This window comes from Ruegeria sp. BC8 (assembly GCF_056535705.1).
Genome location: NZ_JBQFIV010000001.1, coordinates 423,304 through 478,158 on the forward strand (window position 1 = coordinate 423,304; position 54,855 = coordinate 478,158).

General features: G+C 63.9%; 58 protein-coding genes and 1 tRNA gene (2 of these 59 cut by a window edge). 30 read left to right on the forward strand and 29 right to left on the reverse strand.

The features are described from left to right. The 11 genes from ACR3EK_RS02305 to ACR3EK_RS02355 form a co-directional block, all read right to left on the reverse strand. Positions 1 to 84, reverse strand: the 5' portion of a protein-coding gene (locus ACR3EK_RS02305; protein WP_480632573.1) for a carbohydrate porin. The gene continues 1,098 nt to the left of window position 1, outside the view; only the first 84 of its 1,182 coding nucleotides appear in the window; it begins with the start codon at positions 82 to 84; its stop codon lies beyond the left edge, outside the window. Beyond that, on the reverse strand, positions 81 to 887 hold the full coding sequence (locus tag ACR3EK_RS02310) for a DUF3299 domain-containing protein (protein WP_480632574.1): 807 nt from the start codon (positions 885 to 887) through the stop codon (positions 81 to 83). Before ACR3EK_RS02310 ends, ACR3EK_RS02305 begins: the two co-directional genes overlap by 4 nt. 45 nt (positions 888 to 932) lie before the next feature. Continuing rightward, the gene (locus tag ACR3EK_RS02315; protein ID WP_480632575.1) at positions 933 to 2,174 is read right to left on the reverse strand and encodes a metal-dependent hydrolase family protein; all 1,242 of its coding nucleotides are present in this window, start codon (positions 2,172 to 2,174) and stop codon (positions 933 to 935) included. 329 nt (positions 2,175 to 2,503) lie between these two features. Beyond that, positions 2,504 to 2,580 (reverse strand) — tRNA-Met (locus tag ACR3EK_RS02320). A gap of 71 nt (positions 2,581 to 2,651) precedes the next feature. After that, positions 2,652 to 3,626: an alpha/beta hydrolase gene (locus tag ACR3EK_RS02325; RefSeq protein ID WP_170405168.1), complete on the reverse strand. Its 975-nt coding sequence runs from the start codon at positions 3,624 to 3,626 to the stop codon at positions 2,652 to 2,654. Continuing rightward, a complete protein-coding gene (locus ACR3EK_RS02330) occupies positions 3,623 to 5,104 on the reverse strand; it encodes a flavin-containing monooxygenase (protein ID WP_480632576.1) in 1,482 nt (493 codons plus the stop codon). Before ACR3EK_RS02330 ends, ACR3EK_RS02325 begins: the two co-directional genes overlap by 4 nt. A 72-nt stretch (positions 5,105 to 5,176) precedes the next feature. Then, positions 5,177 to 5,977: a PaaX family transcriptional regulator C-terminal domain-containing protein gene (locus tag ACR3EK_RS02335; RefSeq protein WP_480632577.1), complete on the reverse strand. Its 801-nt coding sequence runs from the start codon at positions 5,975 to 5,977 to the stop codon at positions 5,177 to 5,179. Positions 5,978 to 6,028: 51 nt separating this feature from the next. Further along, a complete protein-coding gene (paaZ, locus tag ACR3EK_RS02340; protein WP_480632578.1) occupies positions 6,029 to 8,059 on the reverse strand; it encodes a phenylacetic acid degradation bifunctional protein PaaZ in 2,031 nt (676 codons plus the stop codon). A 43-nt stretch (positions 8,060 to 8,102) separates the two neighbouring features. Next, the gene (locus tag ACR3EK_RS02345; RefSeq protein WP_480632579.1) at positions 8,103 to 9,455 is read right to left on the reverse strand and encodes a TRAP transporter large permease; all 1,353 of its coding nucleotides are present in this window, start codon (positions 9,453 to 9,455) and stop codon (positions 8,103 to 8,105) included. Beyond that, positions 9,452 to 9,958 carry a TRAP transporter small permease gene (locus ACR3EK_RS02350; protein WP_170357007.1) on the reverse strand — a complete coding sequence of 169 codons (507 nt, stop codon included), beginning with the start codon at positions 9,956 to 9,958 and terminating at the stop codon, positions 9,452 to 9,454. Before ACR3EK_RS02350 ends, ACR3EK_RS02345 begins: the two co-directional genes overlap by 4 nt. A gap of 56 nt (positions 9,959 to 10,014) precedes the next feature. Then, positions 10,015 to 11,034, reverse strand: coding sequence for a TRAP transporter substrate-binding protein (locus ACR3EK_RS02355; RefSeq protein WP_480632580.1), 1,020 nt, complete (start codon positions 11,032 to 11,034; stop codon positions 10,015 to 10,017). Positions 11,035 to 11,200: 166 nt separating this feature from the next. On the opposite strand from ACR3EK_RS02355, the gene paaG reads away from it, so the two are divergent. The 5 genes from paaG to ACR3EK_RS02380 all read left to right on the forward strand — a co-directional run bounded on the left by paaG (position 11,201) and on the right by ACR3EK_RS02380 (position 14,630). Continuing rightward, positions 11,201 to 11,986, forward strand: coding sequence for a 2-(1,2-epoxy-1,2-dihydrophenyl)acetyl-CoA isomerase PaaG (gene paaG, locus ACR3EK_RS02360; protein WP_170460148.1), 786 nt, complete (start codon positions 11,201 to 11,203; stop codon positions 11,984 to 11,986). A 2-nt stretch (positions 11,987 to 11,988) separates the two neighbouring features. Further along, complete coding sequence (paaI, locus tag ACR3EK_RS02365) at positions 11,989 to 12,417, forward strand: hydroxyphenylacetyl-CoA thioesterase PaaI (protein WP_170357010.1); 429 nt, start codon at positions 11,989 to 11,991, stop codon at positions 12,415 to 12,417. A gap of 15 nt (positions 12,418 to 12,432) precedes the next feature. Beyond that, a complete protein-coding gene (gene paaK, locus ACR3EK_RS02370; RefSeq protein WP_170420154.1) occupies positions 12,433 to 13,743 on the forward strand; it encodes a phenylacetate--CoA ligase PaaK in 1,311 nt (436 codons plus the stop codon). A gap of 3 nt (positions 13,744 to 13,746) precedes the next feature. After that, positions 13,747 to 14,343 carry a TetR/AcrR family transcriptional regulator gene (locus ACR3EK_RS02375; protein WP_170434236.1) on the forward strand — a complete coding sequence of 199 codons (597 nt, stop codon included), beginning with the start codon at positions 13,747 to 13,749 and terminating at the stop codon, positions 14,341 to 14,343. A 71-nt stretch (positions 14,344 to 14,414) separates the two neighbouring features. Continuing rightward, complete coding sequence (locus ACR3EK_RS02380) at positions 14,415 to 14,630, forward strand: hypothetical protein (protein WP_480632581.1); 216 nt, start codon at positions 14,415 to 14,417, stop codon at positions 14,628 to 14,630. Here ACR3EK_RS02380 and ACR3EK_RS02385 read toward each other — a convergent pair whose 3' ends face one another. The 10 genes from ACR3EK_RS02385 to ACR3EK_RS02430 form a co-directional block, all read right to left on the reverse strand. Then, entirely contained in the window at positions 14,631 to 15,389 is a 759-nt protein-coding gene (locus ACR3EK_RS02385) for a Phenylacetic acid catabolic protein (protein WP_480632582.1), read from the reverse strand. Between the two features lie 13 nt (positions 15,390 to 15,402). After that, entirely contained in the window at positions 15,403 to 16,476 is a 1,074-nt protein-coding gene (locus ACR3EK_RS02390) for a 2Fe-2S iron-sulfur cluster-binding protein (RefSeq protein ID WP_480632583.1), read from the reverse strand. Positions 16,477 to 16,486: 10 nt separating this feature from the next. Continuing rightward, positions 16,487 to 16,948 (reverse strand): 1,2-phenylacetyl-CoA epoxidase subunit PaaD, encoded by a 462-nt coding sequence (paaD, locus tag ACR3EK_RS02395; protein WP_170340292.1) that lies wholly within the window; start codon positions 16,946 to 16,948, stop codon positions 16,487 to 16,489. Between the two features lie 6 nt (positions 16,949 to 16,954). After that, positions 16,955 to 17,716: a 1,2-phenylacetyl-CoA epoxidase subunit PaaC gene (gene paaC / locus ACR3EK_RS02400; protein ID WP_170390804.1), complete on the reverse strand. Its 762-nt coding sequence runs from the start codon at positions 17,714 to 17,716 to the stop codon at positions 16,955 to 16,957. Next, on the reverse strand, positions 17,716 to 18,000 hold the full coding sequence (paaB, locus tag ACR3EK_RS02405) for a 1,2-phenylacetyl-CoA epoxidase subunit PaaB (RefSeq protein ID WP_005978248.1): 285 nt from the start codon (positions 17,998 to 18,000) through the stop codon (positions 17,716 to 17,718). Before paaB ends, paaC begins: the two co-directional genes overlap by 1 nt. 23 nt (positions 18,001 to 18,023) lie before the next feature. Beyond that, entirely contained in the window at positions 18,024 to 19,016 is a 993-nt protein-coding gene (gene paaA, locus ACR3EK_RS02410; protein WP_480632584.1) for a 1,2-phenylacetyl-CoA epoxidase subunit PaaA, read from the reverse strand. Between the two features lie 15 nt (positions 19,017 to 19,031). Next, the gene (gene pcaF, locus ACR3EK_RS02415) at positions 19,032 to 20,234 is read right to left on the reverse strand and encodes a 3-oxoadipyl-CoA thiolase (RefSeq protein WP_480632585.1); all 1,203 of its coding nucleotides are present in this window, start codon (positions 20,232 to 20,234) and stop codon (positions 19,032 to 19,034) included. A 191-nt stretch (positions 20,235 to 20,425) separates the two neighbouring features. Beyond that, complete coding sequence (locus ACR3EK_RS02420) at positions 20,426 to 20,818, reverse strand: carboxymuconolactone decarboxylase family protein (RefSeq protein WP_170357019.1); 393 nt, start codon at positions 20,816 to 20,818, stop codon at positions 20,426 to 20,428. Beyond that, positions 20,802 to 21,926 carry an aromatic ring-hydroxylating oxygenase subunit alpha gene (locus ACR3EK_RS02425; protein ID WP_480632586.1) on the reverse strand — a complete coding sequence of 375 codons (1,125 nt, stop codon included), beginning with the start codon at positions 21,924 to 21,926 and terminating at the stop codon, positions 20,802 to 20,804. Before ACR3EK_RS02425 ends, ACR3EK_RS02420 begins: the two co-directional genes overlap by 17 nt. After that, positions 21,923 to 22,810 carry a MurR/RpiR family transcriptional regulator gene (locus ACR3EK_RS02430; RefSeq protein ID WP_005978233.1) on the reverse strand — a complete coding sequence of 296 codons (888 nt, stop codon included), beginning with the start codon at positions 22,808 to 22,810 and terminating at the stop codon, positions 21,923 to 21,925. The genes ACR3EK_RS02425 and ACR3EK_RS02430 overlap by 4 nt, the downstream gene beginning before the upstream one ends. A 68-nt stretch (positions 22,811 to 22,878) precedes the next feature. On the opposite strand from ACR3EK_RS02430, the gene ACR3EK_RS02435 reads away from it, so the two are divergent. From ACR3EK_RS02435 to ACR3EK_RS02460, 6 genes are read left to right on the forward strand one after another with little or no spacing between them, the layout of a single operon-like run. Further along, complete coding sequence (locus tag ACR3EK_RS02435; protein ID WP_480632587.1) at positions 22,879 to 25,332, forward strand: FAD-dependent oxidoreductase; 2,454 nt, start codon at positions 22,879 to 22,881, stop codon at positions 25,330 to 25,332. Next, positions 25,329 to 26,408, forward strand: a complete 1,080-nt coding sequence (locus tag ACR3EK_RS02440) for an alcohol dehydrogenase family protein (RefSeq protein ID WP_480632588.1) — start codon at positions 25,329 to 25,331, stop codon at positions 26,406 to 26,408. The genes ACR3EK_RS02435 and ACR3EK_RS02440 overlap by 4 nt, the downstream gene beginning before the upstream one ends. Beyond that, positions 26,405 to 26,983, forward strand: a complete 579-nt coding sequence (locus ACR3EK_RS02445; RefSeq protein WP_480632589.1) for a dimethylsulfonioproprionate lyase family protein — start codon at positions 26,405 to 26,407, stop codon at positions 26,981 to 26,983. Before ACR3EK_RS02440 ends, ACR3EK_RS02445 begins: the two co-directional genes overlap by 4 nt. Beyond that, positions 26,980 to 28,086, forward strand: coding sequence for a mandelate racemase/muconate lactonizing enzyme family protein (locus tag ACR3EK_RS02450; protein WP_480632590.1), 1,107 nt, complete (start codon positions 26,980 to 26,982; stop codon positions 28,084 to 28,086). The genes ACR3EK_RS02445 and ACR3EK_RS02450 overlap by 4 nt, the downstream gene beginning before the upstream one ends. Continuing rightward, entirely contained in the window at positions 28,083 to 29,189 is a 1,107-nt protein-coding gene (locus ACR3EK_RS02455; protein WP_480632591.1) for a mandelate racemase/muconate lactonizing enzyme family protein, read from the forward strand. Before ACR3EK_RS02450 ends, ACR3EK_RS02455 begins: the two co-directional genes overlap by 4 nt. Positions 29,190 to 29,199: 10 nt before the next feature. Beyond that, complete coding sequence (locus ACR3EK_RS02460; protein WP_480632592.1) at positions 29,200 to 30,498, forward strand: aspartate aminotransferase family protein; 1,299 nt, start codon at positions 29,200 to 29,202, stop codon at positions 30,496 to 30,498. Here ACR3EK_RS02460 and ACR3EK_RS02465 read toward each other — a convergent pair. The 3 genes from ACR3EK_RS02465 to ACR3EK_RS02475 form a co-directional block, all read right to left on the reverse strand. Further along, positions 30,495 to 30,713: a hypothetical protein gene (locus tag ACR3EK_RS02465; protein ID WP_093964526.1), complete on the reverse strand. Its 219-nt coding sequence runs from the start codon at positions 30,711 to 30,713 to the stop codon at positions 30,495 to 30,497. The two genes, ACR3EK_RS02460 and ACR3EK_RS02465, sit on opposite strands and share 4 nt — an antisense overlap. Before the next feature lie 123 nt (positions 30,714 to 30,836). Further along, positions 30,837 to 31,232: a carboxymuconolactone decarboxylase family protein gene (locus tag ACR3EK_RS02470; RefSeq protein ID WP_170369817.1), complete on the reverse strand. Its 396-nt coding sequence runs from the start codon at positions 31,230 to 31,232 to the stop codon at positions 30,837 to 30,839. A 2-nt stretch (positions 31,233 to 31,234) separates the two neighbouring features. Then, complete coding sequence (locus ACR3EK_RS02475; protein WP_170357027.1) at positions 31,235 to 32,053, reverse strand: cyclase family protein; 819 nt, start codon at positions 32,051 to 32,053, stop codon at positions 31,235 to 31,237. Between the two features lie 251 nt (positions 32,054 to 32,304). Here ACR3EK_RS02475 and ACR3EK_RS02480 point away from each other — a divergent pair, with 251 nt between their 5' ends. The 6 genes from ACR3EK_RS02480 to ACR3EK_RS02505 all read left to right on the forward strand — a co-directional run bounded on the left by ACR3EK_RS02480 (position 32,305) and on the right by ACR3EK_RS02505 (position 39,928). Next, entirely contained in the window at positions 32,305 to 34,404 is a 2,100-nt protein-coding gene (locus ACR3EK_RS02480; RefSeq protein WP_480632593.1) for a 3-hydroxyacyl-CoA dehydrogenase NAD-binding domain-containing protein, read from the forward strand. Continuing rightward, positions 34,401 to 35,576, forward strand: coding sequence for an acetyl-CoA C-acyltransferase (locus tag ACR3EK_RS02485; RefSeq protein WP_480632594.1), 1,176 nt, complete (start codon positions 34,401 to 34,403; stop codon positions 35,574 to 35,576). Before ACR3EK_RS02480 ends, ACR3EK_RS02485 begins: the two co-directional genes overlap by 4 nt. 102 nt (positions 35,577 to 35,678) lie before the next feature. Further along, positions 35,679 to 36,869: an acyl-CoA dehydrogenase family protein gene (locus ACR3EK_RS02490; RefSeq protein ID WP_480632595.1), complete on the forward strand. Its 1,191-nt coding sequence runs from the start codon at positions 35,679 to 35,681 to the stop codon at positions 36,867 to 36,869. Between the two features lies 1 nt (position 36,870). Continuing rightward, a complete protein-coding gene (locus ACR3EK_RS02495; protein ID WP_480632596.1) occupies positions 36,871 to 37,998 on the forward strand; it encodes an acyl-CoA dehydrogenase family protein in 1,128 nt (375 codons plus the stop codon). Beyond that, a complete protein-coding gene (locus ACR3EK_RS02500) occupies positions 37,979 to 38,398 on the forward strand; it encodes a PaaI family thioesterase (RefSeq protein ID WP_170441450.1) in 420 nt (139 codons plus the stop codon). Before ACR3EK_RS02495 ends, ACR3EK_RS02500 begins: the two co-directional genes overlap by 20 nt. 39 nt (positions 38,399 to 38,437) lie before the next feature. After that, the gene (locus ACR3EK_RS02505; protein ID WP_480632597.1) at positions 38,438 to 39,928 is read left to right on the forward strand and encodes a class I adenylate-forming enzyme family protein; all 1,491 of its coding nucleotides are present in this window, start codon (positions 38,438 to 38,440) and stop codon (positions 39,926 to 39,928) included. Between the two features lie 153 nt (positions 39,929 to 40,081). Here the strand turns inward: ACR3EK_RS02505 and rpe are convergent, their stop codons facing one another. Continuing rightward, on the reverse strand, positions 40,082 to 40,771 hold the full coding sequence (gene rpe, locus ACR3EK_RS02510) for a ribulose-phosphate 3-epimerase (protein WP_480632598.1): 690 nt from the start codon (positions 40,769 to 40,771) through the stop codon (positions 40,082 to 40,084). Between the two features lie 184 nt (positions 40,772 to 40,955). Here rpe and phnC point away from each other — a divergent pair, with 184 nt between their 5' ends. From phnC to ACR3EK_RS02535, 5 genes are all read left to right on the forward strand, one after another. Then, a complete protein-coding gene (phnC, locus tag ACR3EK_RS02515) occupies positions 40,956 to 41,777 on the forward strand; it encodes a phosphonate ABC transporter ATP-binding protein (protein ID WP_170357035.1) in 822 nt (273 codons plus the stop codon). Positions 41,778 to 41,845: 68 nt separating this feature from the next. Further along, positions 41,846 to 42,748 carry a phosphonate ABC transporter substrate-binding protein gene (phnD, locus tag ACR3EK_RS02520; RefSeq protein ID WP_170369802.1) on the forward strand — a complete coding sequence of 301 codons (903 nt, stop codon included), beginning with the start codon at positions 41,846 to 41,848 and terminating at the stop codon, positions 42,746 to 42,748. 66 nt (positions 42,749 to 42,814) lie between these two features. Next, positions 42,815 to 43,696, forward strand: coding sequence for a phosphonate ABC transporter, permease protein PhnE (gene phnE / locus ACR3EK_RS02525; protein WP_480632599.1), 882 nt, complete (start codon positions 42,815 to 42,817; stop codon positions 43,694 to 43,696). Next, positions 43,693 to 45,060: a phosphonate ABC transporter, permease protein PhnE gene (phnE, locus tag ACR3EK_RS02530; RefSeq protein ID WP_480632600.1), complete on the forward strand. Its 1,368-nt coding sequence runs from the start codon at positions 43,693 to 43,695 to the stop codon at positions 45,058 to 45,060. Before phnE (ACR3EK_RS02525) ends, phnE (ACR3EK_RS02530) begins: the two co-directional genes overlap by 4 nt. Positions 45,061 to 45,084: 24 nt before the next feature. Further along, positions 45,085 to 45,702: an LbetaH domain-containing protein gene (locus tag ACR3EK_RS02535; RefSeq protein WP_170441458.1), complete on the forward strand. Its 618-nt coding sequence runs from the start codon at positions 45,085 to 45,087 to the stop codon at positions 45,700 to 45,702. Between the two features lie 6 nt (positions 45,703 to 45,708). Here ACR3EK_RS02535 and phnF read toward each other — a convergent pair whose 3' ends face one another. After that, entirely contained in the window at positions 45,709 to 46,425 is a 717-nt protein-coding gene (phnF, locus tag ACR3EK_RS02540; RefSeq protein ID WP_170369794.1) for a phosphonate metabolism transcriptional regulator PhnF, read from the reverse strand. A gap of 102 nt (positions 46,426 to 46,527) precedes the next feature. On the opposite strand from phnF, the gene phnG reads away from it, so the two are divergent. The 7 genes from phnG to phnN all read left to right on the forward strand — a co-directional run bounded on the left by phnG (position 46,528) and on the right by phnN (position 51,778). After that, positions 46,528 to 46,989, forward strand: coding sequence for a phosphonate C-P lyase system protein PhnG (phnG, locus tag ACR3EK_RS02545; protein ID WP_170369792.1), 462 nt, complete (start codon positions 46,528 to 46,530; stop codon positions 46,987 to 46,989). Beyond that, positions 46,986 to 47,561: a phosphonate C-P lyase system protein PhnH gene (gene phnH, locus ACR3EK_RS02550; RefSeq protein ID WP_480632601.1), complete on the forward strand. Its 576-nt coding sequence runs from the start codon at positions 46,986 to 46,988 to the stop codon at positions 47,559 to 47,561. Before phnG ends, phnH begins: the two co-directional genes overlap by 4 nt. Positions 47,562 to 47,564: 3 nt before the next feature. Then, positions 47,565 to 48,656, forward strand: a complete 1,092-nt coding sequence (locus ACR3EK_RS02555; RefSeq protein WP_480632602.1) for a carbon-phosphorus lyase complex subunit — start codon at positions 47,565 to 47,567, stop codon at positions 48,654 to 48,656. 235 nt (positions 48,657 to 48,891) lie between these two features. Further along, complete coding sequence (locus ACR3EK_RS02560) at positions 48,892 to 49,752, forward strand: alpha-D-ribose 1-methylphosphonate 5-phosphate C-P-lyase PhnJ (RefSeq protein ID WP_174819621.1); 861 nt, start codon at positions 48,892 to 48,894, stop codon at positions 49,750 to 49,752. Further along, the gene (gene phnK / locus ACR3EK_RS02565) at positions 49,749 to 50,519 is read left to right on the forward strand and encodes a phosphonate C-P lyase system protein PhnK (protein ID WP_480632603.1); all 771 of its coding nucleotides are present in this window, start codon (positions 49,749 to 49,751) and stop codon (positions 50,517 to 50,519) included. Before ACR3EK_RS02560 ends, phnK begins: the two co-directional genes overlap by 4 nt. Before the next feature lie 24 nt (positions 50,520 to 50,543). After that, positions 50,544 to 51,227, forward strand: a complete 684-nt coding sequence (gene phnL / locus ACR3EK_RS02570) for a phosphonate C-P lyase system protein PhnL (RefSeq protein WP_170339802.1) — start codon at positions 50,544 to 50,546, stop codon at positions 51,225 to 51,227. After that, positions 51,224 to 51,778: a phosphonate metabolism protein/1,5-bisphosphokinase (PRPP-forming) PhnN gene (gene phnN, locus ACR3EK_RS02575; RefSeq protein ID WP_170434292.1), complete on the forward strand. Its 555-nt coding sequence runs from the start codon at positions 51,224 to 51,226 to the stop codon at positions 51,776 to 51,778. Before phnL ends, phnN begins: the two co-directional genes overlap by 4 nt. Here the strand turns inward: phnN and ACR3EK_RS02580 are convergent. Then, positions 51,754 to 52,437: a DUF1045 domain-containing protein gene (locus ACR3EK_RS02580; RefSeq protein ID WP_480632604.1), complete on the reverse strand. Its 684-nt coding sequence runs from the start codon at positions 52,435 to 52,437 to the stop codon at positions 51,754 to 51,756. The genes phnN and ACR3EK_RS02580 overlap by 25 nt on opposite strands. A gap of 52 nt (positions 52,438 to 52,489) precedes the next feature. Here ACR3EK_RS02580 and ACR3EK_RS02585 point away from each other — a divergent pair, with 52 nt between their 5' ends. Then, positions 52,490 to 53,632 carry an alpha-D-ribose 1-methylphosphonate 5-triphosphate diphosphatase gene (locus tag ACR3EK_RS02585; RefSeq protein ID WP_170436292.1) on the forward strand — a complete coding sequence of 381 codons (1,143 nt, stop codon included), beginning with the start codon at positions 52,490 to 52,492 and terminating at the stop codon, positions 53,630 to 53,632. Here the strand turns inward: ACR3EK_RS02585 and ACR3EK_RS02590 are convergent, their stop codons facing one another. Both ACR3EK_RS02590 and ACR3EK_RS02595 read right to left on the reverse strand, forming a co-directional pair. Then, entirely contained in the window at positions 53,633 to 54,109 is a 477-nt protein-coding gene (locus ACR3EK_RS02590) for a class I SAM-dependent methyltransferase (RefSeq protein ID WP_093964551.1), read from the reverse strand. Between the two features lie 18 nt (positions 54,110 to 54,127). Next, on the reverse strand, positions 54,128 to 54,855 hold the 3' portion of the coding sequence (locus ACR3EK_RS02595) for a polysaccharide deacetylase family protein (protein WP_480632605.1). The gene runs 25 nt beyond the window's last position; only the last 728 of its 753 coding nucleotides appear in the window; its start codon lies off the right edge, out of view; the stop codon is at positions 54,128 to 54,130.

Below are 54,855 nucleotides of genomic sequence, written 5' to 3' on the forward strand. Positions count from 1 at the left end.
CGACGAGGGACCTGACAATCCCTGAGCGACCGCACCCGAGGCCCAGACAAGGGCCGCCAGCACCAGCGCAGTCCGCCGGATCATTCCGAAGCCGCCTGACCACCGGTTTTGCGCCGCCCCGCGGCCCGAAGAAGATCTGTCGCGTCCTCGCTCCACTCCAGCCCGTCGGTGCGGTTCTGGAGCGTCTCGACCTTGTCTGCCTCCAATTGGAACGTGGCGCGCATCGGCATCAGCCCGTCGACCACGACCATCTGGTGATCGGTCGGCGAAATCGTCAGACGTCCCGTCAGGCGGACGGGTTCGTGGACATAGCTGGGAACCCAGTCGGCATCCAGCATCACACGGATCATCTGGTTCGGCGGCGGCGGCGGCATATGGCTGCACATGCCCCGTTCGGGCACCAGATAGACAACGGATCGCCCGTCCGCGTCCGCAGGAGCCGGAATGGCGAAACCGGACAGCGTGACCTCTTGCCCGTCATACAAGGGGTTGCCAAGCGTGGCTGCTTTTTCCCTGCGTTCGGTCACGACCTGGCGTTGACCCAACAGCCAGTCCACGTCGACACCGCCCGCGGCTAGCGCATCCTCGGTCTCGTGCAGAAGTTCCTGCCACTTCTGGCGGTCCTCGTCCGTTCCGACATCCTGCTGCAGCCGGCCACGCAGCCGAACGACGAACAGGACGTCGTCGAATTGTTCGGGGCTGAGGTCGCGATAGGGGTCTTCGAAGGTCTGAACGGTCGGGTCGGGCAGATCGTCCCAACCAACCGAGAGGCCAGCCCAGGATGGCGCGCCCGCACCCAAGCTGAGCGTCGCCGCAATCAGCAGAGTTCCGACGGAGTTCAGAAAAGCGGGCTTGTCATGGCGGTCCCGACCGCGAATCCTCATCATGGCCTTAGTTGAGCGTATTTTTGTAGATCACGCCATCCTTCATGATCAGGCGGATGGTCTCGGGGCTGTCAGGCCGCGGGTCCGCGCCGAACCACTGATGCCTGTCCCCACGACCGAGAAATCTTCGAGCGGGTTGCCGTCGATCAGCAGAATGTCCGCATAAGCGCCTTCCTCGATCACTCCAAGCTTACCGGCGGTGTAGGGATTGGTGAAATCGCCGGACAACTGGGCGATCTCGCCTCCGATCGAGGTCAGTGTGACCATTGATTGATAGGGACCGAAGAATTCGTTGTTCAGGTGTTTTTCATACGCGATCTGGATGTTGCAGGCCTCGACTGTGCCCACGCAATCTGTCTGGAACCCGCGCTTGACCGGGCATTCCTTCATGTTCGGGATGTAGTTCTCGAACGTCGCCGAAGCCGAGATTGCCTTGGCAAGGCTCGATGGTTGGTTCTTGACCGCCGGTATATCTAGAAGGCCCGGATCGAACGCTGTGAGATTGGTCGTGATATACGCGCCCATTTCGTTCATCTTTTCAGCGATTTCGCAGTCGAACGAAAATCCGTGTTCGATGGACATCACGCCCGCGTCGAGCGCACCCAGAATTGCTTCCTTCCGATAGGAATGCGCCATGACATAGCTGCCATATTCATTCGCGACCTGCACGGCCGCTCTGATCTCTTCTGGCGACCCGGCCAGCAATTGCCAGGGGTCGAAGGCCGAAACGACACCGCCCGATTGCATGAATTTGAGCTGCGTCGCGCCCATCCGGAAGTTGTTGCGTCCGAATTTGTAAACGTCGTCAACGCCGCTGATTTCCTGTGCCATGTTCAGGCGGCTGAAATTGGTGTCCGTCCCCGGAGGTGCGGTGAAGTTGCCAAAGTCGGCATGGCCTCCACGCGTGCTTAGAAAGGCTCCCGACGGATAATAGCGTGGCCCGGGAATCTGACCCGAGTCGATAGCCCGTCGAAGTCCACCATTGGCCCCGCCTGCATCCCTGACCGTCGTGAAACCCTGCATCAGATACATTTCGGCCATCCGCGTCGCATGGATTCCGAAATCCTCCCATGTCGAATTGGCTTCCATGGCGCTGAGACTGGGCCCCATCAACATGAGATGCGCATGGTTTTCGATGAACCCGGGTGTCAACGTGCGCCCCTCGCCGTCGATCACCGTGGCGTCTGGGGCGTCGATCGCTTCGGTCGAAACCGTTTTGATCAGGTTCCCTTCGACCAGAACACTGGCGTTTTCGATGCGTTGTTCGCTTGTACCGTCGAAGACATGCACGTTGGTGAACAGTGTTTGAGGTGGTTTTTCATCCTAGGCCGCTGCCGGCCAAGCGAAACTGAGGGCACAGACCAATCCAAGGTATAGACGTTTCATCACTGTTCCTCCCGCTTGTGCCGGTTTGGCTATCATTATCATAGATTTGAATATGATAGGGCCGGCCATCCAAAGTCAAACCTTCCGGGTTGATAATTGGAGGAGGGCGAACAGGCCGTTTGTCCGATCCGCTTGATGCAGACGGGTGGCATGAGGGCATTGCCATCGTCGATGATAACCGCGACTGGCCAAGCGGACGCGGCCCAAGGCCAAACTCGAGGATTTCAGGGAAGTGGTAGCGGAGGAGGGACTTGAACCCCCGACACGCGGATTATGATTCCGCTGCTCTAACCAACTGAGCTACTCCGCCACGGTGAGAGGCGATTTAAGGGAGGGGCCGGAGAGGGTCAAGAGGGAAATGCCACGAAAATGCGGGATTCTTCATCCGGCCGTGTTGGCGGGTTTCGACGGCGATTGCGAAGCATTGGCCATGCGGCGGACGAACTCTGCGCAGGCCTCGGGCGCGGTCAGGGGGATCATGTGGCCGCGGTTCTCGAGCTGTTCAAAGCTCAGCCCGTATTCCACCATCGGTGCGCCTTGCTGGCTGGGTGACAGGATCGGATCTTCGGCCCCGTACAGGATGCCGCCCCCAACCTTCAGTTCGTGGTAGCGCTGGGACTGGGCGTCGATGCTGGCGTCCACGCCCGCCAGATCCTGCGATCCGGTGATGTAGGCTGACGGGCGCAGCCCCAAGGCGCCACCGGCGCGGTCCAGGAAATCACTCGGGGCCGGTTCCGGGGCAAACGCCTCATCAATCACGTGCGGCGCCGTGGTTTTCGCCAAGGGAACAGCGATCGTGTTGGCGATCAGGCTGCGCAGCCATTCGGTCCGGATCTCCAACGCCTTGAAGATGGCGGGTGTGCTGGGTACCCGATGTGTCAGCGGGGCCAGCAGGGCCAGTGCCCGAACCCGTTCAGGATTGTCCAGCGCCATGGCGAGCGACACCGCGCCCCCGAGCGAGTGTCCGACCAGAATGGCCTGCGATACGCCCTTGGCTTCGAGGAATTCGTGGATCATCCGCGCCTGTTCCGGCAAGGTGGCCAGCCGCGCGTGGTCGCGGGTCGAATACGCGCACCCGGGCCGGTCAACCGCGATGACGTGAAAGTCGTCGGCCAGAAGGTCGGTCATGGCATAGGTGAAGTGCTGCAACTGGCCGGTCAACCCGTGGATCATCACCACCGTCGGCTTCTCTGGATCGCCCTGTTCGACATAGTGGATCGAACCGCCGTTCATCGGCAGGATCTGCCCGGGCTGAGGCACGGATTGGGCTCCCATCCGCGTCAGGCGACGGGTCCAAAGATGCATCAGGATCAACGCGGCACCGATGATCAGCGCAATGGTCAGCAGGGTGGTCATGTCGGCGGTCCTTTGGTCTGGGCGGGATCAACGGGATGGTAATGCTCGAGCCCGGCCTTCGCCAGACGTTTGCGGAATTCCGAAACGGTGCCGGGCCACAGCGTCGTATTGCGCCCCTGTGCGTCCTGATACCACGAAGTGCATCCGCCGGCCTGCCAGACACTGTCAGTATGACGCTCCTGCATTTCACGGGTGAAGTCGGCCTGCCGGTCAGCGTTTGGAGCAATCGCGGGCAGACCCGCGCGCCGCATCTCCTCCAGCACCCGGCCGATATGGGCGACTTGTGCTTCGATCATCAGAACGACCGAGTTGTGGCCCAGCCCGGTATGCGGCCCCAGCAGGATGAAAAAGTTGGGAAACCCGGCAATGGCGGTGCCCAGATTGGCCTGCATGCCGTCGGCCCAGGCCTCCTGCAGGCTCAGCCCGTTCGCGCCGCGGATGTCCAGCCTTTGGACCGCGTCCGTCACGTGGAAACCGGTGCCCCAGATCAGAATGTCGGCCGCCGTCCGACTGCCGTCGGTCGCGATGATCTCGGTCCCTTCGATCCGCTCGACCCCATGCGGGTTCACGGTGACATTGTCGCGGGCCAGCGCCGGGTACCAGTCGTTCGAGCTGAGGACGCGCTTGCATCCGATCCGATAGTCCGGTGTCAGAATGCGGCGCATGTCGGGGTCGGATACGGCGTCCTCCAGCCCTTTGCGCCACATCTTCATGGCAAAGTCGACCGCGCGTTTTTCGCCGCGAAATACGCGGTGGCGGAATTCGAACAGCCAGTAGATGAACTGCCTGCGGATGCGCGGCAGCAGCGGAATGCGGCGATAGAGGCGCCGGACCCAGGGCGCAATCGGTCCGTCGGGACGCGGCAGAACGTAAGGCGCGCTGCGTTGGAAGATGGTGACATGGGCGGCGGTTTTGGCGATTTCCGGCACGAACTGAACGGCGGATGCGCCGGTGCCGACAACTGCTATGCGTTTGCCCTGCAGCGGCACCGTGTGGTCCCATTGGGCCGAGTGGAACGCCGGTCCCGGAAAGCCCGCTGCTCCTGGGATCTCGGGAATGCTGGGGATGTGCAGGGCGCCGATGGCCGACACCAGGAACCGTGCCGTCCATTGCGCGCCGCCGGTCGTCTCGACCCGCCAATGCGTGCCTTCCCACTGGGCCGACTTCAGTTCGGTGTGGAAATGGCACAGATCGTACAGCCCTTCGTCGCGCGCAACGCGGCGCATGTAGTCCCAGATTTCGGCCCCGCCTGCATAGGCGCGGGTCCAGTCCGGGTTCGGATGGGTTGCCATCGAATACAGGTGCGAGGGCACATCGCAGGCCACGCCGGGATAAGTGTTCTCTCGCCATGTGCCGCCGATGTCGTTGGCCTTTTCAAGGATCGCGATGTTGTGGATGCCGCGTTTGCGGGCCTCGATCGCCATGATCAGCCCGGAGAACCCGGCCCCTACGATCAGCATGTCAGTGTCGTGGGTCATGCCTGCACCTCCTCCCAAAGGTACAAGGTCAGGATAGGGTCAAACGGCGTTTCAGGAAAACCTGCCGTGGGGTCAGTCTTGGTTTAGCTCGTCGGGCAGGGGGCGCGGCAGTTGATCCAGCAGGCGGAATACCTGCGCGCGACAGGCCGGGCCGGTCCAGTCCGGCGGGCAGAATCCGTCGGGCAGGTCGGGCAGACGCAGAACGACGCGCCGCCACCGGTGCACGATCAACGTGCGCAGCGTGGCGATCTGACAGGGCGTGGGCTCCCAACTGGCCGGGCGGCCTTGGGACACGTGGCGCACGGCCCCGTGCAGGGACCGGCAAGCCGTTCGCAATTCGGGTGGGAGCAGCTTTTCATGCACCCAGCGCGGGACCGAGCGGGCGGTGACCTCAAGGATCAGCAGTTCGTCCTGGTCCACGGGCGGTGCCCCCGATCCCAACGCGGCGTTGCGGCCGATCGGCGTGTAGTCTTGGCTGAGCAGGATGTCTTCCAGCAGCCGGGTGCCGGTGCCATCCTCGGCGATCAGCAGGTGCAGTGGCGTATCCGGCGCAGGGTCACGCGCATAGATGCGCGGCGTGACCCGGGCCGATTGCGTGCGGCCATATTCGGTCAGGAAATGCATCGAAACGCGCCCGACCCGGTCGCTTTCGATCCAGCCATCCTTGCGCAGGCGGTGCAGGGCCACGCGGATCGCCTCGGGCTTGATGCCCATCGGTTCGATGATGCGGCCCAGCGCCCCGCCCGAGATCTTGGCGCCGCGCTCCTGCGCCATGTCGCCGAACAGCGACACGATGATCGACCAGACCCGCTGATTCTGCGGGTCGGCCAGTTCGGCTACGGCCTGGGTGAACCACGGATGCGCGTTGGTCATGCGCCCAGTCTATCCGGCCCGGCTGTGCAAGAAAAACACTTTGCCGCGCGCTCAGTAGGCGTTCATGGTCAGCAGTTCATATTCGGCGACCTTCTCGTCATCCTGATTGGTCAGCGTCACGTGCCAGCGCACCTCGCCATAGTCGTCGGTGCGGCCAGTCTTTTGCTTGACCGTCAGGCGGACTTTGATGCTGTCGCCGGCCACGACCGGCTTCATGAAGCGCAGGCCGTCCAGCCCGGTATTGGCCAGCACCGGCCCTTCGTTCGGCTCGACGAACAGGCCGGCGGCAAAACTCAGCAGCAGATAGCCATGCGCCACCCGGCCCGGAAAGAACGGGTTTCTGGCCGCCGCGTCCTCGTTCATGTGGGCATAGAATGTGTCGCCGGTGAAATGGGCGAAATGTTCGATGTCGTCCAGCGTGATGGTCCGGGGCGCCGTGTGCAGCGTCTCGCCGATCTGCAGTTCCGTGAATTTGCGGGTGAAGGGGTGCGCGGGGCCTTGGATCTCGGGCGCGCCGGGGATCCATTTCCGGCCGATCGTCGCCAGCATCCGGGGCGAGCCCTGCAGGGCTGTGCGCTGCATGTAGTGCTTCACGCCGCGCACGCCGCCCATCTCTTCACCGCCGCCGGCGCGGCCGGGGCCGCCATGGACCATGTGCGGCAGGGGCGAGCCATGGCCGGTGGATTCCTGCATCGAGTCGCGGTCGTTGATATAGATCCGCCCGTTGAAGGCGGCCGCGCCCATCACCACCTGGCGCGCGACCTCGGGGTCATGGGTGATCAGCGAGGTGACCAGCGACCCCTGGCCGCGATTGGCCAGCGCGATGGCGTGGTCCAGATCGCGATAGCCCATGATGGTCGAGACCGGGCCGAACGCCTCGGTGTCATGCACGTGCCGGGCGGCGTCGGGATCGGCGCAGTGGAACAGCATCGGCGGCACGAAGGCGCCTTTTTCGGCATCGGCGCCGATCACCTCGAAGGCATCCGGGTCGCCGAATACGCGTTCGGCCTCCTGCCCGATGAGGCTGGCCTTAGCCAGAACGTCGGCCTTCTGCCCGTTTGAGACCAGCGCGCCCATGCGCGTGGATTCCAGCCGCGGATCGCCGATCGTGGTCTGCGCCAGTTTAGCCGAGATCGCGGCGATCAGCGGCTCGACCTGCGCCTCAGGGGCGATGATGCGGCGGATGGCGGTGCATTTCTGCCCGGCCTTCGTCGTCATCTCGCGCACGACTTCCTTGACGAACAGGTCGAATTCGGGCGTGCCGGGTACCGCGTCGGGGCCAAGGATCGAGGCGTTCAGGCTATCCTGCTCGGCCACGAACCGCACCGAGTTGGTCACGATCACCGGGTTCTGCCGCAGCTTCATCGCGGTGTCGGCCGAGCCGGTAAAGCTGACCACATCCTGACAGGTCAGGTGATCCAGCATGTCGCCCAGCCCGCCCGAGACCAGCTGCAGTGCGCCGTCGGGCAGGATGCCGCTGTCCAGCATGATCCGCACGGCCAATTCGGTGACATAGCAGCTGTTGGTGGCCGGTTTCACGATCGCCGGAACCCCGGCCAGCAGGGTGGGGGCCAGTTTCTCCAGCATCCCCCAGACCGGGAAGTTGAAGGCGTTGATATGCACGGCCACGCCCTGCAGCGGGGTGCAGACATGCTGGCCCAGGAAGGTGCCGTTCCGCGACAGTTGCTCAACATCGCCATCCAGATAGACATGGCCGTCGGGCATCTCGCGCCGCCCTTTCGAGGCAAAGACGAACATGGTGCCGATGCCGCCGTCGATGTCGATCAGGTGATCCTTCTGCGTGGCGCCGGTTTCAAAACTCAGGTCATAGAGCGCCTGTTTGCGTTCCGACAAGGCCTGCGCCAGCGCCTTGAGCATCTTGGCGCGTTCATGGAAAGTCAGCCGGCGCAGGGCGGGCCCACCCACGTCGCGGGCATGGGCCAGCATCGCCTGCACGTCCAGCGTGTCATTGCCGGCGGTGGCGAAGGGTGCGCCGGTGATGGCCGAGGCGATGGTGCGGGCCCCGGCGCCGGGCGCAACCCACTGGCCCGCGGCGAAACTGGAAATCTGTTTCAGAGACATGAGATGCTCCTGTATTGGGGCCGCCTTGCGCGGCGAAATGAGCTCAGTGACCCAGCGCGCCCATCTGTTGCGGCAGGTACAGAACGGTGACGGGAACTAGGACGATCAGCGCCAGGCGGAAGATGTCGGCCACCCAGAACGGGGTCACGCCGCGAAAGATCGTGCCAGTCGAGACGTCGCCCACCACGCCCTTGAGGATGAAGACGTTCAGGCCCACCGGCGGGGTGATCAGCGAAATCTCGGTGACCACCACCACGACGATGCCGAACCAGATCGGGTCATAGCCCAGCGAGGTCACCAGCGGGAAAAAGATCGGAACCGTCAGCAGCAGCATCGACAGGGATTCAAACACGCAGCCGAGGATGATGTAGATACCCAAGATCATCAGGATCACGACGAAGGGTGCCACGTCATAGGCGGTGACCATGGCGATCAGCGCCTCGGGCAGGCCGGCCAGGTTGATGAAGTTCGAAAAGATCTGCGCGCCGATCAGCACTGCGAACAGCGCGGCGGCGGTAAAGCAGGTTTCCTTCAGCACTTCGAAGGTCGATCCCACGGTCAGCCCGCCACGGAACAGCGCGATCAGAAAGGCGCCGGCGGCGCCCATGCCTGCGGCCTCGGTCGGCGAAAAGGTCAGGTTCAGGGGTTCGAAATCGAACACGCCATACAGCCCGCCGATCACCAGGAAGAAAAGCAGCAGCACAGCCCAAACGGACCCCAGCGCGCTGATGCGCTCGCCCCAGCTGGCGCGTTCACCGGCCGGGCCGGCCTCCGGGTTGCGCCAGACGGTCCAGCGCACGGCGAACAGGTAGAACAGGATGCCCAGAATGCCGGGGATGATGCCGGCCATGAACAGCTTGCCGATCGAGGTTTCGGTCAGCAGCCCGTAGATGACCAGAATGACCGAGGGCGGGATCAGGATGCCCAGCGTGCCGCCGGCCGCGATCGAGGCGGTCGATAGTTCGTCGGAATACCCATAACGGCGCATCTGCGGCATCGCGACTTTGGACATGGTCGCGGCGGTGGCCAGCGACGATCCGCAGATTGCCGAGAACCCGCCGCAGGCCGCGACGGTGGCCATGGCGATACCGCCGCGCATATGGCCCAGAAAGGCATTGGAAACCGCATAAAGCTCGCGGGCCATGCCGCCCTTGTTGACGAACAGGCCCATCAGGATGAACAGCGGCACGACCGACAGGCCGTAATCCTGCGCGGTATCGGTGATCTGGCGGCCGACCATCGACATCGCGGCCTTCAGCCCGCGCTCGTCAAAGATCGAGCCGCCGCGTTCATAGGCAAAGCCCAACGTGCCGACCAGCCCCATGGCAAAGACGATGGGCAGGCGCATCAGCACCAGGATCAGGACAAGGGCAAATCCGATGAGGGCAGCGGTCATTGAGTGGATTCCGTCAGGGTCTTGGGGGCAAACAGGTGCAGCAGTCCGGTGATGATCATCACCACGGCGGTGATCGCCACCGACGCAGTGATGAACCAGCCGACGAGGTATGTCGGGATGCTGAGGTATTCGGTGACATCACCATAGTCGCGGGCGCGTTCGGCCAGAATCCACACGCGCTGGACCGGCCAATATAGCATGGCGCCGCTGAGGATATAGATCACCGCGTCACGCAGGCGGCTGAGGCGCAGGCGGTGAAAGATACCGTCGGTCAGGTCCACGGCGATATGCCCGTTGGTGACCGAGATGATGGGCAGCACCGAGAACACCAGAATCGCCATCAGGATGCGCGTCAGTTCAGTGGCGGCCTCGATCGGCGCGTTGAAGACCGACCGCAGGATCACGTCGCAGAAGGTCATCACCATCAGGATGAACAGGGCCGTGCAGGCGACGATCACCGGCAGGACGCTGGCGCGCCGTACAAGCTGGATGAGAGGGGTCATCGGGTGGCTCCGGAAGGGGCTGGGTGGGGGCGGCCAGTGCCGCCCCGCATCAGGGATCAGTTCGAGGACATTTCCGACTTGATCATGTCATAGGCGGCTTGCGCATCGACGCCGGCTTCGTTGACTTCGGCAATAACCTTGGCGCGCACGTCCTCGGCGATCGTCGAGAACTTCTCCATGTCCTCGGCAGCGGCTTCGTGGATCGCATTGCCCTCGGTGCTTTGGGTCGCTTCACGGCCGATGGCGTCGATCTCGTCCCAGATCTTGCCGATGTCGCGGCTCAGCGGTTCGCCGAACACGTTTTCTTCCAGCGCTTTCTGGATGTCCTCGGGCAGGTCGGCGAAGGTTTCCTCGTTCATGATGAAGGCAAACGACCCGCGATACAGGCCGCCCGGCATCTCATAGACGTTCGGGGCCACTTCGGTCAGCTTGAAGCCCTTGCGGGATTCGAACGGCATGACCACACCGTCGGCGGCCTTCGAAGCCAACGTCTCATAGACCTTGGGGGCCGGAACCTGGATGCCGGTCGCACCCAGCGCCGTGCCCACGTCGCCACCGACGCCACCGGGGATCCGCACCTTGAGGCCCGAGATCTGGTCCATCGAGGTCACCGGGCTGCTGGTGTGCAGCTGGGCGGGGCCGTGTGTGTGCAGGGCAATGACCTTGACGCCGCGGTGTTCGTCGGCGGCCTTCAGGTATTTGTCGTAAGCGCGCCAATAGGCGACTGAGGCGGCCTCGGCCGAGCCTTCATAGCCCGGCAGTTCGATCAGCTTGGTCGTCACGAAGCGGCCCGGCTGATAGCCGTGGAAGATGATCGACGCATCCGCCGCGCCATCCATGATCAGGTCCATCTGGGCCGGGGGCGGGGCGATGCCCAGCTTCAACTCGGCAGTCACCTTGCCGTCGGTGGCCTCTTCGACCATCTCGACGAATTTGGGCCACATCTTGGCGTTGATCCCGTGGGTGGGCGGCGCCCAGCTGGAAATCGTCAGGGTGTAATCCGCCGCAAATGCCACGCTGCCAGACACTGCCAAGGCAGCCGTCGCCAACAGCGTTTTGATCCCGTTGAGTTTCATGACTGGTTTCCTCCTCCAAAACATGAGTCACAAATGCGTTAATGGTCCTTTTTGTAACCATCAACTGGCCGAAAGCCCGGATTCGGCGCTTCGTCGGAGAAATTTATTGACCAACCGTTCGGTTAATGCAAGAAGAATATCGAAACGAATGCAAAGCGAGCGGCCCATGAGCGATACGATTCTTGCGCAGCGGCGTGGAAATTATGTGGAAATCACTCTCAACCGCCCTGATCGCCTGAACAGTTTCACCGAGGAAATGCACCATGCCCTGCGCCGCGCCATCGAAGGCGCGCGCGATGAGGGCGCGCGGGCGATCCTGCTGACCGGGGCCGGACGCGGGTTTTGCGCGGGGCAGGATCTGGCCGACCGTGACCCGTCGAAAATGGACGGCCCGCCGGATCTGGGCCACACGGTGCGTACTTTCTACGCGCCGCTGGTGCGGTTGATCCGGTCGCTGAACTTTCCGGTGATCTGCGCGGTCAATGGCGTGGCCGCGGGCGCGGGTGCCAATCTTGCGCTGGCCTGCGATATCGTGCTGGCCGCCGAGTCCGCGAAATTTATCCAGTCCTTCGCCAAGGTCGGGCTGATCCCCGATACCGGCGGCAGCTGGCACCTGCCGCATCTGCTGGGCGAGGCGCGTGCCAAGGGGCTGGCCCTGACCGGCGAGCCCTTGATGGCGAAGACGGCCGAGGACTGGGGCCTGATCTGGAAAGTCCTACCCGATGCCGACCTGATGACCCAGGCGCGTGCGCTGGCCGAACGCCTGTCGAACGGCCCCACGCTGGGCCTGGGTCTGACCAAGCAGACCATCCAGGCCGCCGCGACCAACAGCCTGACCGATCATCTGGAGATCGAGGCCGACGCCATGAAGACCTGCGGTGAATCCGTCGACTATGCCGAAGGCGTCGCGGCCTTTCTGGAAAAGCGCAGCCCGGAGTTTCGGGGCAAATGAGCATGACGCCGAAAGAACGCGCCGAAAAGGCCGCCGCCGCGATGTGGGCGCAGGACCATGCCTCGAAATGGGCGGGGATGGAACTGGTCGAGGTCGACGAGGGCACCGCGACGCTGGCGCTGACTGTGCAGCAGCACCATTGCAACGGGCACGGGATCTGCCATGGCGGCGTGACCTTCATGCTGGCCGACAGCGCCTTTGCCTTTGCCTGCAACAGTCGCAACCAGTCGACTGTGGCCCAGCACAACGTGATCAGCTATGTCGCGCCGGGCCGGCTGGGCGACCGGCTGACCGCCCGCGCGACCGAACAGAGCCTGACCGGCCGCAGCGGCATCTATGACGTGACCGTGACCAATCAGGACGGCCAAAAGATCGCCGAGTTCCGGGGCTTTTCCCGCGCGACCAACGGCACTCTGTTTCCAGAATCTTGAGGTGAGGAGGACATCATGAAGGATCTGACCCCGAACAAAGCGGATCTTGACCCGATCGAGATCGCGTCGATCGATGAAATCCGCAGCTTGCAGCTGGACCGCCTGAAGTGGTCGCTGCGCCATGCCTATGACAACGTTCCGATGTACAAGCAGCGGTTCGACGAGGCCGGGGTGCATCCCGACGATCTGCAAACGCTGAGCGATCTGGCCAAGTTCCCCTTCACCTACAAGAACGATCTGCGCGACCACTATCCGTTCGACCTGTTTGCCGTTCCGCGCGAACAGATCATTCGCCTGCATGCCTCGTCCGGCACCACGGGCAAGCCGACCGTCGTGGGCTATACCAAGAACGACATCGACAACTGGGCCGATCTGGTGGCCCGCAGCCTGCGCGCAAGCGGTCTGCGCAAGGGCGACATGATCCACAACGCCTATGGCTATGGCCTGTTCACCGGCGGCCTGGGCGCGCATTACGGAATCGAGCGGCTGGGCGCCACGGTCGTTCCCATGTCCGGCGGTCAGACCGAGAAACAGGTGGCCCTGATCACCGATTTCAAACCCGACGGCATCATGGTCACGCCGTCCTACATGCTCAACATCCTCGAACAGTATCACAAGGTCGGGATGGACCCGCGCGAAAGCTCGCTGTCGGTGGGCGTGTTCGGGGCCGAACCCTGGACGGATGCGATGCGCAATGAGGTCGAGCAGGCCTTTGACATGCACGCCGTCGACATCTACGGCCTGTCCGAGATCATGGGGCCGGGCGTCGCCAACGAATGCGTGGAAACCAAGGACGGCCCGGTCATCTGGGAGGACCACTTCTACCCCGAAATCATCGACCCGCAGACCGGCGAGGTTCTGCCCGACGGCGAAATGGGCGAGTTGGTCTTTACCACGCTGACCAAGGAAGGTCTGCCGATGATCCGCTACCGCACCCGCGACCTGACGCGGCTGCTGCCGGGCACCGCACGTTCGATGCGGCGGATGGAGAAGATCACCGGCCGCAGCGACGACATGATCATCCTGCGCGGGGTCAACGTCTTCCCCAGCCAGATCGAGGAGCAGGTCATGGCCACCGGCGGCATTGCCGCGCATTACCAGATCGAGCTGTACAAATCCGGCCGCATGGACGCGATGCGCGTCTTTGTCGAGGCGATGCCCGACGCGGCCGATGAGCTCAGCAAGACCGCCGCCGCGCGGATGCTGACCAAGCGGATCAAGGACATCGTTGGCGTTTCCACCGAGATCGTTGTAGGGGACCCCGGCGATGTCGAGCGCAGCCAGGGCAAGGCCAAGCGCGTCGTCGACAACCGAGACAAGGAGTGAGGTTTGGCCCGTACGATTGCAAAAGATCACGACCAGAAACGCGCCCAGATCCTGAAATCGGCGGCGCGGGTCTTTGCCCGCGAAGGCTTCGACCGCGCCTCGATGACCCAGCTTGCGCGCGAATGCGGGATCTCGAAGGCCAACATCTATCACTATTATGACAGCAAAGACGCGATCTTGTTCGACATTCTCGAGACCTATCTGCGGGAACTGCGCGACCTGATCTGCGGGCTCGAGATGGAAGGCCTCAGCCCGCCCGAAAAGCTGCACCGCGTGGTGGCCGAGATCCTGCTGGCCTATCAGGGCGTGGATGACGAACACCGGGTCCAGACCAGCGGCATGTCGGCTCTGCCCGAGGATCAGCAGCGCCTGTTGCGCGGATATCAGCGCGACATGGTGAATTTCCTCAGCGCGATCCTGTCCGATGTCGCGCCCGACGTGTTCCAGGGCGACGGGGCCAAGCTGCGTTCGGCCACGATGTCGGTGTTTGGTATGCTGAACTGGTATTACATGTGGAATTCTGGGGCCGATGCGCAGGCACGCCGGGACTATGCCGCGCTGGTCAGCAACCTGACCCTATCGGGCGTCAAGGCGCTGTAGCTCCGGTCCTGCCGGCAATGTGATTTGGCTTTCGCGGGTGTCCCGGCGTTTACTTGCGGTCGGAGGGCGCCATGCAAAAACCGGAACGGTTCGACAAATTCTATTTCGCCAAGGTCGGGATGGGCGAGGCCTGCGGCTGCGCCGAGCGCATCATCGACGTCTATGAATTCAACCGCAAGACAGGTGTGCGTGACGCGGGCACGGGCAAGGGGGCCCGGCCACGGCGTCGCGGCCTGCGATCGCTTGCCTTGAAATACGGCCTGATCAGCCGCCCCAGCGGGCGGTGATCACGGGGTGCGCAGGCCCAGCCGCGTGACGACCTCTGCGGCCTCGGCCAGCCAGCGGTTTTTCAGTTCGACCCCCGAGGCCCGGCGCAGGCCCATCTGGCGCAGCTTTTCCATCCGCTCGGGGTTGCCCGCTCCGAAACCTGCGGCCACCCGGGGCCACCAGTAATCGACCGATTCCTGCATCGCCGGCGCCGCGCCCTGTTCCAACAGCTTGACCGCGCCTTCCAGGGCCAATTCACCGTGATGCGCCTCGATCGGGGCGATAGCGCGGAACACCTCGGCCAGCGGCTGATAGGACACCAGCGCGAACTCGGCCAGTTGCACGCCCACGGCCCGGCTCATCAGCAGGTTCATCACCACCGCATCGTTCCAGCCTTCGATCGGATAGTTGAAGACCGCAAGGCGCATGTCATGTTCGCTGCGCGTGGCCCCGATATCGGCGGAACGGTTCAGCCGTGCGGTCCACGGGTGATGCGTGGCATAGCGGTCTGTATCCGCGCCGAACTCGCCCATGATCTTCAGAACGCGGTCGGCATTGTCGGTCTTTTCCAGAACGATCTTCGCCGCCGCGATACGTTCCTTGATGCCCGGGCCCTGGTTGATGATGTCGGCGAACCCCGCCGCACCGGCCAGTTCGCTGTCGACGAAGGTCGCCATCAGCTTCATCAGTTCGGCCCGGTATCGGGGTGGCACGTTGGTCGGGTTGGTCAGAACGCCGCCTGCGGCCAGGTAGCTTTCGATGCTCATGTCTTCGGCCATGGTCCCTCTCCCTTTACTGGTCGTAATCGACGACGACATTGTCGGTCAGCGGGTAGGCCTGGCAGCTGAGCACATAGCCTTTCTCGACCTCGTAGTCCTCGAGCGCGTGGTTGGCGACCATCTCGACCTCGCCTTCGATCACCTTGCAGCGGCAGGTCGAACAGACCCCGGCCTTGCAGGCAAAGGGGGCGTCCATCGCGTTTTCCAGCGCCGCATCCAGAATGGTCTGGTCCTTGGGCATGGTGAGGGTCTGGCTGGCGCCGTCCAGCGTGACGCGGGCCTGAGTCTGGTTGGCCTGTGCAGCCGTTGCCACATCGCCATGCTTGCGTTTGGCACGGCCCGGTTGGGCGCTGGCGAACAGCTCGAACTTGATCTGGCTGTCATTCAGCCCGTGTTCGCGCAACGCCTCGGCAATGCCCAGCATCATCGGCTCGGGGCCGCAGATGAAGGCGGTGTCGGTGTTTTCGACGTCGATCCAGTGCTGGAACAGTTCGGCGCATTTCTCTTTGGTCACCAACCCGGTGAACAGGTCGATCTCCTGCGCGTCGGTTTCCAAGATATGGATCACGTTCACGCGGCCCATATACTGGTTCTTCAGGTCTTCCAGCTCTTCGCGGAACATGATCGTGTTCACGCCCTTGTTGGCATAGACCAGCGTGAAGCGCGCATTCGGCTCGCGTGCCAGCGTGGTCTTTAGGATCGACAGCACGGGCGTGATGCCCGACCCGCCGGCAAAGCCCAGGTACTGCCGATGCGCGGCCGGGTCCAGCGGTGTGTGGAAGGCCCCCATCGGCGGCATCGCCTGCAGCCTGTCGCCCACTTTCAGCTCGGTGTTGGCCCAGGTTGAAAAGGCGCCGCCCTCGACCCGTTTGATGCCCACCTGCAGAACGCCGTCATCCTTGCCCGCGCAGATCGAGTAGGAGCGGCGCAGCTCTTCCCCGTCAAATTCGCGGCGGAAGGTCAGGTACTGGCCCTGGACAAAGTCGAATTCCTCGGCCGCGCCGTTCACCGGTTTCAGCGTGACCACGACCGCGTCGCGGATGGTCTTGTGGATGTCGGTGACTTCCAGATCGTGAAAACGTGCCATCCGGTCCTCCTCAGATGCACTTGAAATAGTCGAAAGGTTCCAGGCAGTCGGTGCAGCGCCAATGCGCCTTGCACGGAGTCGAGCCGAACTGGCTGACCTTTTCCACTGCCGTGCTGCCGCAATGCGGACAGCGGTCGGGTCCGCCCGCGGGCTGGGGCGGTGCGATGCCATAGTCCTTCAGCTTCGCACGCCCCTTGTCGCTGAGCCAATCGGTCGTCCAGGCCGGAGAGATGCGGGTCTCCAGCTTGATCTTGTCGATGCCGTGGTCGCGCAGGGCGGTTTCGATGTCCATCGCGATGACCGAGGTCGCCGGGCAGCCCGAGTAGGTGGGCGTCACGGCAACCTTCAGCGTGTCGCCTTCCCATGTCACATCGCGCACGATGCCCAGATCGACGACCGAGATCACGGGGATCTCGGGGTCGGGCACGGCGTCGAGCCATTCCCAGACCTGCTCTACGTTGGCGCGGTTCATCTGCCTTTACCAGGTTGCGCCCGGATAGGCCCGCTGCAGCCATTGCATCTGGGTCAACAGGTGGCCCAGATGTTCGGTATGCATGCGTCCGTCGCGGCCGCCCTTGTGGGCAAAGCGGCTGTCGGGAACGGTCAGGGTGGCCTCGGTCAGTACGCGCCGAACCAGCGCGTCATATTCCTCGCGCAGGTTGGCCGGATCGGGGGCGATGCCCGCGGCGGCCATCTCGGCATCGACCTCGTCGCTGGCGAACATCTCGCCCACATAGGGCCAGAGGTAATCCAGCGCCTCCTGCATGCGTCTGTGGCTTTCCTCGGTGCCGTCGCCCAGCCCGACTACCGTGTCGCTGGACCGTTCCAGGTGATAGGCGACCTCTTTGCTGGCCTTCTCGCCAATCGCCGCGACCCGGTCGTCAGACGACTTCAGCAACCGGCCCAGCATGATCGAGTGCCAGGCATCAAACAGGAACTGGCGCATCAGGGTGCGGCCGAAATCGCCGTTGGGCACCTCGACCAGCAGCACGTTGCGGAAATCCCAAGCGTCGCGCAGAAAGGCCAGATCATCGGCGGACTTGCCTTCGCCCTGAACCTCTCCGGCCAGGCCCAGCCACATCTGCGTCTGGCCGATCAGGTCCAGCGCGGTGTTGGCCAGCGCGATGTCCTCCTCCAGCACCGGCGCATGGCCGCACCATTCGCTGACGCGATGGCCCAGGATCAGCGTGTTGTCCCCCATCCGCAGCAGGAATTGCAGGAATGCCTCGTCGCGGGTCATCACATCGCCCCCACTTCTTCGGGGATGTCGAAAAAGGTCGGATGACGGTAGACCTTGCTTTCGCTGGGCTCGTACAGCGGGCCCTTGTCGCTGGGCGAACTGGCGGTGATGTTGTTGGCCTCGACCACCCAGATCGAGACGCCCTCGTTGCGGCGGGTATAGACGTCGCGGGCGTTCTTGATCGCCATTTCGGCGTCGGGTGCGTGCAGCGAGCCGACATGGCGATGGCTCATGCCGTGCTGGCCGCGGATGAAGATTTCCCACAGGGGCCATTCGTTTTTCATCAGGTGTCCTCCTATCGGGTGGGTTATTCGGCTGCGACCTTGCGGGCGCGTTTCTTGCGGGCATGTTCCAGCAGACCGTCACGCACCCATTTGCCATCGTCCCAGGCCTTGTTGCGGGCGGCCAGGCGGTCGGTGTTGCAGGGGCCGTTGCCCTTGATCACGTCGAAGAATTCCGACCAGTCGGGCTGAGTGAAATCGTAATGCCCGCGCTCTTCGTTCCACTTCAGGTCCGGGTCAGGGATGGTCAGGCCCAGATACTCGGCCTGCGGCACAGTCTGATCCACGAATTTCTGGCGCAGCTCGTCATTGGAGTTGATCTTGATCTTCCACGCCATCGACTGGGCCGAATGCACCGAGTCCTTGTCGGACGGGCCGAACATCATCAGCGACGGGTACCAGAACCGGTTCAGCGCGTCCTGCGCCATCTTGCGCTGTTCGGGCGTGCCCTCGGCCATCTTTCGGATCGCGTCATAGCCCTGGCGCTGGTGAAAGCTTTCTTCTTTGCAGATGCGGATCATCGCGCGCGAATACGGCCCGAACGAGGTGCGCTGCAGCGGCACCTGGTTCATGATCGCCGCCCCGTCGACCAGCCAGCCCACCGCGCCGATATCGGCCCAGTTCAGCGTGGGATAGTTGAAGATCGAGCTGTATTTCATCCGCCCGTCCAGCAGCATCTCGGTTAGTTCGTCGCGGCTGACGCCCAGGGTTTCGGCGGCGCAGTACAGGTACAGGCCGTGCCCGGCCTCGTCCTGCACCTTGGCCAGCAGGATCGCCTTGCGTTCCAGCGTAGGCGCGCGCGTGATCCAGTTGCCTTCGGGCAGCTGGCCGACGATCTCGGAATGGGCGTGCTGGCCGATCTGGCGGATCAGCGTCGCGCGATAGTCGTCGGGCATCCAGTCCTTGGGCTCGATCTTGATGTCGGCGTCGATCTTGTCCTGAAAGGCGCGTTCCTGCTCGGTCATTTCCTCGCGGGATTTGACGCCTGTTCCTGCCGTCTTGATCATCTGAGCGTACATGTCGGGTCTCCTCCCTTACACGCGTTCAAGAATAAGCGCGGCGCCTTGGCCTACGCCCACGCACATGGTGCACAAGGCATAGCGCCCGCCGGTGCGGCGCAGCTGATAGGCCGCCGTCATGACCAGCCGCGCGCCGGACATGCCCAGCGGGTGGCCGATGGCGATGGCGCCGCCATTGGGATTCACATGGGGTGCGTCATCGGCCACGCCAAGTTCACGCAGGGTGGCCAGACCCTGGGCCGCGAAGGCCTCGTTCAATTCTATCACATCCATCTGCTCGATGCTCAGCCCCGTGCGGGCCAGCACTTTGCGGGTGGCCGGGACCGGACCGATTCCCATGACCCGAGGCTCGACCCCCGCGACCGCCATGCCCACGACACGGGCCATCGGGGTCAGGCCGTTCTTCTGCGCGGCGGCCTCGTTGGCCAGCAGAATGGCCGCGGCGCCGTCATTGACGCCCGAGGCATTGCCCGCCGTCACCGTCTTGTCCGGCCCGTTGACGCCCTTCAGGCCCGCCAGCTTTTCGGCCGTGGTGCCGGGGCGGGGGTGTTCGTCGGTGTCCACCACCAGCGGGTCGCCCTTACGCTGGGGGATGGTCACGGGGGTGATTTCCTCGGCAAAAACGCCGGCCTGATGCGCGACCGCCCAGCGGGCCTGGCTGCGCGCGGCAAAGGCATCCTGATCAGCGCGGCTGATGTCATAGTCCTCGGCCACGTTGTCGGCGGTCTGCGGCATTGAATCCGTGCCGTACATCTGCTGCATCTTCGGGTTCACGAAACGCCAGCCGATCGTGGTGTCATAGGCCGCGTTGGCGCGGGAAAAGGCGCTGGTGGCCTTGGGCATCACGAAGGGCGCGCGCGACATGCTTTCGACGCCACCGGCGATCGCCATATCATAGTCCCCCGCCTTGATGGCCCGCGCGGCCATGCCGACCGCATCCATGCCGCTGGCGCACAGGCGGTTGATCGTGGTGCCGGGCACTTGAACCGGGAAACCGGCCAGCAGGGCGGCCATGCGCGCCACGTTCCGGTTGCTTTCGCCGGCCTGGTTGGCATCGCCCATGATCACGTCATCCAGGCTGGCCCAGTCCACCTGCGGGTTCCGCTCTTTCAGCGCAGCCAGCGGGATCGCGGCCAGATCGTCGGTGCGAACCTGGGACAGGGCCCCGCCATAGCGTCCGATCGGGGTGCGCTGTGCGTCGCAGATGAAAGCGTCCATGCGTCGGAACCTCGTGTCTTGCGTCCGGGTCAATAAGTGACCGCTTGGTCGGGTAATACGCCCGGAAGCGATTCGCGGCAAGGAAAATGTAACGCAATTGTGCTTCAAATCGAAAATCGGTAACGTATTTGTGCCGACATGAGAAAACCCGCACGGGGGCGGGCGATCTCGATCTTCGGGGCAGGAACCGACTAAAGCTGACCGGCTTCGGTCAGAACCTTGCGCGCCACGCGAAAGCACTCCAGCGCCTGCGGGACGCCGCAATAGATGCCGACGACATGGATGATCGCCCGAATCTCCTCCTTGCTGACGCCGTTGTTCAGGGCTCCGCGACAGTGGATCTCCCACTCGTGCATCTTGCCCAGGGCGCCGATCATCGACAGGTTCATCATCGAGCGGGTCTTGGGGTCGATCACCTCGTCCCCCCAACCGAAGCCCCAGCACCAGGCTGTCATGGCCTCCTGAAATGGGCGGGTGAAATCATCCGCCGCGGCCAGGTTCTTTTCTACGTATTCGTCGCCCAGCGTCGCCTTGCGCTGCGCCAGTCCCTTCAGAAACAGGTCTTCGTCAAAGATGTCGGCCATCGTCCACTCCGCTTGCATCTGTATCCACCGCCTCGCGCATCCATTGCTGCAAGCGGGCGATCGAATGTTCCGACATTACGCCGCAAGCCGGGTCCAGCACCAGCGGGCCAGGGCGATAGCCGCGCGATTTCAGGCCGCGATGCACGCTTTCAACCAGCCGGATGTCTTCTTCGACCGTGGTTTCCCGGTCCTGCACCGCCAGTTGGCGGATCACCGCGCTTTCGGACCCGCCCTCGGTGTACCATCCGCGCCAGACGGTGCAGTGATCGGCATCCTGCGCGCGCCAGTGATAGGTGTTCAGCACATTGCCGGGATAGCACTGGAACGAGAACATCGGCCACAGAAACCACGACTGATAGTCGCCCGCATGGGGAACAGACAGGTCGATGGGATAGGTCATCTTGTCGAGGCTCTGACACTCGGTCGTATGGCGCAGAACGTATCCGCCGCCTGCGTCGGGTTGAATGTCATAGGTTTCGGGTTTGACCACACCTGTGGCAAAGGTCGGGTGATTGGTCGGGCAGTGATAGCATTCCGAGTAGTTCTCAATACTGACCTTCCAGTTGCAGTTTTCGGGAATCTCGACCCATTCCAGCGGCTCAAGATCGTCGATCAGCGGGACAAAGGCGCGGATTTCCGCGCGCACGCCGGGGTACCAGTCGTCCATCGGGGCGGCGTCATCGTCGAGGTTGACGAAAATAAAGCCGTTGAACAGCTCGGTCCGCACCGGGGTCAGACAGATCGCGCTGCGGTCGAAGCCCGGAACCGATTTGATGTTCGGCCCGGCGCGCAGGTGCCCGGTGAGTTCGTAAGTCCATGCGTGATAGGGGCAGACGACGACGCGGGTGTTGCCGGCCCCGGTCACCACCTCATGCGCGCGGTGCTGGCAGACGTTGTAGAAGGTGCGGATTTCACCATCGCGCCCGCGGATGCAGAACAGGTTCTGGCCTGCGATTTCAAAGGCGAAGTAGTCGCCCGGCTCGCGCACCTGCGCCACATGGCCGGCAAATTGCCAGGTGCGGGCCAGAAGTCCCTGCTTCTCCTGCTCGAATATTGCCGGGTCGGTGTAATAGCGGGCCTCCAGCGATCGGGTCAGCGGTGCGGTCATTCTGGTTCCTCCGCATAGAGGCCAAGTTGGTGCCTGCGGCGGTGAAACCGCTCCACACGCTCGACGATTTCATCGCTGGACAGGGCGACCACGAAAGACAGAAGCGTCTCAAGCAGCGCGATGGTCGAAACCGATGACGGAAAGAACTGGGGCGTGTCGGCGGCGACGACAAACCCGTGTTGCGCGTTCAGGATGACTGGGCTGGCGGGGCTGTCGGAGATGCCGACCACGGTCATGCCCTGTTCGCGGGCCAGCTTCACCGCCTCGATCACCTCGGTCCGGTAGGGGTGGCAGGTCATCGCGATCAGCACGTCCTGTTCATCGGCCCAGGCCAGATCGTCCACCGGGGTCGAGCCGGGCCGGGGGATGGCGTGGAACTGCTTCATCCCGGTCGAGGCCAGATAGGTAAAGTTGCGCGCGTTCGCGTTGTTGACGCCGACGCCCAGCGTAAACACCTGCCGCGATGTCCAGATCGCCTCGGCCGCGGCCTGCAACCGGGTGGCGTCGATCCCGGCGAAGGTTTCTTCGATGTTTCGGATAGCGGCCCCGACCATGTCGGCATAGAGGCCGCCCAGCTCGCCAGATTTGCCGATCTCCTGCAGCCAGCGGGCGCGGTCGGGGAACGACACGGTGCCTCGGCGGATGGCGTCGCGGAACGGCGCGCGGAAATCCTCGTAGCCCTCAAACCCCACCTGCCGCGCCATGCGGACGAAGGTGTTGGGTTTCACGTTCGCGGCCTCGGCGATTTCGCGCACGGTCGAAACGCCAACATCCGCGGGGTTCTCCAACACATAGCGGGCGGCCTTCTGCGCCTCGGGCGTCAGGGCGTCCCATTCACGGGTCAGCCGGTCAAGAACGGTGTTTGATACATTTGTGTCATTCATGATTGACGATGGTACAAATGTGGCTTTAGCTTGTCGAGAAGAAATGCGACTCGGTGAGAGGAAAAATCATGTCCGGGAAGGAACTGCCGTCACAGGCCCGCGTGGTGATCGTGGGCGGAGGTGTCATGGGCGTCGGTCTGGCCTACCACCTGGCGCACGAGGGCTGGACGGATGTCGTTCTGCTGGAAAAGGCCGAGCTGACCAGCGGCAGCACCTGGCATGCGGCCGGGCAGATCACCCATTCGACCAGTTCCTTTGGTCTGGGCAAATGCGTGGACTACAACATCGGGCTCTATTCCGGTGCGCTCGAGGCCGAGACCGGGCAGGCGGTGACATGGCATGGATGCGGCTCGTTCCGGCTGGCCTATACCGAAGATGAGATGGACTGGCTGCGCCACACCCTGTCGGTGGGCCGGTCGCTGGGCTTCAACATTGAACTGGTCGGCCCCGACCGCGTGGCCGAACTGCACCCGTTCTACAACCTCGACGGGGTTCTGGGCGCGCTGCATACGCCGGATGACGGGCATGTGGACCCGACGAACGTGACCATGGCCATGGCGGCGGGGGCGCGTCAGCTGGGCGCGCGGATCATCCGCCGCTGCAGGGCCACCAACATCACCCAGGCGGCCAATGGCGAATGGGTGGTCGAGACCGAACGGGGCACGATCCGATGCGAACACGTGGTGAATGCGGGCGGCGCCTATGCCCGGCAGATGGGCGAATGGTCTGGCCTACAACTGCCGATGACCTCGATGACCCACCACTATTTCGTGACCGAACCGGTGCCACAGTTCCAGGACCTCGATCACGAGTTGCCTGTGATCCGCGATGACCGCAAGGTCTCGGGCTATATCCGCATGGAGCAGAAGCGCGGGCTGATCGGGATCTACGAAAAGGAGAATTCGAACTCGGTCTGGCATGACCATTGCCCGTGGGATTATGAAAACTGGTTGTTCGACGCCGATTACGACCGGGTCATGCCGTGGCTGGAAGAAAGCCTGAACCGGATGCCGATTTTCGCCGATCTGGGCATCCAGCGCGAGGTTCACGGGGCGATCTCGCACCCGCCCGACGGCAATCCGCTGATCGGCCCGGCGCCGGGGGTGCGAAACTATTGGTGCTGCTGCGGCACTCAGATCGGCATCGGCTGGGGCCCGGGCCTGACGCGCGAACTGGCGCGGTGGATGGTGCATGGGGCGGCCGACATTTCGATGCGCGACTATGATCCGCGCCGGTTCGGGGCCTATGCCACCAAAGACTGGCAGGTCACCAAGGCGCATGAGGATTATAAGCTGCGCCACGAAATTCCGTTTCCGCATTTCAACCGTCTTGCCGGGCGGCCGATCAAGCCGTCCCCCCTGTATGACCGGCTGAAAGCCAAGGGCGCGGTGTTTGAAGAGGTCTTTGGCCACGAGCGCCCCCGCTGGTTCGCAAAGGACGGCGTTGAACAGCGCGACCATTATTCCTTCCGCCGCAATGTGGTGCATGACATGGTCGCCGCCGAATGCAGGGCCGTGCGCGAGGCGGTCGGCATCATGGATATCTCGGCCTTCACCAAGGTCGAGGTCAGCGGCCCGGATGCCCGGGCCCTGCTGGACCGGCTGGTCGCCAACCGCCTGCCACAAAAGGTGGGCGGCATCGCGCTGACCCACATGCTGAACCGCCGTGGTCGGATCGAGCTGGAGACCACGGTCGTGAAACTGGGCGAGGACCGGTACTACCTCGTCTGTGCCGCCTTCTTCGAACAGCGCCTGCTGGACCACCTGACCCAGCATCGCGACGAAGAAAACGTCGATATCATCCTGCGATCCGACGACTGGGCCGCGCTCAGCCTCAATGGCCCCGGCGCGCGCGAGGTTTTGGCCGCCTGCACCGAAGCGGACCTGAGCAATGCCGGTTTCAAATGGCTGACTGCGCAGGAAATCGACGTGGCGGGTCATCGGCTCTGGGCTTTCCGCATGTCCTATGCCGGTGAATTGGGATGGGAACTGCACATGCCGCGTGACTGCGCCTTGGCCGTCTACGATACGCTCTGGGCCGCAGGCGCACCGCACGGCATCGCCGATTACGGGTCGTTCGCGATGAACGCGCTGCGGATGGAGAAGGCCTTCAAGGGCGCAGGCGAGTTGACCAACGAGGTCACCCTGGCCGAGGCCGACGTGCTGCGCTTTGCCCGCACCGACAAGGAATACCTGGGCAAGGACCGGACCCTGAACCCCGATCTGCGCTGGGTCTGCGCCTATCTGGAGATCGAACCAGATGGCCAGAACGATGGGCATGGCGGCGAGGCGGTCCTGCTGGACGGCAAGGTCGTGGGCTCCACCGCCTCGGTGGCCTACGGGCATACGGTCGGCAAGATCCTTGCCTTTGCCTATGTCAAACCGCAGGCCAATGTGCCGGGAACCGAAGTGCAGGTGGTGATTGCGGGCGTGCCGCGTCGCGGGCGGATCCTGGGCGCGCCCGCCTATGACCCGCACAGTGTTCTGCCCCGAACCGATACCGCGATGGAGGCTGCGGAATGATCCCGAAGACGATGAAGGCCATGGTCCTGACCGGGTATGGCGATCTGGACAAATACGAATGGCATGAGGACTGGCCCACCCCCACACCCGGCCCGATGGAGGTGTTGATCAAGGTGGGCGCCTGCGGGCTGAACAACACGGATGTGAACACCCGCACCGGCTGGTATTCCAAGGCGGTGGACGAGGCCACCACCGGCGGCGCCTATTCCGAGTTGGATGACGACGACAGCACCTGGGGCGGCGCGCCCCTGACCTTCCCGCGCATTCAGGGCGCGGACGCGGTCGGAACAGTCGTGGCCGTGGGAGAGGGGGCCGATCCCGCGATCATCGGCCGGCGGGTGATCGTGGCGGGCTGGCTGCGCGACTGGTCCGAGCCGATGAACCGCGACAAGGCGGGATATTTCGGCTCGGAATGTGACGGCGGCTTTGCCGAATACACCAAGGCCGACATCCACGGCGTGGCTGCGATCGACTCCGACCTGAGCGATGCCGAACTGGCGACCTTCAGTTGTTCCTATGTGACGGCCGAGGGCATGTTGGACAGGGCGCAGGTCGGCGAGGGCGACACGGTTCTGATCCCCGGCGCCTCGGGCGGTGTGGGCGGGGCGCTGATCCAGTTGTCCAAGCTGCGCGGCGCACGCGTGATCGCCATGGCCAGCGAGGCCAAACACCCCGAGGTCGCCAAACTGGGCCCGGATCGCATTCTGCCGCGCAACCCCAGGAACCTGCGGGCCGAGTTGAAAGGCGAACGGATCACCGTCGTCGCCGACGTCGTGGGCGGAGAGATGTGGCCCAAACTGATCGACATGCTGGAGCGTGGCGGGCGCTATACCTGTTCGGGCGCGATTGCCGGTCCGATCGTGCAGTTCGACCTGCGCACCTTCTATCTGCGCGATCTGACCTTCACCGGGTCGACCGTGAACACGCCGCAGAACTTCTTTGATGTCGTGAAATACATAGAAAATGGGCAAATCAAGCCAGCTTTGGCCGCCACTTACCCGTTGACTGAGCTGCGAGAGGCCCAGCAGGCCTTCATCGACAAGCATCATACCGGCAATATCGTGGTGATCCCATGACCCTGGAAAACGTTCTCGAAGCTGCGCGGCACCTGCATCAGACCCTGCCGGCGCTGTCCGAATTCGGCACCTGGCCCACCGACCTGACCGCAACCGGTTTGCAACCGCGAGCGATCCCCGCCACACCACTGGTGCAGGCGCTGGATCAACCCGGATCACCCCGGACAACGGGGTTGGTTCAGGCGATCCGGTCGGCGGCGCATCTTGCCCACTGGAAACGCACCTATACCGAGGCAGAGGTCGGTGCCGATTTCCGCAATCGGTACGGGTATTTCGAACTGTTCGGGCCAACCGGGCATTTCCATTCGACCAAGTTGCGGGGCTATGTCGCCTATTGGGGCGCCGGGCTGGACTATGACTGGCACAGCCACCAGGCCGAGGAGCTTTACCTGACGCTGGCGGGCGGTGCGGTCTTCAAGGTTGACGGGGATCGGGCCTTTGTTGGCGCTGAGGGCACGCGGTTGCATGCCAGTTGGCAAAGTCACGCCATGTCCACGGGGGATCAGCCGATCCTCACGTTCGTGCTGTGGCGGGGCGAGGGGTTGAACGACCTGCCCAGGATGGACGCCGCATGAAGATCACCCGCATCTCGGTCTTTCACGTCGATCTGCCGCTTGAACATCCCTATTGGCTGTCCGGCGGACGTCTGAAATTCGAGGTGCTGGATGCCACCTTCGTCAAGATCGAAACCGACGCCGGGCTGACCGGCTGGGGCGAGGGCACGCCATGGGGCCACACCTATGTGCCCGCCCATGGGCCGGGCATCCGGGCGGGGATCGAGACCATGGCGCCCTTCGTCCTCGGGCTGGACCCGCGCCGGGTCCTGGAGGTCGAGCGGGCGATGGACCACGCGCTGCCCGGGCATCTTTACGCCAAATCGCCGATCGACATGGCCTGCTGGGACATTGCCGGACAGGCGGCTGGGCTGCCGATTGCCGATCTGATGGGCGGCGGGTCGCGCAGCCCCGCGCCGGTCGCCTCCTCGGTCGGGGCCAAGACCGTCGAGGAAACCCGCGCGGTGATGGATCGCTATCGCGGCCGCGGCTATTGGGTGCATTCGGTCAAAGTGGGCGGCGACGTGGATCGCGACATAGAACGCATCCGCGATGTCGAGGCGCACCGCCCTGCGGGAGAACGCATCCTCTATGACGTCAACCGCGCCTGGACGCGGCAACAGGCGTTGCGGGTGATGAAGGCCACCGAGGATCTGGGCGTGATGTTCGAACAACCCGGCGAGACGCTGGACGACATCGCGGCCATCCGGGCCCTGCATTCCGCGCCGGTCAGCGTGGATGAAAGCCTGGTCACCCTGCAGGACGCCACACGCATTGCCCGCGACGGGCTGGCCGAGGTCTTCGGGATCAAGCTCAACCGTGTCGGCGGCCTGTCCAAGGCCGCGCGGATGCGGGACATCGCGCTGGCGCATGGCATCGACATGTATGTGATGGCCACCGGCGGCTCGGTTCTGGCCGACACCGAGGCGCTGCATCTGGCCGCCACCATCCCGGATCACAACCGCCTGGGCGTCTGGGCCTGTCAGGACATGCTGACGCTGGACGTCGCGGGCGGGCGCGGTCCACGCAACCGTCAGGGTCATCTGGAATTGCCCGAGGCCCCCGGCCTCGGCGTAGCCCCGGATGAAGATGCACTGGGGGAACCAAAGGCCGTGCACCAATGACCCGCATCACCCGCATTTCTATTTGGCTTGTGCCGCTAACCAGCCATCAGGCCTATTACATGGCTGACGGCAAGGCCTGCGACACGGTTGAAACGGTGGTTCTGGCGCTGGACACCGATGACGATCTGACCGGCTGGGGCGAGGTCTGCCCGATTCCGCATTACCTGCCCGCCTATGCGCGCGGTGTGGCCCCGGCGGTGCAGGACATGGCCGCGGTTCTGCTGGGCGCCGACCCGATCGGACCCGAGGCGTTGATGGCGCGGCTGGACCGGCACCTGCCGGGGCATGTCTATGCCAAATCGGCGATCGACATCGCGCTGTGGGATCTGACGGGGCAGGTGGCAGGGCTGCCCCTGCACGCGCTTCTGGGGGGGCGGCAGGCGCAGACGATGCCGCTCTATCACTCGATCACCTGTATCGCCCCGGCCGAGATGGCCCGCATCGCCCGCGAGGCGCAGGCGCAGGGCATCACCCAGTTCCAGGTCAAGCTGGGCGCGGATTCCGATTGGCAGGCCGATGTCGAACGCCTGCGTCTGGTGCGCGAGGCGGTGGGCGACGGGCCGCTGGTCTATGGTGACTGGAACTGCGGCGCTACGTCTCTGGACGCCAGCCGGGTGGGGCGGGCGGTCGCGGATTTGGATGTCATGCTGGAACAACCCTGTGCCACGATCGAGGATTGCGCCCGCGTGCGCGCCGCCACCGGCCTGCCAATGAAGCTGGACGAAGGCGCACACGACACCGCCAGCCTGATGGCTGCGCATGCGCTGGGCTGCATGGATGCGGTCGCGGTGAAGCTGTCGAAATTCGGTGGGCTGTCGGCTGCGCGCCGTGCGCGTGATTTGTGCCTGCATCTGGGGGCGAAGATGTGCGTCGAAGACACTTGGGGATCTGACATCACCACCGCCGCCCTGTTGCATCTGGGCGCAGCAACTGAACCGGCGCGCCTGATGAACGTGTGCGACCTGTCGGGCTATGTCGCGCCGCGGCTGGCGCCCGATGGCCCGACCCGCAAGGGCGGCCGGATCGCGCCGCCCGACGGGATCGGCCTGGGCGTTGCGCCCGACCGCGAATTCCTGGGCGCGCCGGACGTGATACTGGATTAGGGAGGCGACCATGCCGCGACATCTCAGCCAATCCGATTGGGGTCAACGCGCCCGCGCGGTGCTGCCCGGCGGTGGCTTTGGCAATTTCGACCCGTCGGTCTTCATCCGCGAGGGCCGGGGCAGCCGCGTCTGGGACGAAGACGGCAAAGAATATGTCGACCTGCTGATCGGCTCGGGGCCGATGCTGCTGGGCCACGGCCACCCCGAGGTGTTGGAGGCCGTCGCCGAACAGTTGCCCAATGGCATGACGTTCTTCGCCAACAACGCGCGCGCAGCCGAACTGGCCGAGGAAATCTGCGCCGCCGTGCCCTGCGCCGATCAGATCCGCTATGTCTCGTCCGGCGGTGAGGCTGACATGTACGCGATCCGGCTGGCCCGCGCCTTTACCGGCCGCGACAAGATCGTGAAGTTCGAAGGCGGTTATCACGGCATGAGCGCCGAGGCGCAGATGAGCCTGGCCCCGTCACGGATGGTGAATTTCCCGCAGGCGGTTCCCGACAGCGCGGGCATACCGGCCAGCGTTCAGGCCGAAATGCTGATCGCGCCGTTCAACGACCCGGACTACATCCGCTCGCTGCTGGCCGAGCACGGCAACCAGGTCGCGGGCATCATCGTCGAGCCCTTGCAACGCATCATCCCGCCCGAACCCGGCTTCTTGCAGCTTCTGCGGGACGAGGCCGACAAGTACGGCATCGTGCTGATCTTCGACGAGGTGGTGACCGGGTTTCGTTTCGCCTATGGCGGCGCGCAGGAGCTGTATGGCGTGACCCCGGACATCGCCACGCTGGGCAAGATCATCGGCGGCGGTTTTCCGCTCGCCGCAATCGCCGGGCGGGTCGAGATCATGGCCCATTTTGACAAATCCGCCGTTGGGGCGGAGAAATGGCTGATGCAGTTGGGGACCCTGTCGGGTAATCCGGTGGCCGCGGTGGCCGGGCTCAAGACGATGGAAGTGCTGCGCCGCCCCGGTCAGTACGACCGGCTGCGCGCCAATGGTCAGCGTCTGATGGACATGGCCTCGGCCGCGCTGACCAAGCAGGGGGTCGCCCACCGCGTCATCGGCGATCCGACCCTGTTCGAAATCGTGTTCACGGAAGGAAAGGTGCGGGATTATCGCGATGTGGTTCGCGCGGACACGGCCACGGCAACCCGGTTCAATGCGGTTCTGATGCAGAACGGGATGTTCAAGTCGCCGGGCAAGACCTATCCGTCCCTGGCGCTGACCGAGGCGGACTTTGACCTGTGCGAAGCCGCCTATGCCAAGGCCGCGCAGGCCGTGGCCGAAATGCAGGGCGCGGGCGTGTCTTAGTAGACGCCCGCCATCACCAGGCGAACGATGTCTTCGCGCTTGAGGCCACGCGCAGCCAGTTCTTCGTCGGTCAACTCGCTGAGTTGCTTGATCTTGATGACCTTGGCATTTGCTTCGCCCATGCGGATCAAAGCATCATAGATGCCGCTGAACACATCGGCGACGGCCGAGAACAGGTTCAGGATTGCAGGGCGGTGCGTGCTTGTCTGTGCCATGAGCGGAGCCTCTCTGGTCTGTATGTGACCAAAGAGATTTAGACCTGATGCTGCAGTGCAGCTAGGCACTTGAGGGAATAGCCGCTGTGCATCTGGTGCAAGTCTGGCCCGACAGGCGCAGCCTCAGGCCTTGAACTGGTCGTCTACCGGCACCTGCAAGGCGGTGGCCAGGGCGTTGGTCTGGCTGGCCATCGCGATCACCGCCAGCAGTTCGGCCTGCATCTGATCGGTCATGCCCTTGGCGCGGGCCGCGGCTGAATGGGAGTGCACGCAGTATTCGCATTTGTTGGCGACCGAGACCGCCACATACAGCATCTCTTTCACAAGCGGGTCCAGCGCGCCGGGGGCCATGACGGTCTTCAGCCGCTCCCACGTGGCTTTCAGCAGCGCCGGGTCATGGGCCAGAGCGCGCCAGAAATTGTTGATGTAATCGGTGTTGCGGGTGGCGCGGATGTCATCGAAGACGGCCAGCGCCTCGGCGCTGACCTCTTCGTCCGTCAACAGGCGAACCGTTGCCATGCTCAGACCATCGCAAAGATGCGCGCCGGGCCGCCCGACCCGCCACGATGGGCCGGCGCGCCGACCACCAGCGTCGCTCCGCTGGCGGGCACCTTGTCGAGATTGGCCAGGTTCTCGATGCCGTAACGGTTGGTGGGCAGCCACGCGTAATGCGTCACGAAATCGGCCGATGGCCCGTGGTCCAGCGACAGCGTGTCGACGGCCAGAGCAACCGCGCCGGTTCCTTCGATCAGCATCTGCGCCGCTTCGACGTGGAAGCCAGGGAAATGCATCTTGCCGTCGCCGTCGGCGTTGCGGAACTCGGGAGTCGCGGTTTTCCCGGCCCATCCCGAATGCATGGCGACACAGGCGCCATCGGGGATGTCGCCATTTGCTGCGATCCACGCCTTCAGATCGTCGGGGGTCACCTGCGCATCCGGGTCCTCGGCCGCGCGGGCGGCAATGTCCACCACGCACAGAGGACAGACGAGATTCGACACCGGGATTTCGTCCACCGACTGCCCATCCGCCGAGAAATGCAGCGGGGCATCGACATGCGTGCCGGTGTGTTCGTTGACGGCAAGGTTGAACAGGTTGAAGCCATGTTCCTTGAAATTGAAGGCCTGTGTCGCCTCGATCCCCGGCTGGCCGAAATAGGTGGGGAAATCGGCATCGTAGACATGGGTCATGTCCAGCACCTCGCCATGGCCGGCCGCAAGCGCTGGTGGGGCAGCCACCGTCCCAAGCGCCGTGCCGGCCGCCATCGCTGCGCCAGCCTTGAAAAAGGATCGACGCGACAGCATCCGGTCTTTCACCGCGTTCATTACGCAAACGTCACACATTTCAAAACTCCCTGTTCTGCAATCTGTTTTCGTTCCGGGCCGAATTCATTGGCCGGGTGGGCAAAGCCTAGCACGGTTTTCCGCGATCCGGTTCACAAGTTGTTTGGGGCCTGCTCGCCGGCAAGAAATGCGGCCCGGCGGCGCAGTCGGGTATAAGGGGTTGAACCCGCGCGCGGACGGGTTCAATCTGTTGCGGAATATTGTTCCGCAATGCGGAACAAGCTGGGGTTGGCAAGAGGAGACCAAGTCTGATGTCCGAGGCGGTGGAATACGAACGGATTGGCGATATCGCGGTGCTGGCGGCGAACAACCCGCCGGTCAATGCGCTGGGCGTGGACGTGCGCCGGGGCCTGCTGGCCGGAATCGAACGGGCCGAGGCCGAAGGCGCAAAGGCGGTGTTGATCTACGGCAAGGGCCGGACCTATTTCGCGGGGGCCGACATCCGCGAGTTCGGCAAACCCCCGCAAGAGCCCTGGCTGCCGGGCCTGTGCGACCGGATCGAGGCCTCGCCTCTGCTGGTGGTTTCGGCGTTGCATGGCACGGCGCTGGGCGGTGGGCTCGAGGTTGCGCTGTCCAGCCACTACCGCATCGCGGTTCCCTCGGCCAAGGTCGGCCTGCCCGAGGTCAATCTGGGCATCCTGCCGGGTGCCGGGGGCACCCAGCGTTTGCCGCGCGTGGCCGGGGTCGAGGCCGCGCTGGACATGATCACAACCGGCCGCCATGTCCGCGCCGACGAGGCGCTAAAGCTGGGCGTGATCGACAAGGTTCAGGATGGCGACCCGCGCGAGATCGGGCTGGCCTATGCGCAGGAGCTGCTCGACACGGGCGCGCCCCGCCGCGCGGTCGGAGAGATGCCTGCGCCGGACCCTGTCGATTTCGATGCGGTCTACGAGGCCGTTCTGAAGAAGGGCCGCGGCCAGCTGTCCCCCGCCGTTGCCGTGCGCGCGGTGCAAGCCGCCTGCGAGGCGCCCAGCTTTGCCGAGGGCATGGCGCGCGAGCGGGAACTGTTCATGCAGTTGATGGAATCGGATCAGCGCAAGGGCTTGATTCACGCCTTCTTCGCCGAACGCGCCGTGGGCAAACTGCCCGAACTGAAGGGTGTCGAGCCGCGCCTAGTGCATCAGATCGGGGTCATCGGCGGCGGCACGATGGGCGCGGGGATCGCCACCTCCGCCTTGCTGGCGGGTCTGCCCGTGACTTTGCTGGAGATGACGCAGGAGGCCGCCCATGCCGCCAAGGACCGGATCGCCGGAAACCTGGCAGGCGCCCTGAAGCGCGGCAAGATCAGCCAGCAGCAGCATGACGCGATCCTGTCGGGCCAGTTGCAGCTTGCCACAGGTTATGACCCGCTGAGCGCCGTCGACCTGGTGATCGAGGCCGTGTTCGAGGATATAGATGTCAAGAAACAGGTCTTTGCCCAGCTGGATGCGGTCTGCAAACCGGGGGCGGTTCTGGCGACCAACACCTCGTATCTGGACGTCAACGAGATCGCCGCCGCCACCACGCGGCCGCAGGACGTGATCGGGCTGCATTTCTTCTCGCCTGCCCATGTGATGAAGCTGCTCGAGATTGTGGTGGCCGACAAGACTGCGCCCGAGGTGGTCGCCACCGGCTTTGCGCTGGGGCATCGGCTGAAGAAGGTCTCGGTGCGCGCAGGGGTGTGCGACGGGTTCATCGGCAACCGGATCCTCAGCACCTATCGCACCTGCGCCGATCACATGGTTCTGGACGGGGCAAGCCCGTTCCAGATCGACAAGGCGCTGACCGATTTCGGCTTTGCCATGGGGCCGTTCGCGGTGTCCGATCTGGCCGGTCTGGATATCGGCTGGGCGGTGCGCAAACGCAAACGCGCCGAGGGGCTGGACCCGCGCGCCCGCGACAGCAGCTATGCCGACAAACTGTGCGAGGCCGGACATTTCGGGCAGAAGACCGGCAAGGGCTTCTATGTCTATGAAGAAGGCAAGCGCGGCGGCACGCCGAACCCCGAGGTTCTGGACCTGATCGCGGCCGACCGCGCGGCGCAGGGCATCACCCCGCGCACGTTCACGGATGACGAGATCGTGCGGCGATATATGGTCTCGATGGTCAACGAGGCCGCCAAGGTGGTGGGCGAGGGCATCGCCCGCCGCCCCTTGGACGTGGATGTGGTGCTGCTCTATGGCTATGGGTTCCCGCGCTATCGCGGCGGGCCGCTGAAATGGGCGGATCTGCAGGGCCTGCCGGGTATTCTGGACGACATCCGCGCCTGGTCGGCCGAAGATGACTATTTCTGGCAGCCCGCGCCGCTGCTGGAAAAACTGGTGGCCGAGGGCCGCAGCTTTGATGATCTGAACAAGGACGCCGAGCGATGAAACAAGCCGTAATCATATCCGCCGCGCGCACCGGGCTGGCCAAGTCGTTCCGGGGCTCGTTCAACATGACCCACGGCGCCACGATGGGCGGCCACGCGGTTCAGGCCGCGGTCGCGCGCTCGGGGCTGGACGGCACCGAGATCGAGGATTGCATCATCGGCTGCGGCTTCCCCGAGGGCGAGACCGGCGGCAACATCGCCCGCCAGATCGCCATCCGGGCCGGGCTGCCGGTCAGCGTTTCGGGGATGACCGTGAACCGGTTCTGCTCGTCGGGGCTGCAGACCGTGGCGCTGGCGGCGCAGGCCGTCACCGAGGGCAGCGCGGGCCCCATCGTGGCTGGCGGGGTCGAAAGCATCTCGCTGGTCCAGCCAAAAACCCGCCCCGTGCCCGAGGCGTGGATTCAGGAGCACAAGCCGGCGATCTACATGACGATGATCGAGACCGCCGACATCGTGGCCGAGCGCTATGGCATCAGCCGCGAAGAACAGGACGCCTACGGTCTGCGGTCGCAGCAGCGCATCGCGGCGGCGCAGGCGGCGGGCAAGTTCGACGACGAAATCGTTCCGATGCAGACCACCATGGCGGTCAAGGACAAAGAGACGGGCGAGGTCTCGCACCGGCAGGTCACCGTGGACCGGGATGAATGCAACCGGCCGAACACGACCCTGGAAGGGCTGGCCTCACTCGATCCGGTGCGCGGCCCCGGAAACTACATCACCGCCGGCAATGCCAGCCAGCTGTCGGACGGCGCGGCCGCGGTGGTCGTGATGGACAGCGCCGAGGCCGAGCGGCGGGGGCTGGAGCCCATGGGCGCGTTCAAGGGGTTCTGCGTGGCGGGGTGCGAGCCCGACGAGATGGGCATCGGACCGGTCTTTGCGGTGCCGCGCCTGCTGGAACGGCATGGACTGAGCGTCGAGGACATCGACCTGTGGGAACTGAACGAGGCCTTCGCCTCGCAAGCGCTGTACTGCCGAAACCGTTTGGGAATCGATGACGAGAAATGCAACGTGAACGGCGGATCGATCGCCATCGGGCATCCGTTCGGCATGACCGGCGCGCGGATGGTCGGCCATCTGCTGCGCGAAGGGCGGCGGCGCGGGGCCAAGCTGGGTGTCGTGACCATGTGCATCGGCGGCGGCATGGGCGCGGCTGGTCTGTTCGAGATCTATTGAAGCAAGGGGCGCCGGGCCAGCCCATCGAGGGCCGGCCCGGCGCTGCCCGGCCCGTAGGGCCGAGCAGGCAAGGTTCCGATCGCATCGAGGAGGAGGGCGGCTGTGGACTTGAATTATACGGACGAGGAGAAGGCCTTTCGCGACGAGGTTCGAGCCTTTCTGGCCGAAAAGCTGCCCAAGGAGATCTCGGACAAGATCCGGGCTGGCCGGAATATCGGCAAGGAAGGGTATGAGTGGTGGCACGCCACGCTGAACGAGCGCGGCTGGTTGAATTTCAACTGGCCGAAGGAGTTTGGCGGCGCCGAGTGGAATGCGGTTCAGCGCCATATCTTCGAGGAGGAATGCGCCGCCGCCTATGCGCCGCGCATCGTGCCGTTTGGACTGTCGATGCTGGGCCCGGTGCTGCAGAAATTCGGCTCGAAGGAACAGCAGGAGTATTTCCTGCCGCGCATCCTGAATGGTGAACACTGGTGGTGCCAGGGCTATTCCGAGCCGGGTGCCGGGTCGGACCTGGCCTCGCTGAAGACCCGCGCGGTGCGGGACGGCGACCACTATGTCGTCAATGGCCAGAAGACCTGGACCACGCTGGCGCAATACGCCAACTGGATCTTCTGCCTGGTGCGCACCGACCCCGAGGCCAAGGCGCAGGAGGGGATCTCGTTCCTGCTGATCGACATGAACACGGCGGGGATCGTGGTGCGCCCCATCGTCTTGCTGGACGGAACGCCCGAGGTCAACGAAGTGTTCTTTGACGATGTGCGCGTCCCGGTCGAAAACTTGGTGGGCGAAGAGAACAAGGGCTGGACCTATGCCAAGTATCTGCTGACGCATGAACGCACCAACATCGCCGGTGTCGGCTTCAGCCAGGCGGGGCTGGACATGGTCAAGCGGATTGCCCGGATCGAAACCGCGAATGGCCGCCCCCTGATCGAGAACCCGCATTTCGCCGCCCGGCTGGCACGGGTCGAGATCGACCTGATGGCCATGGCCACCACCAACATGCGCATCATCAGCAAGGCTGCGGCCGGACAGGCACCGGGGGTCGAAAGCTCGATGCTGAAGGTCAAGGGTACGATCATCCGGCAGGAGATCAACGACCTGGCCCGCCGCGCGGTGGGGCCTTATGCGATGCCTTTCGCCTCCGAAGCGGTGGCGGGCGGTAACGACCCGATCGGGCCGGACTATGCCGCGCCGGTCGCCGCGCAGTATTTCAACAACCGGAAACTGTCGATCTTCGGCGGGTCGAACGAGATTCAGCGCGGGATCATCGCCAAGGTCAAGATGGGGGGCTGAGATGGATTTCAACCTGACCGAAGAACGGCAGATGCTGCAGGACACGCTGCGGCGCTATCTGGCCGACCGATATACGACTCCGGTGCGCAACGACATTCTGGACAGCGCGGCGGGGTTCAGCGCCGACATCTGGCGCGAACTGGCCGATCTGGGCGTTCTGGGCGCGCTGTTCGGCGAAGCGGATGGCGGGTTCGGCGGGGCGGGCTTTGACATCGCCACCGTGTTCGAGGAACTGGGCCGCGCCGGCGTGGTCGAGCCCGTTCTGGACAGCTGCATTCTGGGCGGTCGGCTGATCGCGCAGGTGGGCAGCCCCGATCAGCGGGCCCTGCTGGATCAGGTGATCTCGGGCGCGTTGCATCTGGCGCTGGCGCATGGTGAGCCTGCCAGCCGGTATGACCTGAGCCGGGTCGAAACCACCGTGCGGACCGACGGCACGGACCTGATCCTGAACGGGCGCAAGGCCGTGGTCGTGAATGCCGAGGCCGCCGGGCAGTTGATCGTTTCCGCGCGCGAAACGGGCGGGCCGTTCGATCTGGACGGCATTTCGCTGTTTCTGGTGCCTGCTGGCACACCGGGTCTGGGCTTGCGCGGGTATCCGATGCTGGCCGGGGGCCGCGCGGCCGAGGTCACTCTGGACGATGTGCGCCTGCCGGAAACCGCGCGTCTGGGCGCCGCGGGGAAGGCGTTCGAGCCGCTGATGGACGTTGTGGCCGCAGCCAATGTCGCGCTGGTCGCCGAGGTTCTGGGTGCGATGGAAAGCGCGGTGGACCTGACACGGCAATATCTGATGACGCGCAAGCAGTTCGGCCGTCCGATCGGGACCTTTCAGGCGCTGCAGCACCGGTTCGCGGATATGCTGATCGAGCTGGAGCAGGCGCGCTCGGCGGTGATCAACGCGGCCGGTCACCTTGAAGCGCCCGATCGCGACCGGCAGATCGCCGCGGCCCGCAACCTGGTGTCGCGGGTGGGCCGGTTGGTGGCCGAGGAAACGATCCAGATGCATGGCGGCATCGCCATGACGCAGGAATATGAGCTGGCGCATATTGCCAAGCGGATCGTCATGTCGGATCACAGGTTCGGCGACGCGGATTATCATTTGGAGCGGTTCATTGCACTCGGCGCGGCCTGAAGACGACCCAAAGGTCCGTCGGTCGGGCTGTCAGAACGCGATCGGGTTCGAGGTGGATCTGTCCGACCCCGACGGCCGTGCCCGGTGTCATTTGACCATCCGGGCGGATCACCTGAACAGCCAGGGCATCCTGCATGGCGGCATCATCGCCATGCTGCTGGACGTGGCTTGCGGCAACACCGCCTCGGCCTGGTTCGACCGGGACGAACATCCGCTGGTTCTGACCCTGTCACTGAACACAAGCTATGTGGCGGCGGTGCGTCAGGGGCGCGTGACGGCCACGGGGCGCGCAACGGGGGGCGGGCGCACGCTGGCCTATGTGACCGGAGAGTTGCACAGCGACGACGGAACCCTGATCGCGACGGCGGCGGGGGTGTTCAAGCGCACCACGAAACGCTGAGCGAAAAACCGGTTCCGGCGCAGGGGAGGGCGAAGGGACATGAACAAATGGCACGACTATCCGGATGCCCAGATCCGGACCCGCCCGCAGGCCCGCGCCTTCGCCGACGGGTTCGGCGCCAATTGGAGCTTTGCTGACCTCGACCGCGCGATTTCCGATCTGTCGGACATCCTGCTGGCCTCGGGGGTGCGCCCCTGCGATCGGGTCATGCTGGTGCTCGAGAATTGCTGTACGGCAGTGGCCGCGCTGTTTGCCTGTTCCCGGATCGGCGCTTGCGTGGTGCCGGTGAACGCCCGTCAGACCGCGGCTGAGTTGGCACGCATCGTGGATTACATCACCCCGGCGGTGATCCTGTTCACGTCGGCGGCGTCGCCGGAGGCGTGCGACCATGCGCGAATGGCCGGGGCCCAGCCTGTTTCCGGGGGCTTCGGGCAGATGCACCTGGCCGCGCCGAACCCGAGCGCGCCCGACCCCGATCTGACGGATGTCGCGGCGATGTTGTTCACCACCGGCACGACCGGAACGCCCAAGGGTGTGATGCTGACTCACGAAAACCTGCGGTTTGGCGGGCTGACCTCGGCGAATTTCCGGGGGCTGACGCAGGATGACGTGGTCTATGGCGTGCTACCGATTTCGCACATCTTCGGGCTGGCCTCGATCGTCACCGGGTCGGCGCTGGCCGGGGCCTTCGTCCAGCTGGATGCCCGGTTCGCGGCGGACCGCGCCTTTGCCGCGTTGAACGCGGGCGTCACGGTGTTTTCGGGTGTGCCGCAGATGCATGCGCTGCTGATGCAATATGCCAAGGAAAAGGGGTTGGAGCGGCTGCCCTCGGGCGCCCTGCGCTACACTTCGTCAGGGGCTGCCCCGCTGGATCCGGCGTGGAAACGCAAGGCCGAGGCGTTCTATGGCGTCGCACTGCAGAATGGCTATGGCATGACCGAAAGCACGGCGGGGATCTGCGCCTCGCACAACCGGATCGGGGATCCGGATATCTCGGTCGGCCCGCCCTTGCCGGGGGTCGATCTGCGCATTGACGAAAGCATACCCGGCGGCGGAGATGGCGTGGGCGAGATCCTGACACGCGGCCCGCATGTGATGAAGGGATACTATCGCAACGGCGAGGAAACGGGCCGGGTTCTGGCCCAGGGATGGTTGCGCACGGGCGATCTGGGCCGTCTCGACGCGCATGGCAATCTGCACGTCGTCGGCCGCGCCAAGGAACTGATCATTCACGGCGGCTTCAACGTCTATCCGCCCGAGGTCGAGGCCGCGCTGAACGACCACCCGCTGGTGATCCAATCTGCGGTGATCGGGCATCGGGTGGGCGGCGACGAACAGGTGCTGGCCTTTGTTCAGGTGCCTGAAATCGGCGCTGTGTCCGAGGCAGAGTTGGCGAAGTTCGTGGCCGAGCGTCTTGCGGGCTACAAGCGGCCCAGCCGGATCGTGCTGGCCACGTCACTGCCCGCGGCGCCTACGGGGAAGATCCTCAAGCACAGGCTGCTTGCGCATTTCGCGGATCAACTGGCCTAGGGGCAGGGCCGGCAAAACGCTCCCGCGCCCGCGCGACATTGGCTGCGCCGATCCCGCTTGCGGCCTTGGGCCCGGCATCGCGCCATGCGCGATGCCGGGCCCAAGGGGAGGAGGCGTTTTACAAAAAACGTCGACGACGGGCGGGAGCCGCCGTCAGACCGCGTGGCCTTCGGCTGCGGCGCGAATGGCGCGGATGTTCTGGCCATAGACGTCCGGGTTCGCAACCGACCCGCCCTTGAAGACCGCGGAACCGGCAACAAGAACGTCGGCACCGGCCGCTGCGACCAACGGGGCGGTCGTGGGATCGACTCCCCCGTCGATTTGGATATGCACCGGGCGGTCGCCGATCATCTCGCGCAGGCGGCGGACCTTCGTGGTCATGTCGATGAATTTCTGCCCGCCAAAGCCGGGGTTCACCGTCATCACGCAGACCAGATCGGCCAGATCCAGCAGGTGCTCGACCGCGTCGGCCGGAGTGCCCGGGTTCAGCGCCACGCCTGCCTTCATTCCGGCCGCGCGGATCGCCTGCAACGTGCGGTGCGTGTGCGGACCAGCCTCGACATGGGCCGTCAGATAGTCCGCGCCGGCATCGGCATAGGCCTGGATGTAGGGGTCGACCGGCGTGATCATCAGGTGCACATCCATCACCGTCTCGACATGCGGGCGGAACGCTTTGACCGCCGGCGGGCCGAAGGTGAGGTTTGGCACGAAATGCCCGTCCATCACATCAACGTGAACCCAGTCGGCGCCTTGGGCCTCGATAGCTTGGATTTCCTGTCCGAAATTGGCGAAATCGGCGGACAGGATCGACGGTGCGATCTTGATCTTGCGGTCAAAGCTCATGGCGGCCTCATGTGACAGATCTGATGGTTCAGGTGTTGAGCCCGCGTATAGACGGGACGAGCGGTATTGCCCAGCCCTTGCATAGGCCATCGGCTTTCAGCCCGTTACAAAAGCTTCACCGGATCGACACATCACCTTTGAGCACCAGCTGTAGACGACCTCCATCACGAATTGGGGGTGGCACGTGCTGCGCATCGAAAAACTGACCAAGCGCTTCGGCGACAATACCGCCGTCGACACCGCAACGCTGGACGTCGACAAGCCATGCATGATCGGGGTCATCGGGCGGTCGGGCGCGGGCAAGTCCACCCTGCTGCGTATGATCAACCGCCTGACCGATGCCAGCGCCGGGCAGATCCTGTTTCACGGGCGCGACGTGACCACGCTGAAAGGGCGCGAAAAACGTGCGTGGCAGGCCGATTGCGCGATGATCTTTCAGCAATTCAACCTTGTGCCCCGCATGGATGTGGTCTCGAATGTGTTGCACGGAACGCTGAACCGGCACTCGACGCTGGCGACCATGTTCAATCTGTTCCCGATGGAAGACATCCATCGCGCCATCGACATTCTTGACCGACTTGGCATCGCCGAACATGCCCCTAAACGGGCCGAGGCGTTGTCGGGCGGGCAGCAGCAGCGTGTCGCTATCGCGCGCGCCCTGATGCAGGATCCCAAGATCATCCTGGCCGATGAACCCATCGCCTCGCTGGATCCGATGAATGCGCAGGTCGTGATGCAGGCCCTGCGCCGCATCCACGAAGAGGACGGCCGTACCGTGATCGCCAATCTGCACACGTTGGACACCGCGCGCCGCTATTGCGACCGCGTGGTCGGCATGCGCGACGGGCGCATCGTGTTCGACGGCCTGCCCGAGCAGCTGACCACCGGCGTCGCCCGCGAGATCTACGGCGCTGATGCCAGCTTCTCCGAGGCCGCGACCTCGACCGAGATCGAAACGCTGGATGCCACCCGGAAGGCTCTGATGGAAGCCGAGGCCACGATCTGAGCCCCAAACACCTCATTTATCGCCCGGCCCGATGAATGGGGTGGGCCAATCAACCTGGAGAGAGACAGATGAAGAAACTAGTTGCCGCCCTGGTCGCGACCTCCGCCCTGAGCGCGCCTGCCATGGCCGAGGAGATCAGCGAATTCCGTATCGGCATCCTGGGCGGAGAAAACGCGCAGGACCGGCTGAACAACAACGAATGTCTGCGTGAGTACACCGAGGACGCGCTGGGTGTCGAAACCAAGCTGTTCGCCCCGGCCGATTACAACGGCGTGATCCAGGGCCTGCTGGGCGGCACGATCGACATGGCCTGGCTGGGCGCCTCCGCCTATGCCAAGACCTATCTGAGCGACCCCGAGGCGGTCGAACCGGTTCTGGTCAAGGTGAACGTGGATGGTGGGTATGGCTACTACTCGGTCGGGTTCGCCCGCAAGGATAGCGGCATCACCTCGCTTGATGACATGAAAGGCAAGGTGTTTGGCTTTGGTGATCCGAACTCGACCTCGGGCTACCTGATCCCCTCGATCGAAATCCCTCAGGCAACGGGTGCGACGATGGAGTCGGGTGACTACTTCGGTGAGGTGAAGTTCACCGGTGGTCACGAGCAGACGATCGTCGCCGTGAACAACGGTGACGTGGATGGTGGCGTGACCTGGGCCGACGGTCTGGGCAACTGGGAAGACGGCTACAATTCGGGCGCGCTACGCCGCGCCGTGGATGCCGGACTGGTCGACATGAACGACATGGTGGAAATCTGGAAATCGAAGCCGATCCCCGAAGGTCCGGTGGTTCTGCGCAAGGCATTGCCGGCGGATGTCAAAGAGAAGATGACGGCTCTGATGGCCGGGCTGGCCGACAAAGACCGTGAGTGCTTCTATGGCGTGGCCGCAGGTGAAGCCAAAGCGTTCGAGCCGATCACCCACGAGGCCTACGAAATCATCATTGAGGCCCGCAAGCTGAAGTCGAACTAAGCCTGCGCAACTTCTGTTCGGGGTCCGGCCGCAAACCGGACCCCATTATCCCCATCGGAGCCTTTCATGACCGACCTGACCGCGGGATCCGCCGGCCTCGACCGGATCCGGGAGGATTACACCAGCATGACCCGTCGAAAACGGGTCTACGGTGGGATACTTCTGATCCTGTTCGTGGCACTTATGGCGGCCGGATTCCGGACCGCCGACATGCGAAACGCCGGTAGTTTTGCCGATGGGTGGAACCGCATTTTCGATTACCCTGCCGAGGTTCTGACTGAGGCCTGGGAGAAGATCGGGGAATTGCCCGCGAATTTGGTCGAGTTCTTCCCCGCGCTGATCGAAACACTGAATATCGCCGCCGCGGCCACGCTGGTGGGCACTCTGGGCGGCACCTTTCTGGCGCTGATGTCCACCCGCGGCATGGCGCTGTGGCCGTCATTGATCCCCGTTTTTCGGCGGATTTCTGATATTTGCCGGGCCGTTCCGGAAATTGTCATCGCGTTGGTTCTGATCTTTGTTCTTGGCGGCGGGCCAGTGCCTGCAATGATTGCCATCGCCATTCACACTGCCGGTGCCCTGGGCAAATTGTTTTCCGAAGTGAATGAAAACGCCTCTCTGAAACCGGTCGAGGGGCTGCAGTCGGTTGGCGCCAACTGGTCGCAGCGGATGTATTTGGGCGTGATCCCGCAGGTCGGGCCAAACTATGTCAGCTACGCTCTTCTGCGGTTCGAGATCAACATCCGCGCCTCGGCCATTCTTGGTTTCGTGGGGGCAGGCGGCTTGGGGTACGAGTTGCGCAACGCCATGTCCTGGGGGCAGGGGCGTTACGACGAGGCGGCGGCCATCTTTCTGCTTCTGTTCGTTACCATCGTGGCCGTGGATCAGCTGTCCAGCGTTTTGCGTGACCGCCTGACACACGGTTCCGCCAAAGGAGCCGCAGCATGAGCACCTTTGCCACTGATCTGCCGATCAACGACTTGAAGGCCAAAACCGACCACATCTTTCGGCGCAAACGGGCGCTGAGTTTCGGGTTGCCGGGGCTGGTCATTCTATACCTGGTCTATGTTTTCTTTGCCTTTGACGTGCCCGGCTTGGCCGAGCGGGCCAACTGGGAAAACGGCAAGACGCTTGTATCCGACAGCTACAGCTACAAGACTCACGTGACGCGGGACAATCGAAACGGACAGGTGTCCGTTGCGATAGAGGGAGAGCGAAAGGGCGCTTACCCGGATGGCACTGCGCCGGAATGGGTCGCTTTGGGCGAAACCACCGTGATTGACCTGCAAGACGGCCACATCGTTCGTTTTGGACCTCAAACCGTGGAATACGACATCCCGGGTTACGGAACAGTGCGCGCAACGCCCAGCCGGTCGGCCGGAGTGCAGGCCGAACTGCCGACTGCCGAGGTGCCGGATTGGATCAACATGTCAAAGAACCGCCTGGCGATAACCACGCCGGCGGGCCGGCTGACCGTGACACGCAACCGGGCCGAGGTGTTCCGGTATTTCAACGGGTGGGAACTGTTCTGGTTCACACTGGACAGCCCTTATTACGGTCAGTCTTTCAGCCAGTTGGTGGGGCGTGCCGCTTCGGGCGAGGCCGCGGAAATCTTTGACGATTTCTGGACCAACAAGATGTGGCGCCATCAGGATGTTGCGTGGGCGATCTTTGAAACGCTTCTAATGGCTTTTCTGGGTACATTGGGCGCAGGAATGATCGCTTTGCCCCTCGCATTTCTGGCGACACGAAATTTCAATCCGTTTAGAACGGTCCGATTTGCCACTCGTCGTATCTTTGACTTCGTGCGCGGGGTTGATGCGTTGATCTGGACGGTGGTTCTGGCGCGCGCCTTCGGGCCGGGGCCGCTGACAGGGGCGCTGGCCATCCTGGTCACCGATACCGGCACCTTCGGCAAGATCTTCTCCGAGGCGCTGGAAAATGTTGATCAGAAGCAGATCGAGGGCGTGCAGTCTACCGGGGCCAATGCGCCGCAGAAATATCGTTTCGGTGTGATCCCGCAGATCACGCCGGTTCTGCTCAGTCAGCTCCTGTACTTCCTGGAATCCAACACCCGCAGCGCAACCGTGATCGGGGCGATAACCGGGGGCGGGATCGGTCTGTTGCTGACACAGGCGATTATCACCCAGAAAGACTGGGAGGAAGTCGCCTATTACATCGTGCTGATCATCCTGATGGTCATGCTGATGGACTGGTTTTCGGGCTGGCTGCGCAGGCGGCTGATCCAGGGCGGGCCGCCCAAGTCGCGCAAACAGCGCGACCCGCAGGCCAAGCCCCTGATGTTGCCTTGAACCTTATACGAGGACTTGCAGACCATGGCGCGCTTGCGACCGGACCAGCCTTTCATTCACCCGGATTGCCAGATAACCGGCAGCAGCTTTGGCGCCTTTGTCGAAATCGGTGCCGGAACGCGGGTGACGAATTCGGTGTTTGGGGATTATACCTATTGCGACCGCACCTGCGACATCGCCAATGCACGGATCGGGAAATTCGCCAATATCGCCAGTTTCACCCGGATCGGCGCCACCGACCATCCGATCGAGAAAGCGTCGCTGCATCACTTCCACTACCGCTCGGCCGACTATTGGGACGATGCCGAGGACGACGCGGACTGGTTCGCCCGGCGCGCCGGGCGGTTGGCGCAAATCGGGCATGACACCTGGATCGGCCACGCGGCCATCATCAAGCCCGAGGTGACGATCGGGCACGGGGCAATCGTCGCCTCCGGGGCGATCGTGACCAAGGACGTGCCACCTTATACCATCGTCGGCGGCGTCACTGCCCACCCCATCCGACGCCGGTTCCCCGAACACGTGGCCGAGCGTATGATGGCTCTGGCCTGGTGGGATTGGGACAATGCCCGACTGCGCGCGGCGCTGCCGGATTTCCGCGCGTTGCCCGCCGAGGCGTTTCTGGAGAAATACGAGGATTGACCGGCATCACCCGTGATCGTCATCCAGCGTCAGAGTGACCCGCTCGCCCGCAAAGACGGTCTTGCCGTATTCAACCGGATGCCCCTGCGGATCGGCATTGATGCCGACCGAATGCAGAACCGGCGCGCCCTCGATCAGGTGCAGGTGCCGGGCCTGAATCGCATCAGCCGCGCGGGCGGTCAGGCGCGTCGAGATGCGGGTATAATCCGCCACGCCACAGTGCCGCAGCGCCCGCGTGACCGAGCCGTTCTGGGCCAGCGCTTCGGGCAGGTCGGGCAGGCGCGCGGCGGGAAAGACGCTTTGGAACACCGCGATCGGTTGGCCATCGGCCAGCGACAACCCGTCATAGACATGCACCGGGTCGCCGGGGGCCAGGGCCAGCGCTTGGGCCTCGGTCTTGTCGGCGGCGCGGGTGATCAGCGACAGCACACGCTTGCCCGGGATCTTGCCGCTGGCCGAGATGTTCTGGTGGTACCGGACCCGTTTGCCGATCGGGTAGTCGGTCGCTGCTGCCGAAACGAACACGCCGGCCCCGCGGCGCGGATGCACCAGCCCCTGCCGGGCCAGTTCGGCTAGGGCCCGGCGCACCGTGTGGCGGTTCACGCCGTGGGTTGCGGCCAGCTGCGCCTCGGTCGGCAGGCGGTCGCCGGTGGCAAAGCGCCCCTCGGCAATGTCGGCGGTCAGCGCCAGCGCGATGGTCTTCCAGATCGGTGTTTGGCTCATGTCATCAAAACTTCACAGCATATTCGTTGCGAGTCACCCGATGCCCCGCTATGATTTGTCTAGTTGTATAGTAGTTGTAGACAACTTGGCCAAGAGGCTTTGATGGCGGAACAGACAAAAATCGCGACAGGTGATCGACGGGCCTGGCTGGGCCTTCTGGCACGTGCGCCGGCCGAGGCGCTGGCTGCCTTGTGGACCGCCTATGGCGCGCGTCCCGAATTCCAGTGGCTGCGCGCGCCCGAGATCGGCGGAGTCATGGTGCGGGGGCGGGCAGGCGGCACGGGTGCGCCCTTCAATCTGGGCGAGATGACGATCACGCGCTGCGCTCTGGTTCTGCCTGACGGAACCGAGGGCCACGGATATGTGCAGGGGCGCGACAAGACCCATGCCGAAACCGCCGCTCTGATCGACGCGCTGATGCAGACCGGGCGCGCGGATGCGGTGCGTGCGAAAATCCTGGAGCCGCTGACCCGCCAGGTCCAGGCGGCCAGAACGGCCCGGGCCGCCAAGGCCGCGGCCACCAAGGTCGAGTTCTTCACGATGGTTCGGGGAGAGGATCAATGACCCCACAGACCCGTTTTTCAGGCGGTTTCACCGATGCGCCGGTTCAGGCGGCCCACGCCTTTCGTGCGGCCATGACCGTGATGGCGCGGCCGGGTGAGTTGCGGCAGCTGGTCGGCGCGACCCCGCCCGACGGCCTGTCGGTCGCCGCGGGAACGCTGCTGCTGACGCTGTGCGACCCGGACACGGGCGTTTATCTGGCGCGCGGAGCCGACAACCCGGCCATTCGCCAATGGCTGACCTTCCACACCGGTGCGCCCCTCGTGCCCGCCGCGCGGGCCGATTTCGCCGTTGGCTGCTGGCAGGACCTTGTGCCGCTGGACCAATACCTGATCGGAACGCCGGAATACCCCGACCGATCCGCCACCCTGATCGTGGAGTGTGGCGCGCTAGACCTTTCCGGTGCCGTATTGCGAGGGCCGGGCATACGCGACACTACGCACCTGGCCGTGCCCGATGTCGCGGCGGTTCAGGCCAATTCAGACCTGTACCCCTTGGGGTGCGATTTCTTCTTCACCTGCGGGGATATGGTTGCGGCCCTGCCGCGCAGCACCCGCATCCAGCCCGAGGGTTAGGCCATGTACGTAGCCGTCAAAGGGGGCGAAAAGGCGATTGAAAACGCCCATGCCTGGCTGGCAGAGGAACGCCGGGGCGATCCCGGCGTGGCCGAATTGTCCTTGGCCCAGATCCGTGAACAGCTCAGCCTTGCGGTGAACCGCGTGATGGCCGAGGGCTCTCTGTACGATCCCGATCTGGCCGCACTGGCGATCAAACAGGCGCGGGGTGATCTAATCGAGGCGATCTTCCTGATCCGCGCCTACCGTACCACCCTGCCGCGGTTTGGTTATTCGACCCCGGTCGATACCGGCAGCATGACCTGCGACCGCCGGATCTCGGCCACGTTCAAGGATGCACCGGGCGGGCAGGTTCTGGGCCCGACCTTCGACTACACGCACCGTCTGCTGGATTTCAAACTGGCCGCCGATGGCGCGGAGCCTGAGGCCCCCACCGCCGTGCCGCGTCACGAGCCGACCCCGCACATCACCGAATTCCTCAAAGACGAAGGTCTGATCCAGGACGAACCCGCCAGCGATGAGCCGCCCGGCGATCTGACGCGCGAACCGATGGAGTTCCCGGCCGACCGCCCCCTGCGCCTGCAAGCGCTGACGCGCGGGGACGAGGGTTTCGTGCTGGGCATGGCCTATTCGACCCAGCGCGGCTATGCCCGCAACCACGCTTTCGTGGGTGAGCTGCGCATCGGCACCGTCGCGGTCGAGATGGATATCCCCGAACTGGGCTTCGCGATCGAGATCGGAGAGATCGCCCTGACCGAATGCGAAACGGTGAACCAGTTCAAGGGATCAAAGACCGAGCCGCCGCAATTTACGCGCGGCTATGGGCTGGTCTTCGGCCAGTCCGAGCGCAAAGCCATTGCCATGGCGCTGGTGGACCGCGCCTTGCGCTGGGAGGAATTGGGCGAAGACGATCTGGGCGCCCCGGCGCAGGATCAGGAATTCGTCCTCAGCCATGCTGACAACATTCAGGCGACCGGCTTTTTGGAGCATATCAAACTGCCGCATTACGTCGATTTCCAGTCCGAATTGGAACTGGTGCGCAAATTGCGCCGCGAAGCCGAAGAACGCCTGGAACCGCGCGAGGCCGCCGAATGACTTCGGTGCCCTTCCTGCATCCTGTCCGCCGGCCGAGATGCCCTGCCAGCCGCAGCCCGGCGTGGCGCGTCCGCGCTGATCGCAGACCATTCGCCTCGCGCGTCCCGCCGCATGGCCCGGCGCCGTCGCTGGGAATGTATCCTGCGCCAGAGAAAGTAGAGCATGACGACCGCGAAGGCCGAGGTAACCAGAAAACCGTCCACAACAACACCAAAAAACGAAAGTGATACATCAAATGAATGAGTATAACTTCGCATATTTGGACGAACAAACCAAGCGGATGATCCGCCGGGCCATTCTCAAGGGCTTGGCCGTTCCGGGTTATCAGGTGCCGTTTGCCAGCCGTGAGATGCCCATGCCTTATGGTTGGGGCACGGGCGGGGTTCAGGTCTCGGCCGCGACGCTGACACCGGACGATGTGTTCAAGGTGATCGATCAGGGAGCAGATGACACGACCAATGCTGTGTCGATCCGCAAGTTCTTTGAGAAGACGGCGGGCGTGGCCACGACCGAAGAGACCGGGAAGGCGACCATCATCCAAACCCGCCACCGTATCCCCGAGGCCAGGCTGCGCGACGATCAGATCCTGGTCTATCAGGTCCCGATCCCCGAACCGCTGCGGTTTTTGGAACCGCGCGAGACGGAGACGCGCAAGATGCACAGCCTGCAGGAATACGGGTTGATGCATGTGAAGCTCTACGAAGACATCAGCCAGCACGGCGCGATTTCCACGGCCTATGCCTATCCGGTCCGGGTGGCCGACCGCTATGTGATGGACCCGTCTCCGATCCCGAAATTCGACAATCCGAAACTGGAAATGGACGCGATCCAGCTGTTCGGGGCCGGGCGCGAGCAGCGCATTTACGCGGTGCCGCCGCATACGCGGGTGGTCAGCCTCGATTTCGAGGACTATCCGTTCGAGGCCAGCAAGGCCGATCACGCCTGCGATCTGTGCGGGGCCGAAGACAGTTACCTGGACGAGGTGATCACGGACGATGCAGGCAACCGGATGTTCGTGTGTTCGGACACCGATTTCTGCCGGTCCCGCCGCGAGGCCGGACACCAAGGCCGATTGGCGCAGGAGGATGCGGCATGACCCCGCTCTTGCAGGTCAAAGGCATCGAGAAGCGCTATGGCGCGCGGATCGGCTGCAGGGATGTCAGTTTCGACCTCTACCCCGGTGAAGTAATGGGGGTCGTCGGCGAAAGCGGGTCGGGCAAGTCGACCCTGCTGAACTGTCTGGCTGGGCATCTTAAGCCGGATGCCGGGCAGGTGATCTTTGATACCCGCGCCGACGGGCCGGTGGACACGGTCACGATGTCGGAACCGGCCCGCCGGATGCTGGGGCGCACCGACTGGGCCTTTGTGCATCAACATGCCCGCGACGGGCTGCGCATGTCGGTCAGCGCCGGCGGCAATATCGGCGAACGGCTGATGGCCGTGGGGAGCCGGAACTATGGCCAGATCCGCGGGCAGGCTTTGGATTGGCTGGGCCGGGTCGAGATAGCGGAAAGCCGCGTGGACGACCGACCCAGCGCGTTTTCGGGCGGCATGCAGCAACGGTTGCAGATCGCGCGCAACCTGGTGACCGGTCCGCGGCTGGTCTTCATGGATGAACCGACCGGTGGGCTGGACGTCTCGGTGCAGGCGCGGCTGCTGGACCTGCTGCGCGGTCTGGTGCGCGAGATGGGGCTGAGCGCCATCATCGTCACCCATGATCTTGCCGTGGTGCGGCTGCTGGCGGATCGCTTGATGGTGATGAAGGATGGCGAGGTGGTCGAGGCGGGGCTGACCGATCAGGTGCTGGACGACCCGCAGCATGCCTATACGCAACTGCTTGTGTCCAGCGTCCTGCAGGTTTGAATGCTACAGAAAAGATGAAATCCGATGATTGAACTGATCGACGTGAGCAAGAGCTTTACCCTGCACAATCAGGGCGGCGCCGTGATCCCGGTGATGGCGGGCGCGTCGCTGCAGGTCGGGGCCGGAGAATGCGTGGCCCTGACCGGGGCCAGCGGGGCCGGGAAGTCCACACTGATGCGGGTGATCTACGGCAACTACCTGGCGGCCTCGGGGCAGGTGCGGGTGGGCGGCCTCGACGTCGCCCGGGCCCAACCGCGCGAGATCCTGCAACTGCGCCGGGAGACCCTGGGCTATGTCAGTCAGTTTCTGCGTGTTGTGCCGCGTGTGCCGACGCTGGAGGTCGTGGCCGAACCGCTTCTGGTTCAGGGGTGCGAGCGGCAGACCGCACTGGACAAGGCAGCGGGCCTCCTTCAGCGCCTGAATATTCCGGAACCGCTTTGGCGCCTCAGTCCCACGACATTTTCGGGCGGTGAACAGCAACGGGTGAATATCGCGCGTGGTTTTGCGCATGACTATCCGGCTCTGTTGCTGGATGAACCCACGGCCAGCCTTGACGCACGAAACCGCGAAACCGTGCTGTCCCTGATCCAAGAAGCAAAGGCCCGCGGCGCGGCGATCATTGGGATATTCCACGACCAAGAGGCCCGTGACCGGGTCTGCAGCCGCGTGGTCGACGTCACGCAGTTTGCGCCGGGGGCGGCGGCATGAAGATGGCCCCGGTCATTGCAGTTGTCGGGCCTTCGGGTGTTGGAAAAGACAGCGTGATCCAAGCACTGCTGGCGCGCGCGTCGAACTTCGAAAGGGTGCGTAGAGTCATCACCCGTCCCCATGGCGAAGGCGGTGAGGATTTTGACCGCGTGTCCGACCGGGCGTTTCAAACAATGGTCCAAGAGGGCAGCTTTGTTCTGTGCTGGGCCGCGCACGGGCTGCACTACGGCATACCCGTTGCGATCACGGACCAACGCCGAAGGGCCGATGCGGTTCTGGTCAACCTCTCAAGGGCTGTGTTGCCCGAGGCGCAGAAGGAATTTCGAGAGCTGATCGTGATATCCCTGACGGCCGAACCAAAGGTTCTGGCACAACGTCTGGCAGTGCGCGGCCGGGAAAGCGCGGCTGATCAAGCCCGGCGTTTGGGGCGCGCCACTGCAGCCCTGCCCGAAGGCCTGAACCACGTGATCGAGGTCGACAATTCCGGGTCACTGGATGCAACCGTTGAAACCATCTTGTCCGGCCTTCAACCCGAAAGGGCGTACCTTTGAAGCATATGGAACCGCCCGTCTTCAGCCTCGCCCACAAGGGCCAGGTCCCCTATGTCAAAAGGGGCTGGCAGCAATGGGACAAGCCGTTGGTTCAGCACGGTTTGCACGTTTGCCAGCATCGGCTTGCTCAGGCGGCTGGACAGGGTGATGTGAAAGCGGAAAGCCTCCAGAACGTATGGGTAGCCCCAGTTCGTCAGATTGGCGTCCTGCTCCATGGTCAGCCCGGCCGCTCGGCGCCGGTTCATCTCGGTTTCCGAGGCCGGGGCACGAAAAGGGTCCAGGTCGCGGACGCAAGCCGCCGCAAGCGCGTTCAGGTCTCGTGTGTCGCCCACGGGCCGCAAAGCAAGAAACCGACCAAGGCGTGCAACTTCGAGCCCGTCCAGCGAAACGGGGGCGAATTTACCGGCCAAACGGGCGCAGGTGTCCTCCAAAGCGGACAGCGACTGATCTTCACGCAAGCGAAATGGCGGCTTCATCGTGGCATGAAGCCCGTATTTGCGCGGCACTTGTGTTACCGAGGCGACGTCCAACCCGTCAATGGCCGGATGGTCGACGGTCCGTCCCGCATCGATGTCCCACCCCAGCCACGCGGTTGCAAACCTGCTCCAGTCGGATTGGGCTGGGGGAACGAAATAGATCGCGTATCGCGCAAAATTCACAATGGCCTCCTGTTGCGTGGCCTCTCCTTACCTCAAACCACGTGAAAATCCGATGACAGATGAACTGACCCTTGCCAATGCGTTGCTTGTTCTGCCGGATGAGACCGTCCGGGGGTGTGTCCGTATCGTTGGCCAGACGATCGCTGACATAGACACCGGCGCGGCTGTTCCGAAAGGCGCGATTGACTGTGGTGGGGACTATGTGTCGCCCGGCCTGGTCGAGTTGCACACCGACAACCTGGAACGCCACATCCAGCCGCGGCCCAAGGTGGACTGGCCCCATGCCGCAGCCATTCTGGCGCATGACGCGGAACTGGCCAGCACCGGGATCACGACGGTTTTTGACGCAATGCGGGTGGGGTCGATCCCCTCCGGTGCCGGACGGTATCTGAAATACGCGCGCGGACTGTCCCGCGAGCTGTGGGAGTTGCGAGAGCAGGACGCACTCAAGATCAGCCACTTTCTGCATCTGCGCGCCGAAGTCTGTTCTGAGACGCTGGTCGAGGAATTGCAGGAATTCGGTCCAGAAGACCGGGTTGGCATCGTTTCGTTGATGGATCACACGCCCGGCCAGCGCCAGTTTAGGGACCTGTCCAAGTTCGAAGCCTATCTCAAAGGCAAGTACGCTATGGATGACGACATGTTCGCACGGCACGTCAACCAGTTGCGGGGGCTGAGGGACCGCAATGGAGACCGCCACGAGCAAGAGGCCGTGGACGCCGCGCGCCGCTTCGGAGCGGTTCTGGCCAGCCACGACGACACGACCGAGGCGCAAGTGGCGATATCCGCTCGTCATGGCATTCGGCTGGCCGAATTCCCAACGACGGTCGACGCCGCACGGGCCTGTCACGCTCATGACATTCAGGTCATGATGGGCGCGCCAAACCTGATCCGGGGCGGGTCACATTCTGGGAATGTGGCAGCACGGGAACTGGCCGACTTGGGGTGTTTGGACATTCTGTCGTCGGACTATGTGCCGTCAGCCTTGCTGTTGTCAGCCGTTACTCTTGGGCGCATCTGGGATGACATGGCGCGTGGCATCGCCACTGTGACACGGGCTCCGGCGCGGGCGGCGGGCCTTGCGGATCGCGGCGCTCTGAAACCGGGGCTGCGGGCAGACCTGATCCGTTTTCGAATGCGGGGCGACGTCCCGGCCCTGACCGCGGTCTGGTCGCGCGGGCAGCGCGTGGCTTGATCAGGCCAAGTAGAACAGATAGCGGTCCGGCGCGATGGAGTCCGGGCCGTTGATCTGCTCGAACCCTTCCAGCGGTTGGCCGGATATCAGCAACCCGCCTGGAACCATGACCGAGCCAATCAGCTTGCTGAGCCTCGCCGCTTCGGCCACGTCTTCGTGTTTGATCCCGCGACCGAAATCATAATGCGCCAATGCGATCCGCGGGCCATCTTCGGCCAGCTTCTTCAGCATCGGTTCAGCCTCGCCCTGCAGAAAATCTTCGGCCGGAGGGGTGCTGTCCGGGTGACATTGCAGAACCCGGTCCATGACCCAGATGCGCCGGTCGGGCAGGATCTCGCGCAGGTGGTCATAGGTGCGGCCGTTGCCCAAACCCATGTCCAGAACATCGCCTTTCAGCCCTTTGATCCGCGCCGCAGCCCAGTTCAGCCCGTCGCGCTGGGCGGTCAGGCGTCGCAGCATGGAATCCAGTCGGCTCATCAATGTCTCCTCGGGTAATCAGTGTGGTCCTGCGGACCAGACGCGTGTGGGGCCCGCCATGAGACAATCCAGAAGCGCCTCGGTAAAGTCCCAGATCTGTTGATCATGGACAAGATGATGGGTCAACACGCCAAAAGGTTCGGTTGGGTCGGCACGCCCCTCGCGGCGATCCTGCAGCATCGAGACGGTTTTGGCGATCAACGCATTCGGATCGGCCAACCCTCGCGTACCGCGCCAGTCGATCGGATCCAGATGGGTATTGACCTGAGTCAGGCCTGGGGCTGCTTCTACGTGCGTTCTGGGCGTGGCCGTGGACAGGAACTGATAGCCGATCTCCGCAAGCTCTGCCGTCACTTCGGGCGCGATGCGGTTCCAAGGGGGGACGAACATCGGGCACAGACGATCACCGAAGGACTCCTGCAAACGCAGGAAGCCATGGTGTGCATCAGACACAATCGAGGCGAGCGGACGATGCAGGCGGAACTCGGACTTCTTTTCGCCTTCAGGCGCGTGGTTCTGGTGCGCCCAGCCGTGAACCACCGGAACCAAGCTGGTCTGGTTGGCAACCTGGTCGACCAGATCCTGACTGGCATCGCGTGGAATGATGGCCAGATGAACCGGCAGCCCGGTTCGGGATGACAGGCCCACCAAACGGTCCAATTGCCGGCTGGGCGCGATCGCGTCATCGTCCCGCCACCACAGTGGAAGCGTAAGCCCAGCCTCTCGCCACACCTGCAATTCGGATC

What these genes read in the sequence shown, in the direction of transcription:
- paaK (WP_170420154.1), top strand. Translation starts at nt 12,433, where the DNA reads ATGAAGGATCTGACCCCGAACAAAGCGGATCTTGACCCGATCGAGATC.
- phnK (WP_480632603.1), top strand. Translation starts at nt 49,749, where the DNA reads ATGACCCCGCTCTTGCAGGTCAAAGGCATCGAGAAGCGCTATGGCGCG.
- phnE (WP_480632599.1), top strand. Translation starts at nt 42,815, where the DNA reads ATGACCGACCTGACCGCGGGATCCGCCGGCCTCGACCGGATCCGGGAG.
- ACR3EK_RS02310 (WP_480632574.1), bottom strand. Translation starts at nt 887, where the DNA reads ATGATGAGGATTCGCGGTCGGGACCGCCATGACAAGCCCGCTTTTCTG.
- paaD (WP_170340292.1), bottom strand. Translation starts at nt 16,948, where the DNA reads ATGAACCGCGCCAACGTAGAGCAGGTCTGGGAATGGCTCGACGCCGTG.
- ACR3EK_RS02475 (WP_170357027.1), bottom strand. Translation starts at nt 32,053, where the DNA reads ATGTGTGACGTTTGCGTAATGAACGCGGTGAAAGACCGGATGCTGTCG.
- phnD (WP_170369802.1), top strand. Translation starts at nt 41,846, where the DNA reads ATGAAGAAACTAGTTGCCGCCCTGGTCGCGACCTCCGCCCTGAGCGCG.
- phnL (WP_170339802.1), top strand. Translation starts at nt 50,544, where the DNA reads ATGATTGAACTGATCGACGTGAGCAAGAGCTTTACCCTGCACAATCAG.
- phnH (WP_480632601.1), top strand. Translation starts at nt 46,986, where the DNA reads ATGACCCCACAGACCCGTTTTTCAGGCGGTTTCACCGATGCGCCGGTT.
- ACR3EK_RS02385 (WP_480632582.1), bottom strand. Translation starts at nt 15,389, where the DNA reads ATGGCCGAAGACATGAGCATCGAAAGCTACCTGGCCGCAGGCGGCGTT.
- paaA (WP_480632584.1), bottom strand. Translation starts at nt 19,016, where the DNA reads ATGTACGCTCAGATGATCAAGACGGCAGGAACAGGCGTCAAATCCCGC.
- ACR3EK_RS02335 (WP_480632577.1), bottom strand. Translation starts at nt 5,977, where the DNA reads ATGACCAACGCGCATCCGTGGTTCACCCAGGCCGTAGCCGAACTGGCC.
- paaI (WP_170357010.1), top strand. Translation starts at nt 11,989, where the DNA reads ATGACGCCGAAAGAACGCGCCGAAAAGGCCGCCGCCGCGATGTGGGCG.
- ACR3EK_RS02480 (WP_480632593.1), top strand. Translation starts at nt 32,305, where the DNA reads ATGTCCGAGGCGGTGGAATACGAACGGATTGGCGATATCGCGGTGCTG.
- paaC (WP_170390804.1), bottom strand. Translation starts at nt 17,716, where the DNA reads ATGACCCGCGACGAGGCATTCCTGCAATTCCTGCTGCGGATGGGGGAC.
- ACR3EK_RS02420 (WP_170357019.1), bottom strand. Translation starts at nt 20,818, where the DNA reads ATGGCCGACATCTTTGACGAAGACCTGTTTCTGAAGGGACTGGCGCAG.
- ACR3EK_RS02590 (WP_093964551.1), bottom strand. Translation starts at nt 54,109, where the DNA reads ATGAGCCGACTGGATTCCATGCTGCGACGCCTGACCGCCCAGCGCGAC.
- ACR3EK_RS02470 (WP_170369817.1), bottom strand. Translation starts at nt 31,232, where the DNA reads ATGGCAACGGTTCGCCTGTTGACGGACGAAGAGGTCAGCGCCGAGGCG.
- ACR3EK_RS02350 (WP_170357007.1), bottom strand. Translation starts at nt 9,958, where the DNA reads ATGACCCCTCTCATCCAGCTTGTACGGCGCGCCAGCGTCCTGCCGGTG.
- phnE (WP_480632600.1), top strand. Translation starts at nt 43,693, where the DNA reads ATGAGCACCTTTGCCACTGATCTGCCGATCAACGACTTGAAGGCCAAA.
- phnN (WP_170434292.1), top strand. Translation starts at nt 51,224, where the DNA reads ATGAAGATGGCCCCGGTCATTGCAGTTGTCGGGCCTTCGGGTGTTGGA.
- ACR3EK_RS02450 (WP_480632590.1), top strand. Translation starts at nt 26,980, where the DNA reads ATGAAGATCACCCGCATCTCGGTCTTTCACGTCGATCTGCCGCTTGAA.
- ACR3EK_RS02455 (WP_480632591.1), top strand. Translation starts at nt 28,083, where the DNA reads ATGACCCGCATCACCCGCATTTCTATTTGGCTTGTGCCGCTAACCAGC.
- rpe (WP_480632598.1), bottom strand. Translation starts at nt 40,771, where the DNA reads ATGAGCTTTGACCGCAAGATCAAGATCGCACCGTCGATCCTGTCCGCC.
- ACR3EK_RS02425 (WP_480632586.1), bottom strand. Translation starts at nt 21,926, where the DNA reads ATGACCGCACCGCTGACCCGATCGCTGGAGGCCCGCTATTACACCGAC.
- pcaF (WP_480632585.1), bottom strand. Translation starts at nt 20,234, where the DNA reads ATGGACGCTTTCATCTGCGACGCACAGCGCACCCCGATCGGACGCTAT.
- ACR3EK_RS02440 (WP_480632588.1), top strand. Translation starts at nt 25,329, where the DNA reads ATGATCCCGAAGACGATGAAGGCCATGGTCCTGACCGGGTATGGCGAT.
- phnF (WP_170369794.1), bottom strand. Translation starts at nt 46,425, where the DNA reads ATGAGCCAAACACCGATCTGGAAGACCATCGCGCTGGCGCTGACCGCC.
- ACR3EK_RS02380 (WP_480632581.1), top strand. Translation starts at nt 14,415, where the DNA reads ATGCAAAAACCGGAACGGTTCGACAAATTCTATTTCGCCAAGGTCGGG.
- ACR3EK_RS02325 (WP_170405168.1), bottom strand. Translation starts at nt 3,626, where the DNA reads ATGACCACCCTGCTGACCATTGCGCTGATCATCGGTGCCGCGTTGATC.
- ACR3EK_RS02535 (WP_170441458.1), top strand. Translation starts at nt 45,085, where the DNA reads ATGGCGCGCTTGCGACCGGACCAGCCTTTCATTCACCCGGATTGCCAG.
- ACR3EK_RS02485 (WP_480632594.1), top strand. Translation starts at nt 34,401, where the DNA reads ATGAAACAAGCCGTAATCATATCCGCCGCGCGCACCGGGCTGGCCAAG.
- ACR3EK_RS02505 (WP_480632597.1), top strand. Translation starts at nt 38,438, where the DNA reads ATGAACAAATGGCACGACTATCCGGATGCCCAGATCCGGACCCGCCCG.
- ACR3EK_RS02435 (WP_480632587.1), top strand. Translation starts at nt 22,879, where the DNA reads ATGTCCGGGAAGGAACTGCCGTCACAGGCCCGCGTGGTGATCGTGGGC.
- ACR3EK_RS02460 (WP_480632592.1), top strand. Translation starts at nt 29,200, where the DNA reads ATGCCGCGACATCTCAGCCAATCCGATTGGGGTCAACGCGCCCGCGCG.
- ACR3EK_RS02465 (WP_093964526.1), bottom strand. Translation starts at nt 30,713, where the DNA reads ATGGCACAGACAAGCACGCACCGCCCTGCAATCCTGAACCTGTTCTCG.
- ACR3EK_RS02495 (WP_480632596.1), top strand. Translation starts at nt 36,871, where the DNA reads ATGGATTTCAACCTGACCGAAGAACGGCAGATGCTGCAGGACACGCTG.
- ACR3EK_RS02445 (WP_480632589.1), top strand. Translation starts at nt 26,405, where the DNA reads ATGACCCTGGAAAACGTTCTCGAAGCTGCGCGGCACCTGCATCAGACC.
- ACR3EK_RS02390 (WP_480632583.1), bottom strand. Translation starts at nt 16,476, where the DNA reads ATGGCACGTTTTCACGATCTGGAAGTCACCGACATCCACAAGACCATC.
- paaZ (WP_480632578.1), bottom strand. Translation starts at nt 8,059, where the DNA reads ATGTCTCTGAAACAGATTTCCAGTTTCGCCGCGGGCCAGTGGGTTGCG.
- paaG (WP_170460148.1), top strand. Translation starts at nt 11,201, where the DNA reads ATGAGCGATACGATTCTTGCGCAGCGGCGTGGAAATTATGTGGAAATC.
- ACR3EK_RS02585 (WP_170436292.1), top strand. Translation starts at nt 52,490, where the DNA reads ATGACAGATGAACTGACCCTTGCCAATGCGTTGCTTGTTCTGCCGGAT.
- ACR3EK_RS02430 (WP_005978233.1), bottom strand. Translation starts at nt 22,810, where the DNA reads ATGAATGACACAAATGTATCAAACACCGTTCTTGACCGGCTGACCCGT.
- ACR3EK_RS02355 (WP_480632580.1), bottom strand. Translation starts at nt 11,034, where the DNA reads ATGAAACTCAACGGGATCAAAACGCTGTTGGCGACGGCTGCCTTGGCA.
- ACR3EK_RS02555 (WP_480632602.1), top strand. Translation starts at nt 47,565, where the DNA reads ATGTACGTAGCCGTCAAAGGGGGCGAAAAGGCGATTGAAAACGCCCAT.
- phnG (WP_170369792.1), top strand. Translation starts at nt 46,528, where the DNA reads ATGGCGGAACAGACAAAAATCGCGACAGGTGATCGACGGGCCTGGCTG.
- ACR3EK_RS02345 (WP_480632579.1), bottom strand. Translation starts at nt 9,455, where the DNA reads ATGACCGCTGCCCTCATCGGATTTGCCCTTGTCCTGATCCTGGTGCTG.
- paaB (WP_005978248.1), bottom strand. Translation starts at nt 18,000, where the DNA reads ATGAAAAACGAATGGCCCCTGTGGGAAATCTTCATCCGCGGCCAGCAC.
- ACR3EK_RS02560 (WP_174819621.1), top strand. Translation starts at nt 48,892, where the DNA reads ATGAATGAGTATAACTTCGCATATTTGGACGAACAAACCAAGCGGATG.
- ACR3EK_RS02330 (WP_480632576.1), bottom strand. Translation starts at nt 5,104, where the DNA reads ATGACCCACGACACTGACATGCTGATCGTAGGGGCCGGGTTCTCCGGG.